The organism is Brucella grignonensis (assembly GCF_002252505.1).
In the GTDB taxonomy this organism is placed as follows: domain Bacteria; phylum Pseudomonadota; class Alphaproteobacteria; order Rhizobiales; family Rhizobiaceae; genus Brucella; species Brucella grignonensis.
Genome location: NZ_NNRL01000158.1, coordinates 111,322 through 168,992, shown reverse-complemented (window position 1 = coordinate 168,992; position 57,671 = coordinate 111,322). Strand labels below are relative to the sequence as shown.

The window sequence follows — 57,671 nt, the reverse complement described above, 5'->3', positions numbered from 1 at the left end:
GATGACGCCTCAGGCATTCCCAATAGCTTCGTGCCATCCCATGCACTTTCGTTACGCTCTCCAAAACGCATGATACGAAATAATATGAATATAAAACGAAAGCAATATGAATTCACTTTTTTGCGAGTGACGTAAAAGTGATGAAAATATGTCGCAATGAATAAGGTGGCTTTCATTTCCGAACATCAATCATTCCAGCTGTAATCCGCGAGGCGTGGATTTTTCGAGGCTCAACGATGGCACTATGAAAAAAGGGCCCCGGGAAGATGCCCCCGGAGCCCATTTCGTTAGCTAGAGCGCGCATCTTTGTCCGAAAACCGTTTCACACTTTTCGGGATGCGCTCTAAATGCCAGCTTATGAATGCAAAGTTCAGTGACGGAAGTGGCGCATGCCGGTCATCACCATGGCAATACCGTGTTCGTCGGCAGCAGCGATCACTTCGTCATCGCGCATGGAACCACCCGGCTGGATGACAGCCGTGGCGCCTGCCTGAACAGCAGAAAGCAGGCCGTCAGCGAACGGGAAGAATGCGTCGGAAGCCACAACGCAGCCCTTGGTCAGCGGTTCCGCGAGACCGGCGGCTTCTGCGGCGTCTTCTGCCTTACGCGCAGCAATACGGGCCGAATCCACACGGCTCATCTGGCCTGCACCGATGCCGACTGTTGCACCGTCCTTGACATAGACAATGGCGTTTGACTTCACATGCTTGCCGACGCGGAAGGCGAATTTCATGTCGTTGAGTTCGGCTTCGCTTGGGCTCCGCTTGGTCACGACTTTCAGATCGAGATCGTCAACGACGCCATTGTCGCGGGACTGAACCAGCAGGCCGCCAGCAACTGTCTTGGCTGCGATACCTTTCGCACGTGGGTCAGGAAGACCGCCCGTTACCAGGAGACGCAGGTTCTTCTTGGCAGCAACGATGGCCTGTGCGCCTTCGGTAGCATCCGGTGCGATGATGACTTCGGTGAAGATCTTCACGATCTCTTCCGCAGCCTCTTCATCGAGCGTTTTATTGAGCGCAACAATACCGCCGAACGCCGAAACCGGATCGCAGGCGAGTGCCTTCAAATAAGCTTCCTTGATGGTGGCTGCTTCTGCAACGCCGCAAGGATTGGCGTGCTTGATGATGGCAACGGCTGCGGTACGGGCCGGATCAAATTCGGCGACGAGCTCAAAAGCTGCATCGGTATCGTTGATGTTGTTATAGGAAAGCTGCTTGCCCTGAAGCTGGGTTGCGGTCGCAACGCCCGGACGCTGTTCGCCGGTTAGATAGAAGCCAGCGGTCTGATGCGGGTTCTCACCATAGCGCATGACCGAATGCAGCTTGCCTGCAACCGAACGGTAGGTCGGGGTTTCCTCACTGATTGCTTCGGCAAACCAGTTGGAAATGGCTGCGTCATAGGCTGCTGTGCGCGAGAAGGCCTTGGCTGCGAGCTTTTTGCGGAAAGAAAGCTTGAGGGAACCCTCGTTCTTTTCTAGTTCGGCTACGACGTCTGCATAATCCGCTGGATCAACGACGGTTGCGACATAGGCGTGATTTTTTGCCGAAGCGCGGATCATGGCCGGGCCACCAATGTCGATATTTTCAACAGTGGTGTCGTAGTCGCCGCCCTTGAAGCGGACTTCTTCAAATGGGTAGAGATTGATGACAGCCAGATCGATACCGCCAATGCCGTGTGCTTCCATGGCTGCAACATGTTCAGGATCGTTGCGCACGGCGAGCAGGCCGCCGTGGACCGATGGATGCAGTGTCTTCACGCGTCCGTCCATGATTTCCGGGAAGCCGGTGACTTCTGAAACGTCCTTTACAGGAATGCCTTCTGCGGCAATCGACTTGGCGGTGCCGCCAGTCGAGAGGATTTCAACGCCATGGGCATGAAGCGCCTTGGCAAAATCGATGAGGCCGGTCTTGTCGGACACGGAAAGGAGGGCGCGGCGCACCCGATGAAGATCGGGAGCGGGAATATGCTTGGAGCTGACAGCCATAGGAAACGGTCTCTTCGTTGCTGAAGCGTTTTGCGTTCAGGAAGGGTGGGACGATGGCGAGTTAGCACAGGCGAGACGCGAATCATACCTTAAAACGCCGCAAGGCAGAGGCTTTGTGAATTAAGCGTAGCTTCCGATAGCGACGCGGCTGAATTGCCAGTTCACTTCCGGCAGGTCGGAAGCCGGAAATGACAGCACAATTTGCTTCGATGTTACGGGACCACGGAAACCGGCAAAGAAGATACTGTCTTCCAGTTGCGGGGTCACTTCGAAGCAGGAGAAAGCCCATGTGTCATCATGGGGTGCGCTCAGGATGATCAGACCATTTTCATCAAACGAGATATCGACCGACGGGTGAATATGAAAACGCACGGCGATATTATCGCGCCCGTTGGCTTTTAAAGCTTTGGCATCGCCACGATAGAAACGGTCGGCACCCTGAATGACGCTGCCATTGTGCGACAGCACCACGCGACGCTCGTGGAAAATTCCGAAGAGCCGGACGTAACCGTCATGGCTTGCGACAAACCCTTGCCGACCCATGTCTTCCACACGGTCACGCTGTACTTTGGTCGGCCCGGCAATGATCGGTGTGCCGATCATGTTGGAAAGGCCTGAATTCAAGCTGAAACGGCACGAGGATGTGTCGTTGATGGTGGCGGTAGAGTGGGCTGCGGTCGAACGGCCTAAAGGACGAAATTCCGGCGGGCCGAAACGGTCTATGCCGGAATTGACGATATAACGCTGACGTCCAGAGGACATTTCAAAGGCGAGACAGCCTGCATGGGCATCGCGCGAAGAGGTGACCGGCGGCGGTAACCCAGTGTCAGCGATGATCGTAGTAGCCCCCATCGACAGGCGTTCATAGCCGGAATAGGGCGCGTGGGTTAGTGGCGAGCCTGCGGTTTCATCATGGCGCAGCACTGAAATGATGCGTTCCGACATGGTTGGTCCGACGCCGTTGAACAGCGCAAGGCTTCCGTCCTGATGACGGAAGAAGCGGAGTGCCGGCAACATGCGTTCGACGGCTTCGATCAGCGCCTTGGGTGGTGCTTCCGTGCCATTGGCATAGGTTTGGCGCAGTGGCAGCAGGTCGGCGAGCAGTTCGAGAATAGTGACGGGATTGCGTGAGACGTGGCCACCATCAGGCAGGATCTGACGCTTCAGTTCATATTCGAGATTGCGGCGAGCAGCCCGCGCCGTCGGCGGCGAAACCGGGAGCGCAAGGGCCGCGAAGGCAAGCGCGATGCGGGCGCGAAGCCGTTCCTCACCGTCATCCATAGCCGAGGCTACTGTACGCAGATAGCGCACCTGCATGGCGAGTGAACGCATGAATTTGCGATAGGCAGGAAGTTCAGCGCCCGACAAAATCAGATTGGAATGCTGCAGCCATGCGATGATGCGTTGCGCTGTGACTTCCGGGGACCATGCTAGTCCACCGATGCGTTTTCCATAAAGGCGCATCCAGTCATCGAGCAAAGCACGCGCATTGGCGGTGGCAAGTTCGCTATTGGCGCTTTTAAGGTGACGCAGCCAGCTGAAGCTGTGAAGTGCTGCTTCCCACTCAGGTGTTGGTGGCTCGACGGCGAAAGGCGAGAGACCGCCAGTTTCGACAAGGCGACCGGCAAGCGCGAAGCGACCGTGATAAAACTCCTGAGCGAGTTGGGGGTCCGCAACGCGCAGATCGGGTGGAGCAATCAGAATGCGTTCCGGCGTGAAGCCGGTGAAACGCCAGCGGTAAAGCGGGCCCATGCGCAGACGGCGGCTGAACTTGCGCCAAGCCTGTGCAACAGCCAGTCCCCAAAGATGCGGGGTTTCGCTCAGCGCGACTGCCACCCTCTCGTTCTCCGTATTCAAATTCATTCGCAATGGACCCGATAAGGCAGGCCCGTCCTTTCATGGCATGATGTATCGAAATGCCGGTTTCCGGATTTCGGAATCATGCATTCTTAGAATCGTCGATAATGGTGAATCGAGTGTTAACCATAACGGGCGCAGCGCACCCGTTATCGCAAATTCATCGATTTTAATCAGTAGTTGCTAACTGACTAAAGCGCGTCGCAATTTATCGTATTCAAGAGCCGCTCTTTAAGTCTTTGTTTTCATGCATGTCGTTATTGGAAAACCGGTTCCCACTTTTCCGCGACATGCTTTAGGCTTTGCGTCTGAAACGGGCGGCGAAAAAGCCGTCCATGCCTGCCATATTCGGATTGCCATCGAATTTATCGGCAGGCAGATCGGCAGGGGTCGAACGCAGGAAGCCTTCTTCGGTAATCAGACCCTCAAATCCCGGGCAGTCATCTGCCGTGATCGGCCAGGCTTCAAGCGCGGGATTTTCGAGTGCCTTGCGCGCCATTTCCTCGCCTTCGAGCGGATGTAGCGAGCAATTGGAAAAGACAATCGTGCCACCGGGTTTTACCAAAGTGACAGAATGGGCAAGCAGTTTGGCCTGAAGGCTGGCGAGCTTTTCAACATCCTGCGGTGTCTTGGTCCATGGCACGTCGGGGTGACGGCGCACGGTGCCTGTGGATGAGCAGGGCGCATCGAGAAGGACTGCGTCGAACAACTCGTCCGGTGTGTACTCCATCAGATTGATGGCGACAGTGCGTGCCTTGTAACCAAGACGATCCAGATTGCCCTGAAGCCGCTTGAGACGGTTTTCCGAAAGATCAAGCGCCGTAACATCTGCGGCCTGCTGCACAAGCTGCGCGGTCTTGCCGCCGGGCGCTGCACAGAGATCAGCAACACGCTTGCCTTTGATGTCGCCCATCAAACGCGCAGGCAGGCTTGCGGCTGCATCCTGCACCCACCAGTCGCCCTCGGCAAAGCCGGGCAGATCGGTGAGGTTGCCTTCCACTGTCTCGAGACGGATCGAGCCGTTCGGCAGGGCAGTGCCACCCAGTTTCTCAGCCCATTCTTTGGGATCGCCCTTCACCGTGAAATCAATCGGCGGCTCATAAGCATGCATGGCGAGGATCGCTCCTGCTTTTTCCGCGCCATAAGCATCTGTGATGCTCTTTGCAAACCATTCCGGCACATTGGTTTCCGGCTCGAGCGTATGAGCGAGCGCGCGCTCTTTGTTGCGCGACAAGCGCCGCAGCAGCGCGTTGACGAGGCCAGCATATTTGCGATTGCGCGGATCGGCATTAGCCGCTTCGACCGCCAGATCAACCGCGGAATGATCGGGGAGGTTGAGGTAGAAAATCTGTGCGATGGCGACATGCAGCAGATGCTTGAGCGCGTGGGCATTTTCCGGCAACGGACGGTCGAGGCGCTTGTTTATGGCCCGTTCAATACTGCCACGATTGCGGAGCGCTGAACCAAGAATCGCGCGAACCAGCGCGCGGTCGCGTGGCTCCAGAGCCAGATATTGCGGATGACCGTGGCTATTATCAGTGAGGCCGTCGAGCGACGTGTTTTTTTCAATCACTGCACCAAGCAGGCGAGCCGCAGTCAGACGCGCGGCAAGACCGGGTCGCAATTGTTCAGCGCGGTCTGCGGCGTGTTTATGTGGTTGCGGCTTTTTATTTCCACGCTTTGGCGCAGCTTTTTTATCGTTCACGCTGTTCTACTTTATCTGACGCGCATCTTGCTTTCGCAACGCGCTTTTACGACCAAGGGCCCCGGTAGCCAGAATTGGAACCGGAACCGCCACTGTTGTTGTCGCTTGCATTACCACTAGTTTGTCCCCATGGGCCACTGCTTTGTGAAGATGCAGCAGGACGCTGCCTCATTCCAGCGGAGCGAATACCCATTTCAGCCGCCATTTGTTCAAGCGCTTGAATACGGTTATCGGTGTCCGGGTGGGTCGAAAACAGATTGTCTGCACCACGTCCGCTCAGCGGGTTGATGATAAACATATGGGCGGTTGCCGGGTTGTGTTCGGCTTCCTCATTAACAACAGACTTAGCGCCGCGGGCGATCTTGCCAAGGGCGGATGAGAGCCAGAGCGGGTTGCCACAGATTTCAGCGCCGCGACGGTCAGCAGCATATTCGCGTGTACGGCTTACCGCCATCTGCACAATCATGGCGGCGAATGGGGCAACGATCATGGCGAGGATCGTGCCGATTACGCCCATGATGCCATTGCCGTTTTCACGGTTACCACCAAGGAAGAAAGCGAAATTGCCGAGCATGGAGATCGCACCTGCAAGGGTAGCAACGATTGTCATGGTCAGCGTATCGCGGTTTTGAACGTGCGCCAGTTCATGCGCCATAACGCCTGCGACTTCTTCCGGTGTCAGGCGGTTGAGGAGGCCCGTCGTGGCTGCGACGGCTGCGTTTTCCGGGTTACGGCCCGTGGCAAAGGCATTGGGCTGGTCTTCGTGAATGATGTAAACCTTCGGCATAGGCAAACCGGCATTGGCTGCCAGCCCGCTCACCATGCGGTAATAGTCGGAGCCAGATCGCTCATCGACTTCCTGCGCATTGTACATGCGCAGCACCATCTTGTCAGAATTCCAGTAGCCAAACAGGTTCATGGCAACAGCAATGACCAGAGCGATCATCATGCCACCGCCGCCGCCCAACAAATAGCCGATGCTCATGAACATGACTGTCATGAGAGCAATCAGCATGGCAGTTTTCGTCATATTCATGCGTATAGGTCTCCAGTTCAGCGAGAATTGATCTCAAACAGGGTTTTGCTTGCCCACCAAGTTTAACTATATGATGGGTATGAAATGCCCAATCTTCAATAATGGGCTTGAATAACGGATCGCAAACAGATGACCGATAAGTTCAACGAACCCGCCAACGACGATAATGCCGAACCGCGCAAGTTTGATGATTTGCCAGCTGCAGCACAGCGCGCGCTCAAAGAAGCCGAAGAACGCCGCTCCACTGAGACGGCTGAAAAGCTCCCGCGAGAAATCGGCGGTCGCGGCGGCAAAGATCCTGCGCGTTTTGGCGACTGGGAGATTAAGGGTCGGACAATCGATTTTTAATCTCTGATCAGTCCGCCTTCTTTGCCAATCGTAAGAATTTCATTTGAAGGCGTGTTGATCCATTGAGCTTGGGTTGCGGGTTGAACGGTCTCTCGCCAAAGCCGCACGAGTTCGAACCCCATTGAATAACCAAGCCAACGGGGAAAGCGCCCTCTGCCAAAGAACCATTCAGCATGATTGTAGTCGGTAGATTGCAATTCTGCCACACTGGGGCGGTGCGCATTCAACACGTCAATATTGACTGCACTTTCCCATAGTTCCGACGGCGTATTCATCAGATATTGGACGAAATGACCTGCTAGGCCTTCGCTTACTAACGCCTCACCAAGTGTCCATCCATAGCCCGGACCAGCCATGCGCATGCAGTGGTGGGTTTCATGCAGCAATTGTCGCTGGAGCGTTCCATCTATAAGGCTTGGTTTAAAGTTGGGATTCTCCGGATCGAAATTTAGCGAAAATAACATGCTGTTGTGGGCTCGCCCCAAAATTCCGATCTCAGGAATTACATGTATTGAACGATCAAGAAGAGTATCGAACTTCGGAGGCAGAACGAAGTGTTCCAGAGTTCTGAAGGCCTCGGCGATTTCAATGGATATATGCTCCTGAAATTCTTCGAGTCCACCTGACGCAGTCAACCAATGTAGAAACCAGATATCTTTGAAGGGCGCGTCCATGTCCGTTTCCAATCATTGATTATCCGAAACTGAGTGTAAGAAACTTCAATACTCAGACAAGTCAAAGAAATGGGGAATATAAAAAGGCCGGGAAATCCCGGCCTTTTTGCTACTTCTTATTCTGACGATTTTCGATCAGGTCATCCACAACGCCCGGATCGGCCAGCGTCGAGGTATCGCCCAGTGCGCCGAACTCGTCTTCGGCGATCTTGCGCAGGATACGGCGCATGATCTTGCCCGAGCGGGTTTTTGGCAGGCCGGGCGAGAACTGGATCTTGTCCGGTGTGGCGATAGGGCCGATCTCCTTGCGCACGTGGCTTACCAGCTCCTTGCGCAGGGCGTCTTCGTCCTGAACTGCCTCGCCGGTCATCAGCGTGACATAGCAGTAAATGCCCTGTCCCTTGATCGGATGCGGGTAGCCCACGACAGCGGCTTCCGAAACCGAGTGATGCGAGACGAGTGCCGATTCGATTTCCGCCGTACCGAGGCGATGGCCGGAAATATTGAGCACGTCATCGACGCGGCCCGTGATCCAGTAATAACCGTCCTCATCGCGGCGGCAGCCGTCACCGGTGAAATACTTGCCTTTGTAAGTCGAGAAATAAGCTTCGATGAAGCGCTTGTGATCACCGTAAAGCGTACGCATCTGACCCGGCCAGCTATCGATGATGCAGAGATTGCCGTCCACAGCGCCCTCAACGACTGCCCCTTCGCTATCAACCAGTTCCGGCTTGATGCCGAAGAACGGACGCGTTGCCGAACCCGGCTTGAGGTCGGTTGCACCGGGCAATGGCGTAATCAGAATGCCGCCGGTTTCCGTTTGCCACCAGGTATCGACAATCGGTGAATGCTGATCGCCCACGACGTTGTAATACCATTCCCAGGCTTCCGGATTGATCGGTTCGCCGACCGAGCCAAGCAGGCGCAATGTCGAGCGCGATGAACGGGTAACGAATTCATCGCCCGCGCCCATCAGCGCACGGATTGCGGTTGGCGCGGTATAGAAGATGTTGACGTGGTGCTTGTCTATGACTTCCCAGAAACGACCCTGATCGGGGAAGTTCGGTACGCCTTCAAACATCAGCGTCGTCGCACCATTGGCGAGCGGTCCATAGACGATATAGGAATGGCCCGTCACCCAGCCCACGTCCGCTGTACACCAATAGATATCGCCGTCGTGATAGTCGAAGACATATTGATGTGTCATCGAAGCATAGACGAGATAGCCGCCAGTGGTGTGCAACACACCCTTCGGCTTGCCCGTCGAGCCCGAGGTGTAGAGGATGAAGAGCGGATCTTCCGCGTTCATTGGTTCAGGTTCGCAGGTCGGCTCAACACGTGCCACTTCCTGATGATACCAGAGATCGCGGCCCGGTCCCCAGCTGACCTTGCCGCCGGTGCGGCGCACGGTGAGAACCTTGTTGACGATGACATACTGCTTGGCAGCAATGTCGATGGCAGTGTCGGTGTTTTCCTTGAGTGGAACTGGCTTGCCGCCACGCACGCCCTCATCGGCGGTGATGACAAAAGTGGATTCGCAATCAACGATACGACCAGCAAGCGCTTCCGGCGAGAAACCGGCGAAGACGACCGAATGCACAGCGCCGATGCGCGCGCAGGCCAGCATCGCATAGGCCGCTTCCGGGATCATCGGCAGATAGATTGTGACGCGGTCGCCCTTCTTCACGCCGTGCTTCTTCAGCACATTGGCGAGGCGGCAGACATTTTCATAAAGCTCAAGATAGGTGATCTTCTTGTCGATGTACGGGTTGTCACCTTCCCAGATGATTGCAACCTTATCGCCACGGCTTTTCAGATGGCGATCGATACAATTGTAAGAGACGTTGGTGACGCCATCCTCATACCACTTGATCGATACGTCGCCGTTGAAATCGGTGTTTTTGACTTTGGTGAAAGGCTTGAACCAGTCAATCCGGCGGCCGTGCTTGGCCCAGAAGCCATCCGGGTCGGTCACGCTTTCATTGTACCATTCGAGATATTTCTCGTTGTCAATGAGCGTGTTCTTCTTTGCCCCCGGCAGAACGGGGTAAAGCTTTTCCGACATGTGTTCCTCCATAACTGTCCGGCGATCCTCCCGCCAGAATCGACAGCCGCATCGGGGCGAAGCCATCGCCAGACTCATCTACATTCCGTCGCGTCCAACGTAAATTAGACATTGGGATCGACTATGGTCCACAATGACGCAGCACAAAGATATGAACGGAGTGGCAGCACTCACACCGTATTATTGCTAACATATTGTTTTTACGTTTTAAAAACTATTCCGCGCGATTATAATTCCTGTCGGAGCCGCCGAATATTAATAATGGCTCTTCATAAAAAGGGGAAATCGCCATGACGACATCCGCTTTTATTTCAAAGTCTGCCTTTGAACTGCAACTCGCCGGTTACGGTTTGACGACGGCGAAAATCTTCTATCACATGCCTGATCATCCACATTTGCTGCAGCTTTTTGTCTGGCAGGACTATGATCTCGCGCCGGAATTTCCAGTGCTCAATCATTTCATAGAATTCTGGAAGGAAAAGATCGACGGGCCGTTGCACTCCGTCGCTTACGCGCATTGCCGGTTGCTCGGCCCATCTGACTGGAAGAACGTGCAGGGCGAGATTGTCCTGCACTAGGAGCATTTCCAGCAAAAGTGTGACGCGGTTTTGCGTAGGATAATGCGACAAAAACAAGCCGTAGGGGTGACAATTCAGGCGGGGCTGGTATAGCTCCGTCCGCCGAAGATAGCCGAGCCAACACGCACCGATGTCGCACCAAAGCCAACAGCGGTCTCAAAATCGCCCGACATGCCCATCGAGAGTTTGTCAACGTTGGCTTCACGCGCAAGCTTTTCCAGCAACGCGAAATGCGGCCCCGGATTTTCATCTGCAGGCGGGATGCACATCAGTCCCTCGATGGCGAGGCCATGCTCGTTACGACAACGCTTGACGAAGGCGACTGCTTCTTTTGGCGGGATGCCAGCCTTTTGTTCTTCAAGGCCGGTATTGACCTGCACATAGAGCTTCGGGCTTTTGCCCTGCTTTTTGATCTCGACGGCGAGGGCGGCTGCAATCTTTTCGCGGTCCACGGTTTCAATCACATCGAACAGCGCCACGGCGTCAGCTGCCTTGTTGGATTGTAATGGGCCGATCAGATGCAGCTCAATACCCGAATACGCTTCGCGCAGCGCTGGCCATTTGCCTTGTGCCTCCTGCACGCGGTTTTCGCCGAAGACCCGCTGGCCTGCGTCGAGGGCAGGGCGAATGTCCTCGGCCTCGAATGTTTTGGACACGGCAACGAGTGTCACAGAGCCCTTATCGCGGCGTGCTTCTTCTTCGGCATTGGCAATGACAGCCTTGACCTTGTTCAGGTTCGCTACAATATCTGACATGAAACTCTCGCTTTCAGGCTTTTCATCCGCAAAAGGTTGACGCTTTCGCCAATACGTGGTGAAGGTCGCCATTAATGACGACTCTCCTTATTGCATCATCTTCGTACGAGTAAATACGCTCATGGCAGCCGAACGTTATAATCCGCGCGTGGCGGAAGCTCATTGGCAGAAAATCTGGGAAGAAAACCGGACTTTCGAAACCGACAACAGCGATCCCCGCGAGAAGTACTACGTGCTCGAAATGTTCCCCTATCCATCGGGGCGCATTCACATGGGCCATGTGCGCAACTATGCGATGGGGGACGTGGTCGCTCGCTACAAGCGCGCCAAGGGTTTCAACGTGCTTCATCCGATGGGGTGGGACGCGTTTGGTATGCCTGCTGAAAACGCCGCCATGCAGAACAAGGTCCATCCGAAAGAATGGACCTATCAGAACATCGCCACAATGAAGCGCCAGCTGAAGTCGATGGGTCTGTCGCTCGACTGGTCGCGTGAATTTGCGACCTGCGATGTTGAATATTATCATCGCCAGCAGATGCTGTTCATCGACCTGTTTGAAAAAGGTCTGGTGACGCGCAAGACTTCCAAGGTGAACTGGGACCCGGTCGACAACACTGTGCTTGCCAATGAGCAGGTGGTGGACGGTCGCGGCTGGCGTTCGGGCGCGCTGGTCGAACAGCGCGAGCTGACACAGTGGTTCTTCAAGATCACCGATTTCAGCGAGGAATTGCTGGCCGGTCTCGATACGCTCGACCAGTGGCCGGAAAAGGTTCGCCTGATGCAGCGCAACTGGATCGGCAAGTCGGAAGGCCTGCAGGTTCGTTTCGCGCTCGACGAAAACACGGCGCCTGCCGGTTTCTCGGAAGTTGAAGTCTACACGACACGCCCGGACACACTGTTCGGTGCATCTTTCGTGGCGATCTCGGCGGATCATCCGCTGGCGAAGAAGCTTGCCGAAAACAATGCCTCGCTCACCGGCTTCATCGATGAGTGCCATCAGCATGGCACGTCGCTTGCAGCGCTTGAAACCGCTGAAAAGAAGGGTTTCGATACCGGCATCAAGGTCAAGCACCCATTTGATGAAAACTGGGAGCTGCCGCTTTATGTCGCCAACTTCGTGCTGATGGAATATGGCACGGGCGCTGTGTTCGGCTGCCCTGCGCATGATCAGCGCGATCTGGATTTTGCCAATAAGTATGCGCTGAAAGTGACGCCGGTTGTTCTGCCGAAGGGCGAGGACGCTGCAAGCTTCAGCGTTGGTGAGACTGCTTTCACCGAAGATGGCGTGATGATCAATTCACGCTTCCTCGACGGTATGACGCCTGAGGCTGCTTTCGCGGAAGTGGCTGATCGCCTTGAAAAGACCGAGCTCGATGGTCGCTCGCAAGCTCAACGCAAGGTGCAGTTCCGTCTGCGTGACTGGGGTATTTCGCGTCAGCGTTACTGGGGTTGCCCGATCCCGATGATCCATTGCGAAAGCTGTGGCGTCAATCCGGTGCCGCGTGCCGATCTTCCAGTCAAGCTGCCGGATGATGTCGAGTTTGACCGTCCGGGCAATCCGCTCGACCGTCACGCGACCTGGCGTCATGTGAAGTGCCCGAAATGCGGCGGCGAAGCCCGTCGCGAAACCGATACGATGGATACGTTCGTGGATTCGTCGTGGTATTACACGCGCTTCACTGCTCCTTGGGAAAACGAGCCGACGGATCGTGCGGTTGCCGATCACTGGTTGCCGGTCGATCAGTATATTGGTGGCGTAGAGCACGCGATCCTGCATTTGCTCTACTCGCGCTTCTTCACCCGCGCCATGAAAGTGGCGGGTCATGTCGGCATTGATGAACCGTTCAAGGGCTTGTTCACGCAAGGCATGGTGGTTCACGAGACCTATAAGTCTGATGGTCAGTGGGTGGCACCTGCCGATATTCGCATTGACGACGTTGACGGCAAGCGTATCGCCACCATGCTCGATAGCGGTGCTCCGGTCGATATTGGTTCGATTGAGAAGATGTCGAAGTCGAAGAAGAATGTGGTCGATCCCGACGACATTATTTCTTCTTACGGTGCAGATACGGCACGTTGGTTCATGCTGTCCGATTCTCCTCCGGAGCGCGATGTGATCTGGACGGAAGCTGGTGCTGAAGGCGCACATCGTTTCGTGCAGCGCGTCTGGCGTCTGGTGTCTGAAGCAGCACCTGCGCTGAAAGACGTTGCACCAAAGTCTGGCACGGACGGCGACGCGCTTGCTATTTCAAAGGCTGTGCATAAGGCCGTTCAGGCTGTTGGCGACGACATTGAAAAGCTCGCTTTCAATCGTGCGGTTGCGCGTCTTTATGAGTTGGTGAATGCGCTTGCAGCATCGTTGCAGCTGGCTGCCTCGGGCAAGGCTGACGATCAGTTGAAGGGGGCTCTGCGTGAAGCCACCGAAATGCTGGTTCTGATGGTTGCACCGATGATGCCGCATTTGGCCGAACAGTGCCTGACGGAGCTGGGTGGCAAGATCACCGGCAAGGACACGCTGGCTGCAACGGCGGCATGGCCATCGTTTAATGCAGCGATGATCGTGGAAAACGAGATTATTTTACCGGTGCAGATCAATGGCAAGAAGCGTGGGGATTTGACAATCGCCCGCGACGCTGATCAAGCTACAATCCAGCAGGCGGTGCTCGAACTTGACTTTGTCAAGACTGCGCTCGATGGGGGCTCGCCGAAGAAGATCATCGTGGTGCCGCAAAGGATCGTCAATGTCGTTGCTTGATCGTTTCATTTCCGCATTCAAAGCTTTTCGCGTCGCAATCGCTGCTCTAGGGGCAGCGATGCTGATCGCAGGCTGTACCGTGCAACCGCTTTATTCGTCGGGTGGTGCTGGCGGCACAATCGGTGGCAGTGTCACACCGGATATGCGCAGCAAGCTTGCGTCGGTGGCGATTGATCCGGCTGGTGATGTGTTTCAGCAGCAGGTTCGTAACCGTCTGATCTTTTTGCTCAGCGGTGGAGCAGGTGAAGCTGCGGCCCCGAACTATCGCCTCAGCCTTGGTCTGAGCACCAACACGCTGAGTGCAGTGAGTGTGGATGTCGGCGATCAGACAGACCGTACCGGCCGTCCATCGGCTGGTATCGTCAAGGCGACATCGAACTATGTGTTGCGTGACAAGGACGGCAAGCCTCTTGTCTCGGGTACGCGCACGGCTGGTGCATCTTTCGATCGTCCACGTCAGGAATTTGCTAACCTGCGTGCTCAGCGCGACGCGACCAAGCGCGCAGCGGAGGAGCTGGCAGAGCAGGTATTCCTATCACTTGCGATGCAGATGTCGAAGCTCTGAGCGTGTCAGCTCGATTGAGTTTGAAAAGGCGGCGCATTCTGTGCCGCCTTTTCTATTCAAGCGCCGTGCGTCCTTTTGGAAAGTACGATGCATAGTCAGAGGAAATCATGCGGCTCGTTTCATTCACGGCAAAAGGCTATCGCTCGCTTCGGTCTGTCCGGTTTGATCTGGGGCAGGTCACGGTCTTTGTCGGTGAAAATGGTGCGGGAAAGTCCAATCTTTATCGCGCTCTTCAGTTGGTGAAGGCAGCCGCTGAAGGCACATTTTCAACTGAGATTGTGCGTGAAGGCGGCATGCAATCGGCCATGTGGGGCGGAACTCGACGCAAGCATGAACAGGCCCGAATCATTCTGGAAGCCGAGTTTGAAGATGAGCGGCTTGCATCACGTTTGTCTTATCGGGTTGAGGCAGGTTTGCCGCCCCCGGTATCGGGTGCTTTTCCGTTTGAGCCGCAGATCAAGGAAGAGCAGCTCAATCTTGACACCGGGCGACGTCCGGTTGATCTGATGGACCGCAAAGGACCAGCAGTTTTTGCGCGTGACGGGGAGGGGCGGCGAACCGAGCACCCGAGCCGCCTTTTAACATCGGAGAGCGGTCTTTCCGTCTTGGGACAGTCAGGGCATTATCCGGAGATTGGTGATCTCGCAGCGCAAATGCGCGGCTGGCGCTTCTATCATGGCTTCAGAAGCGACCGCGATGCACCTGTGCGTCAGCCATCAATTGCCGCGACCGCCGCGATGCTCAATGAGGACGGTAGCAATCTGGCTTCGGTCTTTGCGACGCTTGCCCATATCCGTCAGGATACGGTCGATCTTGATCATCTGATTGCCGATGCGCTGGAAGGTGCCAAGCTGGTCATTCCGTATCCGGAAGAAACCGCAACATTTGGCCTCAATTTTCCGGCCTTTCCGCCGCGCGTTTTTCGTCCGGGCGAGTTGTCCGACGGACAGATACGTCTGCTCGCGCTTGCAGGCGCGCTTTTGTCCTATCGTTTGCCGCCGCTGATAGCATTGAACGAACCAGAAGCAAGCCTGCACCCGAATATGATCCCTTCGCTTGCGAAGATGATTGCGCAGGCGTCTCAGCGCAGCCAGATCTGGGTGGTGACGCATTCAGCCCGGCTGGCCGAGGCGATTACCGAATATTGCGGCAGCAGGCCGATCCGTGTCGCCAAGCATGATGGCGAAACAGAGTTGGGATAAACAAAAACGGCAGATCAATGATCCGCCGTTTTATCTCAATCAGCTTACAGATTAAGCGATCTGCTTTAAGCGATCTTCTGGCCAGTCTTCGCCCAGTCGGCGAGGAAGGCTTCGAGGCCCTTGTCGGTCAGCGGATGCTTGACGAGTGCCTTAAGCGTTGCCGGAGGTGCGGTAACGACATCGGCGCCGATGAGGGCAGCTTCCTTCACGTGGTTTACGGTGCGAACCGAAGCCGCAAGGATTTCGGTGCGGAAATCGTAATTGTCGAAGATGGTGCGGATTTCAGCGATCAGTTCCATGCCGTTGACGCCCATGTCATCGATGCGACCGATGAATGGCGAAACAAAGGTAGCACCAGCCTTAGCGGCGAGCAGAGCCTGATTGGCCGAGAAGCAGAGCGTCACGTTGGTCTTGTGGCCATCGGACGTCAGTGCCTTACAAGCCTTGAGGCCATCGAGCGTCAGTGGAAGCTTGATGCAGATATTGTCTGCGATCTTGGCAATCACTGCTGCTTCCCTCATGATCTGCTCGTATTCGGTCGCAGCAACTTCAGCCGAAACCGGGCCCTTGACGAAGGAGCAGATTTCTTTCGTTACTTCGAGAATGTTGCGGCCAGACTTGAGGATCAGCGATGGATTGGTGGTCACGCCATCGACCAGTCCAAGATCGTTGAGTTCGCGGATTTCCTTGACGTCCGCAGTGTCGACGAAAAACTTCATAACAGCGTTCCTCCATAATGAGCGCGGGTGTTGAGGGAAACTAAATCCATTTAATTCCCGGAAGGTGGCTTTTCTTTAGCGCAAAGCCACGCCAAGGTCACGCAATCATGTCGAAAGATTCGCACGATATTTTGAGCCTCTTTGCGGAACCCACTCCGAGTGTGGTGCCGGTGCTTGTACCCATGCCCGCCGAGCGGCCTTATTCATATATGGTGCCAGAGGGAATGCGTGTCCAGCCCGGCTCGATTGTGCGCGTGCCATTGGGACCGCGTGAGGTTGCGGGGATCGTTTGCGATGGCGCGACCGATGCGGTGGATGCCAAAAAGCTCCGCGCAATTTCTGAGGTTTTTGATTGCCCGCCAGTCGATCCGGAGATGTTGCGCTTCATGCGCTGGGCCGCTGATTACACGCTTTCACCACCCGGAATGGTGGCGCGCATGGTGCTGCGGGCACCCGCAGCCTTTGATCCGGAACCTGCTGTTCCGGGTCTTCGTTATAGGGGTGGCGAGCCGGAACGTATGACCGATGCCCGCGCCCGCGTCATGGAACTAGCGCGCGACGGACTTGCGTGGACGCGTTCAGGCCTTGCCCATGCAGCCGGCGTTTCGCTGACTGTTGTCGATGGCTTGAAAACGCAAGGCATTTTTGAGGAAGTGATGCTTCCGCCGCCTGCGGTGGTCGCCACACCTGATACCGATTACGCACGAGCGACGCTGTCGGAAGATCAACAGGCTGCAGCCGAAATGCTGGCCGAATCGGTAGAGGCAGATTGTTTTTCGGTTTCGCTTCTCGATGGCGTGACAGGCTCGGGCAAAACGGAAGTGTATTTCGAGGCGGTTGCCAAGGCGCTGGATCAAGGCAAGCAGGTGCTGATTCTCTTGCCTGAAATTGCGCTCACGCAGCAGTTTCTCGACCGCTTTCATGATCGTTTCGGGGCAAAGCCCGCCGAATGGCATTCCGATCTTGCACCGCGGACGCGCGAGCGTGTCTGGCGGCAAGTGGCAGAAGGCACGGTGCGTGTCGTGGCTGGTGCGCGATCTGCCCTGTTTTTGCCGTTCAAAGAGCTTGGGCTGATCGTGGTCGATGAAGAACATGACCCGGCTTACAAACAGGAAGATCGCGTCTTCTATAATGCGCGCGATATGGCCGTCGTGCGCGGCCATATTGGCGGTTTTCCGGTGATATTGGCATCAGCAACACCTTCTATCGAGAGCCAGGTGAATGCCGATCAGGGGCGCTACAAGCGAATCAAGCTCTATGGTCGCTATGCGGAAGCAGCACTTCCGATACTGAAGACCATTGATATGCGGCGCTCTCCTCCACCGCCGGGACGGTTTTTGTCGCCAGCACTCACGGAAGCTGTGGGAAAGACGGTTGAGCGGGGTGAGCAGGCTCTGCTGTTTCTCAACCGTCGCGGTTATGCGCCGCTGACGCTTTGTCGGGTGTGCGGTCATCGTTTCCAGTGTCCGCAATGCTCAAGCTGGCTAGTCGAGCATCGTTTTCGTGGTCAGCTCATGTGCCATCAGTGTGGCTATCATGAGCCGGTGCCGGAAGCCTGCCCGGAATGCGGTACGCTTGACCATCTGGTTGCCTGTGGTCCGGGTGTTGAACGTATCGCAGAAGAAGTGGCCGCGACCTTTCCTGAGGCTCGAATCATAGTGCTTTCGTCTGATATGGCGGGTGGCGTGAAGCGCTTGCGGCTTGAGCTTGATGCTATCGCTAAAGGCGAGGCGGATATCGTTATTGGCACGCAGCTTGTCGCAAAAGGCCATAATTTTCCCAACATGACGCTCGTCGGCGTCGTGGATGCTGACCTTGGGCTTGCGAATGGCGATCCGCGTGCAGCCGAACGCACATTCCAGTTACTTAATCAGGTAACAGGGCGCGCTGGGCGCACAGGTCGCAAGAGCCTTGGTTTGCTTCAGACCTATCAGCCTGATCATCCCGTGATGCGCGCAATTGTCAGTGGCGATTCGGAAACATTTTATGCCCGCGAAATCGAAGAGCGGGAGCGCAGTGTGTTGCCGCCCTTCGGTCGTCTCGCAGCGCTTATCATTTCAGCCGATAATCGACCCGATGCTGAAAATCACGCACGGGCATTGCGCCGTGCTGCGCCTGCGTCGCCGGAGATTTCAGTGCTTGGGCCTGCGGAAGCGCCGCTCGCGCTGGTGCGTGGCCGACATCGGTTCCGTATCCTCGTCCACGGTACAAAACGCGCGGATATTCAAGGGTTTATCCGGGCATTGCTGGCTGCTGCTCCTAAGGAGCGCGGTTCTATAAGAGTGCAGGTGGATATTGATCCGCAGAGCTTCCTTTAGTTACGTGTCCACCAAAAATAGAAGTCAGGAAAAAAGATTTGCATCTCTAGTGACTAGAGGATGTAGCCTGTGCCTCATACACTTTTTAAGGTTTTTGAAAAATGATGAGATACAGCCGAATTTCCAAAAAACAACACGTAAGAAACGGTAGTCGCCTTTGGATTATCTCTCTGATTGGATTGATGATCTGGTCGCTAACAATCTGGCTTGCCTATTCTTTCTCTGATGCCGTAATCACTTGGATTAGCAGTAGCGGGCCAGCTCTTGCCACGATTGGGAAATCGATGGTCAGTAGTGAGGCGAGTGCCGTGATCGGTATTTTCAAGCTTGATCAACTCGCTGGCTCTGGCGTTACTATTCTGCGCGGTTTGCTCGCACCGGCGCTTTGGATCATATGGGTGATTGGCGCAGCGATTATTCTCTTCATTCCGTCAGTTCTCGGGCGCATGGCCAAAATACGCAGTTCCATTCAGCATTGAACCTACTGCGGTTCGGTCGGATTACTGTACCGTTGCCGGTAAATATACTGGGTCGTGATCCACCAGATTGGTTTTCGGTCATCGAAAACTGGGTTATAGCCAAGCAGTTCAGATTGAGGGTGAAACGCAATGGAATTCTATCTTCCCGCCACGACCGGCGAATGGCTCGCATGGAGCGCGGCGGTCGTAACTGCCTTTGCCGGCATCGTTATGCTGTTCGCACCCGGCATCACCATGAAATTGATGCGGCTTCAGCCAATCAATGCGCGTCCGGAAGCATATAGCTCCATTCGTGCCGTACTGGCTGGTCCCTATCTGGGGATAGGGCTCGGCTGTCTTATTTTTGCACAGCCATTTTTGTGGGTCGTTCTTGGTAGCGTGTGGGGATTTGCGCTGTTCGGGCGCTTCATTTCGATGATGTCGGATAAGGGCGCAACTTTCTACAATATCATCGCTGCAGTCATTGAGTTTGCGCTCGCCGCCGGACCTTTGCTTTATGCTTTTGGCTTCGTCGGCTGAAGCCGGATTGCTGCGCTAAAGAGCACCTTGCTGTATTAGTGGACTGGGTTAGTACTTTTCTAACCTAAAATTGCGGCAAAACTTACACGAAAGTGCGGGATTCGCGTGTTGCGAGTCCGGTTCGTCTATGCTAGACGGCAATCACATTTCGGTGTTGTCGCGCTCGCGCGTCAGGGGTTCCCCGGAAACATTCAATAAAATCATCTGCTTGGGCCTTTGGGTCCTGCTGAACTCCCAAAAAGATGGTTTCAACGTAGAGAGCAGGTTGTTCGTGGCAGAAACGTCTTCGCTCATTTCAGGTGTCGCACAGCGCTACGCCGGATCGTTGTTTGAGCTCGCGCTCGATGCAAAATCCGTTGCTGCTGTGGAAAAAGATCTTGGCCGCTTCGAGGCGCTTCTGAGCGGAAGCGAAGACCTGAAGCGTCTGATTTCCAGCCCGGTCTTCAATGCTGAAGACCAGCTTCACGCCATTGGCGCGATTGCTGACAAGGCTGGCATCAAGGGTCTCGTCGGCAATTTCCTGCGCGTCGTGGCGTCTAACCGTCGCCTTTTTGCGCTGCCGGGCATTATCGCCGCTTTCCGTGAGATTGCAGCCGAACATCGCGGCGAAGTTTCCGCCGATGTTATTTCTGCGCATGCACTGACTGCCGCGCAGCAGAACGAATTGAAGGCAACGCTGAAGGGCGTAGCCGGCAAGGACGTGACGATCAATGTCGCCGTCGATCCGTCGATCCTCGGCGGTCTTATCGTCAAAATGGGTTCGCGTCAGATCGACACGTCCCTTCGCACTAAACTTTCTTCTCTCAAGCTTGCACTGAAAGAGGTCGGCTGATGGACATCCGCGCCGCGGAAATTTCCGCTATCCTGAAAGAGCAAATCAAGAACTTCGGCAAGGAGGCTGAGGTCTCCGAAGTCGGTCAGGTTCTGTCCGTCGGCGACGGTATCGCCCGCGTTTACGGTCTGGACAATGTTCAGGCTGGCGAAATGGTCGAATTCCCTGGTGGTATTCGCGGCATGGCGCTTAACCTCGAAACCGACAATGTCGGTGTGGTTATTTTCGGTGCCGACCGTGACATCAAGGAAGGCGACGTCGTCAAGCGTACCGGCGCGATCGTTGACGTTCCAGTCGGTCCAGGCCTGCTCGGCCGCGTTGTCGATGCTCTCGGCAATCCAATCGACGGTAAGGGCCCAATCGTTGCTACCGAGCGTCGCCGCGTCGACGTCAAGGCACCGGGCATTATTCCGCGTAAGTCGGTTCATGAGCCAATGTCGACCGGCCTCAAGGCTGTTGACGCTCTGATCCCTGTTGGTCGTGGTCAGCGCGAGCTGGTCATTGGTGACCGTCAGACCGGTAAGACTGCGATCATTCTTGATACCTTCCTTAACCAGAAGCCAATCCACGACAACGGCCCAGACAAAGAAAAGCTTTATTGCGTCTATGTCGCTATCGGCCAGAAGCGTTCGACTGTTGCTCAGTTCGTTAAGGTTCTCGAAGAACGCGGCGCTCTCGAATATTCCGTCGTGATCGCGGCTACCGCTTCCGATCCGGCTCCGATGCAGTACCTTGCACCATTCGCAGGCTGCGCTATCGGTGAATATTTCCGTGACAATGGCCAGCACGCTCTGATCGGCTATGACGATCTTTCCAAGCAGGCTGTTGCTTATCGTCAGATGTCGCTTCTGCTTCGTCGCCCTCCAGGTCGTGAAGCTTACCCAGGCGACGTTTTCTATCTGCACTCGCGTCTTCTCGAGCGCGCTGCAAAGCTCAACGACGAAAACGGTGCTGGTTCGCTGACGGCTCTGCCAGTCATCGAAACGCAGGGCAACGACGTTTCCGCGTTCATTCCGACCAACGTGATCTCGATCACCGACGGCCAGATCTTCCTCGAAACCAACCTGTTCTATCAGGGTATCCGTCCGGCTGTTAACGTTGGTCTGTCGGTTTCGCGCGTTGGTTCTTCGGCCCAGATCAAGGCCATGAAGCAGGTTGCTGGCTCGATTAAGGGTGAACTCGCCCAGTATCGTGAAATGGCAGCATTTGCTCAGTTCGGTTCGGATCTTGATGCTTCGACCCAGCGTCTGCTCAACCGCGGTGCACGCCTGACCGAACTTCTCAAGCAGCCACAGTTCTCGCCGCTCAAGACGGAAGAACAGGTTGCCGTGATCTTCGCTGGCGTGAATGGCTATCTCGATAAGATCGCCGTCAACCAGGTTGGCAAGTTCGAAGCAGGTCTTCTTTCTTCGCTGCGCACCGAGCACAAGGATGTTCTCGACGCGATCCGCGACGAAAAGGCACTCACCGACAACATCAAAGCAAAGCTCAAGGCAGCGGTCGACGCGTTCGCCAAGTCTTTTGCTTGAATTTTGTGACGGGATGAACGGATGCCTTCACTAAAGGATCTGAGAAACCGTATCGCCTCGGTCAAGGCGACGCAGAAAATCACCAAGGCGATGCAGATGGTCGCCGCGGCGAAGCTGCGCCGTGCCCAGGAAGCTGCGGAGGCCGCACGGCCTTACTCGCAGCGCATGGGCGCCGTTCTCGCTAACATCGCGCAGAACGTGAGCGGTGAAGATGCACCGGCTTTGATGGCTGGTACGGGTAAGGACGACGTGCATCTGCTCGTCGTCGCTACTGCAGAACGTGGCCTTTGCGGCGGTTTCAATTCGCAGATCGCGCGTTATGCGCGTGATCATGCCCGCAAGCTCCTCGCTGAAGGTAAGACGGTCAAGATTCTGACGATCGGCAAAAAAGGCGCAGATATTCTGCGTCGTGAATTTGCTCCGTTGATCATCGACCATGTCAATTTGCGTGAAGTCAAGCAGCTTGCTTTTGTGCATGCCGACCAGATCGGCCACAAGCTCATTGAGCTGTTTGAGCAGGGCGCATTTGATGTCTGCACACTGTTCTATTCCGAGTTCAAGTCGGTGATCGCACAGATTCCGACCGCCCAACAGATCATTCCGGCTTCGGCTGGAAATGTTGAGCAGGCGGATACTGCAGGCGATGCGATTTATGAGTACGAACCTGATCCTGCGGCGATCCTGAGCACGCTGATCCCACGCAACATTTCGGTCCAGATTTTCCGCGCTCTGCTGGAAAATGTGGCGGGCGAAATGGGCGCGAAGATGAGCGCAATGGACAATGCGACGCGTAACGCCGGTGACATGATCAACAAGTTGTCGATCACGTATAACCGTCAGCGTCAGGCTCAGATCACCAAGGAACTGATCGAAATCATTTCGGGCGCGGAAGCGCTCTAATCGGAAGGTAAAGGATCGATGGCAAAAGCAGCGACCCCGAAAACTACCGCCGCGGCCGAAGCGAAGCCAGCAGCGGCGAAAGCTCCAGCCAAAAAGGCTCCGGCGAAGACAGCCGCCGCTAAGTCCGACGCAGCTCCAAAGGCTGCAAAGACCGGCGCAGTAGGCAAGATCACTCAGGTCATCGGCGCTGTTGTCGACGTACAGTTCGAAGATGGTCAGCTTCCGCTGATCCTCAACGCTCTGGAAACTGACAACCTCGGCAGCCGTCTGGTTCTTGAAGTTGCTCAGCATCTTGGCGAAAACACCGTTCGTACAATTGCTATGGACTCGACCGAAGGTCTGGTTCGTGGTCACGAAGTACGCGACACGGGCAACCCGATCATGGTTCCGGTTGGCGAAGAAACGCTCGGCCGCATCATGAACGTTATTGGTGAGCCAGTTGACGAAGCCGGTCCGATCAAGACCACTGCTCGTCGCGCGATCCACCAGGAAGCTCCTGAGTACATCGAACAGTCGACCGAAGCTGAAATTCTCGTAACGGGCATCAAGGTTGTTGACCTTCTCGCTCCTTACGCAAAGGGTGGTAAGATTGGTCTGTTCGGCGGTGCGGGCGTTGGCAAGACCGTTCTCATCATGGAACTGATCAATAACGTTGCCAAGGCGCACGGCGGTTACTCGGTATTCGCAGGCGTTGGTGAACGTACCCGTGAAGGTAACGACCTTTACCACGAAATGATCGAATCGGGCGTTAACAAGCTCGGTGGCGGTGAAGGCTCCAAGGCCGCACTCGTTTATGGTCAGATGAACGAGCCTCCGGGTGCGCGTGCTCGCGTTGCTCTGTCGGGTCTGACGGTTGCGGAAAACTTCCGTGACAAGGGCCAGGACGTTCTGTTCTTCGTGGACAACATCTTCCGCTTCACGCAGGCTGGTTCGGAACTTTCGGCACTTCTGGGCCGTATTCCTTCCGCTGTGGGTTATCAGCCAACGCTGGCAACCGACATGGGCGCGATGCAGGAACGCATCACCACGACGACCAAGGGCTCGATTACTTCGGTTCAGGCAATTTACGTCCCTGCCGACGACTTGACCGACCCTGCACCAGCAACGTCGTTCGCTCACTTGGACGCGACCACTACGCTGAACCGTTCGATCGCTGAAAAGGGTATTTACCCTGCTGTGGATCCTCTGGAATCCACCTCGCGTATGCTCGATCCAATGATCGTTGGTGAAGAACACTACACTGTTGCCCGTCAGGTTCAGTCGATCCTGCAGCGCTACAAGTCGCTTCAGGACATCATCGCCATCCTCGGCATGGACGAACTGTCGGAAGAAGACAAGCTGACCGTTGCGCGCGCTCGTAAGATCGAACGCTTCCTGTCGCAGCCGTTCTTCGTGGCTGAAGTGTTCACCGGTTCGCCGGGCAAGCTCGTTGCGCTCGAAGACACCATCAAGGGCTTCAAGGGCCTTTGCGCAGGTGAATACGATCATCTTCCAGAACCAGCCTTCTACATGGTTGGCTCGATTGAAGAAGCGATCGAAAAGGCGAAGAAGCTGGCTGCTGAAGCTGCTTAATGAATTGAGTTTTCGGCGGGCGCTCTCAAGCCCGCCGAAAATGCCTGTTCATTTGTTTGAGTATGATCCTTTCCGGGTGCTGTTTTGCATTCGAGATCAAGCTCTAGAAATTTAAGTGAGAACCATGGCTCAAGCTTTCCAATTCGAACTCGTGTCGCCAGAACGCCTCCTGCTTTCGGCTGAGGTGACGGAAGTCGTCATTCCGGGCAGTGAAGGTTACCTGACGGCTCTCGCAGGTCATTCGCCGCTGATGACGACGATCATGCCGGGTGTCGTTTCGGTTAAGCTGAGCGACGGCAAGTCTGATGCTTACGTGGTGTTTGGTGGTTTCGCCGATATCACGCCGCAGGGCTGCACCATTTTGGCTGAATCCGCCACGCATGTTGATGACGTCGATCCGGCCGATATTCAGAAGCGTATTGAAATCGCTCGCCAGCATCTTGAAGATGCTTCGACGAACGAACATCGTACAAAGGCAGAGATTTTCTTGCACCAACTGATGACGCTGCAGGGAACGGTTCTGCCAGCCTGAAAAGGTTAGGCTTCGGCTTCCTATATAGAGAGTTTTAGAAAGCGGGCCCTGGCCCGCTTTTCTTTTTTTGCACTTTTATCAACGGGGATTTGCCGGTCGAACCGGCCTTGCGCTATGATTTGTACCATCACGCTTGCGTGAGTTCAGTATGATCGCTTGAAAACCGTGTGCTGGCAATTTATCTCATTAGTTAATTGTTAGGTTCCTAATATAAGGCTTTCATAATGAGCAGGGCAGATCTGAGCGCAGAGATGATCGACGCGATGGCGAAGGTCAATCGCAGGCTTCGCACATTGTTTGATGCCCGCGTCAAGGAACGGGGACTTACATTGGCGCGTGCGCGTACTCTGCTGACGCTGATCGAACAGGAAGGCCTTTATCAGAAAGAGCTGGCAGAAGTGCTTGAGATCGAAAACGCCACCATGGTTCGTTTGATCGATGGGTTGGAGCGTCAGGCTTTCGTAGAGCGGCGAGCGGTAGAGGGCGATCGTCGCGCAAAGCGCATTATGATGACCGATGAGGGTAAGCGGCTTGCAGAGGAAGTCGTGAAGCTTGCTGGCGATGTGCGTGCCGATTTGCTCGAAGGCATCAGTGACGAAGATCTGAGCATCGCGCTTAATGTTATGCGCAAGATGTCAGACTCCATGAATAAGACACTTTAGAACGTATTCTGAAAAGTATGGAACGGCTTTCGGAGTCAAACTATTCTTGGCTGTTTCAGGCCGAAGGGATCGCGGTTTCGTGAATTGCCGCCCAGACTTTGATCGACCTCTGCCATTTTTGGAACATGAGAGACCGCTTAATTTTCCCGATTAGAACGTGTTTCGATCCAATTGAATCAGATCGGCGTTCTAAATCTTTGATTCAACGCGCATCCCGAAAACCGTTTCACACTTTTCGGGATGCGCTCTAAAATTCATGGCGGAGCGTTGGAGATGCGTTACACGTCGCAAGCTGTATTGGGTCTTCTGGCCGTACTTTCAATCATCTCAGTTCAGACGATGGATATGGGACACGGTACCCGGCATTTATATGCAAATGCGATCAATGACATAAACACAGACGATGGTCTTATTTTCGATACAAGAGCAACGACGGCGGCTGGTGTTAAGGCCTTGGCACATGCGCGTAGTGCGTTGAGTGCGGTCTGATTCAAGGTGCGAGCGTGCGAAGATAGGCCATCAATTCGCTGGCCGTGTCGCTGGCACGCTCCGGTTCACGAGATACGATAGCCTCTATCAATGTCGCATGGGCATTGGCGGAGCCGGTTATACCGGTTGATGGTCGCAGTCTGAACCAGAATCTGCGGCTATGCGTTTGCAGGGGAGCTGCAAGACGCGCGGCGTAAGGATTGCTGGCAGCTGTGCCAAGCACGATATCGAATGCTTTATCCGCATCCAGAAAAAGGGACACATCTTCTGACGGTATGGCCTGACGCATGGCGTCTGCAGCAGCCTTCAGTCGCTCGTAATCGCGGGCGCTGCCAAAACGTGCGGCATCGCGCGCCAGCACCCGCTCAACACCTTCGCGCGCATCCAGAACTTTGGTGAAATCTGCGGGATCAATCTGTGCGATTGCAATGCCAGAACGCGGACGAACCTCTACCAGTCCTTCCCAGGCCAGGCGCTGGATTGCTTCGCGTATGGGCGTTCGGCCCATTCCAGTCAATTCGATCAGGGAACGTTCGTTGACGACGGCACCGGGTTCCAGTTCAAGCGTCACAATCGAGCGCTCCAGAACGCGATAGGCTTGCTCAGCGAGGCTTTCGCTGCCCCAGCTCTCAATAAGAGTTGCGCTGCTTTTTGCTGCCTTGTCGCGGACGCTCGCATGTTCCATGCAGATATAAGCCTTATAATGATAGCAATTGACAGGTTCGAACCTTACAGATATATCTGTGATATATCAATGAAAGATGCTGCGCCGCGCAAAATAACAAGAATACCGGTATTGAGCGATTCTCATCGATAACGAGCTTTTAGCATGGTGTCATTCCAAAAAATGGATGGACAGAATCAGTGCAACTGACATGAAAATAGATCAGAGTTGTAAACTGGGACGAATATTAGCAGACTGGTCGGGAGCCGTGCATTCATGAGTTCTGATACAAAGGGGCAGCACGACATCGTCATCATTGGTGGTGGGATCGTCGGTGTTGCCACCGCCGCATTGCTCGCCGAACGAGGTCGCGAGGTTCTTGTGATCGACCGCAGCGGCATTTGCGAAGAAACAAGTTCCGGCAATGCTGCGGCTCTCGCATTTTCCGATATTCTGCCGATGGCTTCGAAGGGCGTGATGCGCAAGGTTCCGGGGTGGTTGATGGACCCGCTCGGGCCTTTCACAATCCGCCCTTCCTACTTCCCGAAAATGATCCCGTGGCTTTACCGCTTCTGGCGCGCAAGCAGTTCGGAAGCGCTCGAAAAGACGACTGTCGCTCAGGGCAATATGATGCGCCTTGCCGAGAGTGAAATGCTGGGCCTGATTGACCGTGCGGGTTTACGTGACAGGCTTCGCGAAGATGGAAATCTTGAACTTTATGAAAGTGAAGCGGAACTTGCCGCATCACAATCTGGTTGGGATGCGCGCGAAAAGGCGGGCATTGCCTATGAACATGTGCGCGGCGAACGGCTTGCCGAGTTGCAGCCCGGTCTGAGCCCACGTTTCGTTGCCGGGACCTTCGTTCCCGGCTGGAAGAATGTCAGCGATCCGAAATTGTTCGGTCAGGCGATATGGGCATATGCAGAAAGTAAAGGTGCGCGTTTCCAGCAGGCGACGGTGGCAAGTGCAGAAAAGCTTGGCGGCGGTGCGGTTGTTCGACTTGACGATAACACGGAAATCAACGCCTCGCATCTTGTGGTTATGACGGGTGCCTGGTCGCGGAATTTAGCCCAGGGATTTGGCGATGCCGTTCCGCTTGATACGGAGCGTGGCTATAATACGACACTTCCAGTTGGCAGTTTCGATGTGACGCGTCAGCTGACTTTCCCCGGACATGGCTTTGTCATCACGCCGATGGCGACAGGTCTGCGCGTGGGCGGAGCGGTGGAATTTGGAGGCCTTCAATTGCCGCCAAATTTTGCGCGCTCAAGCGCGATGCTGAAAAAGGCCTCTATGTTCTTGCCGGGACTGAAGACTGAGGGCGGGCGGCAATGGATGGGTTATCGTCCTTCGCTACCCGATTCCATGCCAGTTATCGGTCGTGCATCTTCAGGTGGCAATATTTACTATGGCTTCGGCCATGGTCATCTTGGCCTCACACAATCAGCGGCGACAGGGCGGATTATCTGTGATCTCATCACCGGTTCTGCGCCGGCTGTCGATATCGAACCTTTCAAGCCACAACGTTTTCGGAACTGACCATCATGGCAAGACATTCTTTCTTCTGCGTCGACGGACATACATGCGGTAACCCAGTGCGTCTGGTGGCGGGCGGCGGGCCGAACCTTGACGGTTCCAACATGATGGAAAAGCGCGCACATTTCTTGCGCGATTATGATTGGATCCGCACCGGTCTCATGTTTGAGCCGCGCGGACATGACATGATGTCGGGCTCCATCCTTTACCCGCCGACGCGCCCGGATTGCGATGTGGCGGTGTTGTTCATTGAAACGTCGGGCTGCTTGCCGATGTGTGGACATGGGACCATAGGCACCGTGACCATGGCGATTGAACAAGGTCTTGTAACGCCCAAGACGCCGGGAAAGCTCAATCTGGATACACCTGCGGGTCTTGTATCCATTGAATACGAGCAGAACGGCCAATATGTGGATCGCGTGCGCCTCACCAATGTTCCCGCCTTCCTTTATGCGGAAGGATTGGAAGTGGAATGTCCCGATTTGGGCACACTCAGGGTTGATGTTGCCTATGGTGGAAACTTCTATGCAATTGTCGAACCGCAAGAAAATTACAAGGACATGCAAGATTATTCCGCGCTGCAACTCATTGCATGGAGTCCGGTGCTGCGTGAGCGTTTGAACGAGAAATATAATTTCCAGCATCCTGATCTGCCGGACATCAATCGTCTGACGCATATTCTCTGGACTGGAAAGCCGACGCATCCTGAAGCGCATGCGCGTAATGCGGTTTTTTATGGCGACAAAGCGATAGACCGTTCGCCTTGTGGAACAGGTACTTCGGCCCGAATGGCGCAGCTTGCGGCCAAAGGTAAGCTAAAACCAGGCGATGATTTCGTGCATGAATCCATCATCGGATCGCTGTTTCACGGTCGGGTGGAACGTGCTGTGGAGGTCGCTGGAGGCAAGGGAATCATCCCTTCCATTGCGGGTTGGGCACGCATGACAGGCTATAATACGATCTTCATTGATGACCGCGATCCGTTTGCGCACGGATTTACTGTTGCGTAAAACCGGTACGGTAGGCAAAAATAGGGGAAGCCCCCCTATTTTTTGTTTGTGACGCGTTGGGGAAATTGTGGAATAAGCGGCCTTTGATAGGAGAAAAAAATATATACAGGGCGCTTTTTAGAGGAGATAACTAGTTTGTGGAGGAGGGAAGTCATTAGTCTTTTGTCTGAGACAAAAGGGGCTTGCATTCCTTTATACAGCCGTTAGGTGTAATTATCCGGGAAAAAATGAAGTCGCACGAAATAATGATGCGGCAATAAAACCGGGTAGAGTAAAATGGGTGGCTTCTAGATGGAATATTTCTTCCAGCAGGTGATCAACGGGCTCGCGCTCGGATCGATTTATGGCCTGATCGCTATCGGCTATACGATGGTTTATGGCATTATCGGCATGATCAACTTTGCGCATGGCGATGTCTTTATGCTCGGCGCCTTTATGGCGCTGATTGTTTTTCTAATCATCACAACATTCATAGGAGCGCTGCCAATCGCGCTCATGCTGCTCCTTATGATGGTTGTTGCAATGCTTCTGACGGGGCTTTGGAGCTGGACGATTGAACGGGCGGCTTACCGGCCTCTGCGTGGATCGTTTCGCTTGGCACCACTGATTACAGCAATCGGTATGTCCATTGCATTGTCCAACTTCGTGCAGGTGACGCAGGGGCCGCGCAACAAGCCGGTGCCACAATTGCTTAATGGCTCTTACAGTCTCTTCGGAACCGAAGTGACGATCTCGCTCAAGCAGATTGTGGTCATTGTGGTGACGGCGGTGCTGCTGACGATTTTCTGGTATATCGTCAATCGTACGTCCCTTGGTCGTGCGCAGCGTGCCTGCGAGCAGGATCGTAAGATGGCGTCACTGCTCGGTATCAATGTCGACCGTGTGATCTCGCTCACTTTTGTTATGGGTGCGATGCTCGCAGCTGTTGCCGGTACACTTTATCTCTCCTTCTACGGCGTGATTTCGTTTGCTGACGGGTTCATCCCCGGCGTCAAGGCGTTTACGGCGGCAGTTCTGGGTGGGATTGGCTCGCTACCGGGTGCTGTTGTTGGCGGTTTGCTGATTGGTCTCATCGAGGCTTTGTGGTCGGCTTATTTCTCGATCGATTACAAGGATGTTGCCGCGTTCTCGATCCTTGCCATCGTACTCATCTTCATGCCGTCCGGCATTCTTGGCCGTCCTGAAGTCGAAAAGGTGTAATCATGGCCGTACAAACAGGTTCACGCCCGGATTCCCTTTTTGCCCGGGCCATTCGTGAAGGGTTCATTGCCGGTCTTCTGGCATTGGGACTTTTCATTCTGATCGTTGGTTTCAAGACCGACCAGAACATCAACAATGAGCTGGTGCTGCAACAGCGCTGGGGAGCGCTTGCGATCCTCGTCGCAATGGCCGCTTTCGGGCGTTTTGGCTTTATCGCCTTCTTGCAGCCCTGGCTTGAAGCACGCAAGTTTGCGAAGGCAAGCCGCCCGGCCGTCGCTGCCGAAAGCCCGTCTTTCTTTCGCAAACATTTTTCGCAAATAGGCGTTGTTTTTCTTTTCGTCTATCCGATCCTGATCGTCAGCATGCTTGGCTGGCAGGGTTCGCTGAAATGGGTCGACAATTTCGGCGTTCAGATCCTTATTTATGTGATGCTCGCATGGGGTCTCAATATCGTGGTTGGCCTCGCTGGCCTTCTCGATTTGGGCTATGTCGCCTTCTATGCCGTGGGTGCTTATTCCTACGCGCTTCTTTCGTCGTATTTCGGCTTGTCCTTCTGGATGCTGCTGCCGATTGCAGGTATTCTGGCAGCAACATGGGGCGTGATCCTCGGTTTCCCCGTCTTACGTCTGCGCGGAGATTATCTCGCCATCGTGACGTTGGCATTCGGTGAAATTATCCGACTTGTGCTGATAAACTGGACAGACCTTACCAAAGGAACGTTCGGGATTTCCGGCATTGCCAAGGCAACTTTCTTCGGTCTGCCGTTCAATGCCAGCAAGGATGGCTTTGCCGCCTATTTCGGTCTCGCCTTCTCTGCTGCTCACTACAAGTTCTTCCTCTATTACGTGATCCTCATTCTTGCGCTGATCACGGCTCTGGTCACGATCCGTCTTCGCCGCATGCCCGTCGGTCGTGCATGGGAAGCACTGCGTGAAGATGAAATCGCCTGCCGTTCACTCGGTATCAACACCACCACGACCAAGCTCACTGCCTTTGCGACGGGTGCTATGTTCGGTGGTTTTGCCGGTTCCTTTTTTGCGGCTCGTCAGGGCTTCGTAAGTCCTGAATCCTTTGTCTTCCTTGAATCCGCTGTTATTCTCGCCATCGTCGTTCTGGGTGGTATGGGATCGCTTGTCGGGATTGCCATTGCTGCGATCGCAATGATCGGCGGCACGGAAATCCTGCGCGAGATGGGCTTCCTGAAGGCTATCTTCGGTCCAAACTTCACGCCTGAACTCTACCGTATGCTGATCTTCGGTCTGGCCATGGTCGTGGTCATGGTCTGGAAGCCACGCGGTTTTGTCGGAAGCCGAGAACCAAGCGCGTTCCTCAATGAGAAGAAGATGGTGTCGGGTGCCTTTACCAAGGAAGGGCACGGCTGATGGCGGAGACAAAAATTATGGCTGGCAATGGTTCGAAAGACACCATTCTTACAGTTGAGCATCTGTCGATGCGCTTTGGCGGTCTCGTCGCGATCAATGATCTGAGCTTCGATGTGAAGCGCGGGGACATCACGGCGATCATCGGTCCGAACGGTGCGGGCAAGACGACAGTCTTCAACTGCATCACCGGCTTTTACAAGCCGACCGGCGGTATGCTGACGATGCACCGGAACACGGGCGAAAAATTCCTTCTGGAACGTCTGCCGGATTTCAAGATCACGCAGGATGCGCGCGTTGCGCGTACGTTCCAGAATATTCGCCTGTTCTCAGGTTTGACCGTTTTGGAAAACCTGCTTGTTGCGCAGCACAACACGCTGATGCGCTCGTCGGGATATACATTCCTCGGTCTTCTTGGCTTTCCAACCTACCGGAAGGCTGCAAAGGATGCGATTGAGAAGGCGCGATACTGGCTTGAGAAGATCAACCTTATCGAGCGTGCCGATGATCCGGCTGGCGATCTGCCTTACGGCGATCAACGACGTCTGGAAATCGCTCGTGCCATGTGCACCGGACCTGAAATTCTCTGCCTTGATGAGCCTGCGGCAGGCCTTAATCCACGTGAATCAGCAGAACTCAACAAGCTTCTGCTTGATATTCGCAAGGAAACAGGCACGTCGATCCTGCTGATCGAACACGATATGTCGGTGGTTATGGAGATCTCCGACCACGTCATCGTGCTCGAATACGGCACCAAGATTTCCGACGGCTCGCCTGAGAAAGTCAGGAACGATCCGCGCGTCATTGCCGCTTATCTCGGCGTGGATGATGACGAGATTGCTGATCTGATTGAAGAAGCGGATAAGCCCGGCATTGCTGATCCGGCGGATTTTATCGCAGTACAGCTTTCGGGAGGGGTAATCGAGGATGAAAAAGTCGAGGAGTCCCGACTTTTTGCTGGCGGACTTGCGGCGGCACGTGATGGAAAGCCTGACAATCTGACGCTCATCAAGGGCATTGGTGCGATCAACGAGAAAAAGCTCAACGAGCACGGCATTTACCATTTCGATCAGATTGCCGCCTGGGTTGAAGCCGACATCGTTCAGGCCGAAACCTATCTCGAATTTGACGGCCGTATTGCTCGTGAGGATTGGGTGGGACAAGCAAGCAAGCTTGCGTCAGGTCAGGCAACCGCGTTTTCATCGCGTGTTGAAGCTGGCGATGTTCCTTCAAGCCATAAGACTGCTCCCGCGAAGGCCGCCAGAGCCCCAAAGGGCACGAAGAGCACCAAAGCTCCGGCAAAGCCCAAGAAGGGAGGCGAATAATGACGGCTGAAACTATGCAAGCTCAAAACAAGCAATCCGTACAACCGCTTCTGGCCGTCGAAAAGGTCGAGACTTACTACGGCAATATCTGTGCTCTGAAGGGTATTGACCTGACGGTCAACGAAGGTGAAATCGTGGCGCTCATTGGCGCCAACGGCGCTGGCAAGTCCACGTTGATGATGACCATTTTCGGTTCGCCACGCGCTCGTACCGGTCGCATTCTCTTTGGAGGCAAGGACATCACATCTATGCCACCACACGAGATCGCGAAGCTCCGTATTGCGCAGTCGCCCGAAGGTCGTCGCATTTTCCCGCGTATGACGGTTCTTGAAAATCTTCAGATGGGCGCCAGCCTCGATAATCAGCAATATTTCGAAGAAGACGTTGCGCTGATGTTCGATCTGTTTCCACGTCTGAAGGAACGTATCACACAGCGTGGCGGTACACTTTCGGGTGGCGAGCAGCAGATGCTGGCAATTGCGCGTGCCCTGATGGCGCGTCCGAAGCTTCTGCTGCTTGATGAACCTTCGCTTGGTCTTGCACCGTTGATCGTCAAGCAGATCTTTGAGGCGATCAAGGAATTGAACCGTACGCAGGGCTTGACTGTGTTCCTCGTCGAGCAGAACGCTTTTGGAGCGTTGAAGCTCGCTGATCGCGGCTATGTTATGGTCAATGGATCAATCACGATGAGTGGCGCTGGCCGCGAACTGCTGGCTGACCCGGAAGTGCGTGCCGCCTATCTCGAAGGCGGAAGGCATTAAGGAGAAAAATCATGCAGGGAATTCTCTACGAAGAACCGTCATTCTGGTTGTTTTTTCTCATCACCTGCCTTTTGGGCGGTTGGGCTGCCTGGATGACTGGCCGCGCCTGTGCGCAGACCTGGCGAACCTATCCACAGCTGCTGCTCTATCTCATTCCGTTGGGGGTAGCCGTCAGGTTCATCCACTTTGCTTTGTTTGAAGGCACGCTGCTTTCGCTGCACTATTATCTGGTTGACGTGATTGTGCTAATGATCATCGGTACAGTTGGGTTTCGTTATACCCGCACCAAGCAAATGGTGCGCCAGTATAACTGGCTTTATGAAAAAGCCTCGCCCCTCAGCTGGAAGGCAAAATAATTTAAAGCTTCGCCGTTACGCGGCGGAGCTTTTTTAAAAAGATCACGCTGAAAAAACAGGTTCAGCGTAGATATTGCTGGTTAATCAGCAAGATAATAAGGCGATGCAAAAACATCGTTTCGGGGTAACTATAATCGGGAGTTCAAGTAATGAAGAAATCGCTTTTCTCTGGTGTTGCTCTTGCAGCAGTGATGGCTTTCAGTGGCTCTGCTTGGGCAGATGTACTGTTGGGCATTGGTGCACCGTTGACCGGTCCAAATGCCGTTTATGGTGCTCAGATTCAGAAGGGTGCTGAAGCTGCGATCAAGGAAATCAACGATGCCGGCGGCATCAATGGCGAAAAGATCGCGATCACGCTCGGCGACGACGTTTCGGATCCGAAGCAGGGTATTTCGGTTGCCAACAAGTTCGCTGCTGACGGCGTAAAATACGTCATCGGCCACTTCAACTCGGGTGTTTCTATCCCGGCTTCTGAAGTCTATGCCGAAAATGGCATTCTCGAAATCTCACCAGCGGCAACTAACCCAGTCTATACAGAACGCGGTTTGTGGAACACGTTCCGTACCTGTGGCCGTGACGATCAGCAGGGTATCGTTGCCGGTCAGTATATCTTCGACAACTTCAAAGATGCCAAGATTGCTGTGATCCACGACAAGACGCCTTATGGTCAGGGTCTTGCCGACGAAACCAAGAAGAAGCTCAACGAACTGGGCGCAAAAGAAGCACTCTACGAAGGCGTAAACGTCGGCGAAAAAGACTTCTCCGCTCTTATCGCCAAAATGAAGCAGGCCGGTGTGACGGTTGTTTATTGGGGTGGTCTCCATCCGGAAGCCGGTCTCATCATCCGCCAGCTCGCCGATCAGGGGCTGAAGGCTCAGTTCATTTCGGGTGACGGTATTGTGTCGAACGAACTGGCTTCGATCGCAGGTCCAGCGGTGGAAGGCACACTGAACACATTTGGTCCAGACCCACGCAACGCCCCGGGGAATGCTGAACTCGTCAAGAAGTTCCGCGATGCGGGCTTTGAACCAGAGGCCTATACGCTTTATTCCTATGCGGCAGTACAGTCGCTGGCGGGTGCTGCAAAGGCTGCTGGTAGCAATGACCCACAGGAAATTGCCAAGGCTTTGAAAGAAAAAGGTCCATTCCCAACCGTGCTTGGCGATCTCTCCTATGACGAGAAGGGTGATCCGAAGCTCCCAGGTTACGTAATGTATAAGTGGGAAAAGGGCGCCGACGGGAAATATAATTACATTCAGCAGTAAGCGTCTGTCTGTATCGTTACGTCTGCTAGAAAAGTGCCCGGCTATATGCCGGGCATTTTTATTTTATAGAATCTGCATATTCATAACATCATGCATAAAAAGCATTAAATTTAGATATTAGCGAGGGTAGACAATACTGAGGAAAGCCATTTTACCTATTGTAACGACATTGTTTGGCGTAAAGCACGGTCGGCAATTCGTTCCCCGGAGGAGGGCGAGAGCGTCGGGAAACATTGGCTGAATGGATTTCGTAATCCACAGCATCAAGCCTGTTTCTCGCACGGATATAAAAGCTCTCTTCCAGTGGAATTGGCGGCTCCGGAATTCAGTCCGGAGATCGTGGTTTAATGGGAGTAACTGAAATGAAGAAATCCTTATTCTGTGGTGTGTGCCTTTCCGCTTTGGTTGCGATGGGTGGAGCGTCTTTTGCTGATGTGCTGCTGGGTGTTGGTGCACCATTGACTGGCGGTCAGGCGGCTTATGGCGACCAGATCAAGCGTGGCGTTGAAGCAGCTGTCGCAGAAGCCAATGCCAAGGGCGGCATGAATGGCGAGCAGATCACTGTCGTTTATGGCGACGACGCTGCTGATCCGCGTCAGGGGATTTCGGTTGCAAACAAGTTCGTCGGCGATGGCGTGCAGTTCGTAATTGGACATTTCAATTCGGGCGTCAGCATTCCGACATCGGATATTTATGCTGAAAACGGCGTGCTGATGATAGCGCCGGGCACCACCAACCCGACCTTCACCGAACGCGGATTGTGGAACACCTTCCGTACCTGCCGTCGTGATGACCAGCAGGGCATCGTGGCAGGCAAGTATATTGCTGACAATTACAAGGACGGCAAAGTCGCGATCCTGCATGACAAGACACCTTATGGTCAGGGTCTTGCTGACGAAACGAAGAAGTCACTCAATGCCAATGGCAAGGAAGAGACGCTTTACGAAGGCATCAATCAGGGCGACAAAGATTTCTCGGCGCTCATCTCTAAGATGAAGGCCGCGGGTATTAATGCTGTGTATTGGGGTGGTATGCATCCGGAAGCAGGTCTGATCATCCGTCAGATGGCGGATCAGGGTCTGAAGGCCCAGTTCATTTCGGGTGATGGTATCGTGTCGAACGAGCTGGCTTCCATTGCTGGTGATGCTGTTTCGGGTGTTCTGAATACGTTTGGTCCAGATCCGCGTGACGATGCAGCCAATGCTGATCTGATCAAAGCATTCCGTGATAAGGGCTTTGAGCCAGAAGCTTATACCTTCTATGCTTACGCTGGTGTCCAGTCGCTGGTGGATGCAGCCAACGCTGCCGGAAACAATGATCCGCAGGAAGTTGCCGCTGCTCTCAAGGCCAAGGGGCCTTTCAAGACAGTTCTTGGTGACCTGTCCTATGATGCAAAGGGTGATCCGAGCCTTTCGCCTTACGTCATGTTCGAATGGCGCAAGGGTGATGACGGCAAGTATAACTACTTCCAGAAGAAGTAAGGCCGATTGAGGCAGACTCACTTTGTAGAAGTGAGCTCTGAACAATGTTCAACGAGCTGAATGCACTACTTCTTCAGTAACACTTTGCAGAATGCCTCATATATTAGCATAATTTGCTTCAAATTTCAGCAGAATGCCCGACTTTTGGTCGGGCATTTTGTTTTTATCTCCAGATTGCACAGTTTGTTTGCGCTTGCCCATTTTGCGGGTTAAGCAAAGGCACATTCTTCATTGCAGCCTGGGAGACCTGCCTTGTCCATCCGTAAAATACTGGTCGCCAATCGTTCAGAGATTGCCATCCGCGTGTTCCGTGCCGCCAATGAGCTTGGCATAAAAACGGTTGCGATATGGGCTGAGGAAGACAAACTTTCCCTGCATCGTTTTAAAGCGGATGAGAGCTATCAGGTTGGTCGCGGTCCGCATCTTGCGCGTGATTTAGGCCCGATTGAAAGCTATCTTTCCATTGACGAAGTGATCCGCGTTGCCAAGCTTTCGGGCGCGGATGCCATTCATCCGGGTTATGGCCTGTTGTCGGAAAGTCCTGAGTTTGCCGATGCCTGCGCCGAGAACGGCATTATCTTCATTGGCCCGAAGCCGGAAACCATGCGCCGCCTTGGTAACAAGGTTGCTGCGCGTAATCTCGCCATTGAGATTGGTGTACCGGTGGTGCCTGCAACCGATCCGCTTCCGGACGATATTGAGGAAGTGAAGAAGCTCGCCGCCAAAATCGGCTATCCGCTGATGCTGAAAGCCAGTTGGGGCGGCGGCGGTCGCGGTATGCGTGCGATCCGTGCCGAGGAAGATCTTGATCGCGAAGTCGGTGAAGCCAAGCGCGAAGCAAAGGCGGCTTTCGGCAAGGATGAAGTCTATCTCGAAAAGCTCGTCGAACGTGCGCGTCACGTCGAAGTGCAGATTCTGGGCGATATGCATGGCAATGCAGTTCATCTTTATGAGCGCGATTGCTCGATCCAGCGCCGCAATCAGAAAGTGGTTGAGCGTGCGCCAGCCCCTTACCTCAATGATGCGCAGCGTCAGGAACTGGCCAGCTATGGTTTGAAGATTGCTCATGCCACCGATTACATCGGTGCGGGCACGGTTGAGTTCCTGATGGATGCTGATACCGGTGCGTTTTACTTCATTGAAGTGAATCCACGCATTCAGGTGGAACATACCGTCACCGAAGAAGTGACAGGCATCGATATCGTCAAGGCGCAGATACATATTCTGGAAGGCTATGCCATTGGGACGCCTGAATCGGGCGTGCCGGAACAGAAGGATATTCGCCTCAACGGTCATGCGCTGCAATGCCGTATCACAACGGAAGACCCTGAGCAGAACTTCGTTCCCGATTATGGGCGTATTCAGGCCTATCGCTCAGCATCGGGTTTCGGCATTCGTCTTGATGGCGGCACGGCCTATTCGGGCGCGGTCATCACGCGCTATTATGATCCGTTGCTGGTGAAGGTCACAGCGTCGGGTTCAACGCCGATTGAAGCAATCCGCCGCATGGACCGCGCTTTGCGCGAGTTCCGTATTCGCGGTGTTGCGACGAACCTCACCTTTGTTGAGGCGATCATCAATCATCCGCGTTTCCAGTCGAATGATTATACGACGCGCTTTATCGACACGACGCCTGAGCTTTTCACGCATATGAGGCGTCAGGATCGCGCGACCAAGCTTCTGACCTATGTGGCTGATGTCACCGTCAATGGTCATCCGGAAACCAAGGGCCGCGCCGAGCCATCGCGGGATGCTGCCAAGCCGGTGGTGCCGTGGTTTGGGGATCGTCCAGTGGTGGACGGCACCAAGCAGTTGCTCGACAAGCTTGGGCCGCAAAAATTTGCCGAATGGATGCGTAATGAAAAGCGCGTTCTGATGACTGACACGACCATGCGTGACGGTCATCAGTCATTGCTGGCAACGCGCGTACGCACCTATGACATTGCGCGTGTCGCCAATGCCTATGCACAGGCGCTGCCGAACCTGTTTTCGCTTGAGTGCTGGGGCGGTGCGACCTTTGACGTGTCGATGCGCTTCCTGACGGAAGACCCATGGGAACGTCTGGCAATGGTGCGCGAAGGTGCGCCGAACATTCTGCTGCAAATGCTGCTGCGCGGGGCCAATGGCGTTGGCTACAAGTCCTATCCTGACAATGTGGTGAAGTATTTCGTGCGTGAAGCAGCACGCGGCGGCATGGATTTGTTCCGCGTGTTCGACAGCCTCAACTGGGTTGAGAACATGCGCGTGTCGATGGATGCGGTGCTGGAAGAGAACAAGCTTTGTGAAGCAGCCATCTGCTACACGGGCGATATTCTCAATCCGGAACGTGCCAAATACGACCTTAAATATTATGTCGATCTGGCCAAGCAGGTTGAAAAGGCTGGCGCGCATATCATCGCTGTCAAGGACATGGCGGGCCTGTTGAAGCCAGCGGCTGCACGTGTGTTGTTCAAGACGCTGCGTGAGGAAACCGATCTGCCGATCCATTTCCACACCCATGATACATCGGGCATTTCGGCCGCAACCGTGCTTGCAGCAGTCGATGCGGGTGTCGATGCGGTTGATGCGGCGATGGATGCGTTCTCCGGCAACACCTCCCAGCCATGCCTTGGTTCGATTGTAGAAGCTCTGCATGGTTCGGAACGTGATCCGGGTCTGGACACGGAAACGATCCGCCGCATTTCCTTCTATTGGGAAGCGGTGCGCAACCAGTATGCGGCCTTTGAAAGCGATCTTAAGGGACCGGCTTCGGAAGTGTACTTACACGAGATGCCGGGCGGTCAGTTCACGAACCTCAAAGAACAGGCACGTTCGCTGGGTCTTGAAACCCGCTGGCATGAAGTGGCGCAGGCCTATGCTGACGTGAACCGCATGTTTGGCGATATCGTCAAGGTCACGCCGTCCTCCAAGGTGGTGGGCGACATGGCGCTGATGATGGTCTCTCAGGACTTGACCGTTGCCGATGTCGAGAATCCTGACAAGGATATTGCCTTCCCGGATTCAGTTGTGTCGATGATGCGCGGCGATCTCGGTCAGCCACCATCGGGTTGGCCCGCATCGTTGCAGAAGAAGGTGCTGAAAGACGAAAAGCCGTTCACTGTGCGTCCGGGCTCGTTGCTTCCAGCCGCAGACCTTGATGCCGAACGCAAGTCGATTGAGGAAATGCTTGGTCGTGAGATCACGGATCAGGAATTTGCTTCCTACCTCATGTATCCGAAAGTCTTCACCGACTATGCGGCGGCACAGGAAAACTATGGCCCAACCAGTGTTCTGCCAACGCCGGTTTATTTCTACGGCTTGAAGCCGGAAGAGGAAGTCTTCGTTGATCTTGAACGCGGCAAAACGCTTGTGATCGTCAATCAGGCGATGTCTGAGACCGATGAGAAGGGCATGGTCACCGTGTTCTTCGAACTCAATGGTCAGCCACGCCGCGTCAAAGTGCCAAACCGCGCCAAGGGTGCATCGGGTGGTGTGAAGCGCAAGGCGGAACTCGGCAATGACAAGCATGTGGGCGCGCCAATGCCGGGTGTTGTGTCCACGGTTGCAGTCTCGCAGGGCCAGAACGTGAGGGCAGGCGATGTGCTGCTTTCCATTGAAGCGATGAAGATGGAAACCGCTCTGCGTGCCGAACGCGATGGCTCGATTGCCGAAGTGCTGGTGCGCCCCGGCGAACAGATCGATGCAAAGGATTTGTTGGTGGTTTTCGGGGACTAATTTCTCTTCTTTTACGGAATTTTGAAAACGCCGCGCCTTGTTAATGGGTGCGGCGTTTTCTTTTGCTTGCGCGGTCATAAAAATCTGCTATGCACGTTTATGCCGATTTATACGTGTTTATGCATGATAATAGGAATGGGCTATGACAGAGCTATTATTGGACGAAAGACAGACGCGCATTCAGCAATTGCTCGAGCAGTCAGGTCGCGTATTGGCGAGCGAGCTGGCGGAATCCTTCGGGGTTTCGGAAGATACGATCCGCCGTGATCTTCGCGAGATGGCGGCAGCGGGTCTTTGTAAGCGCGTTTATGGCGGCGCACTGAAGGCAGCGCCTTCTTATGCGCCACTTGCCGAGCGCGACACCGAAAGACCGGAGGCCAAGACAGCTCTTGCTACCACGCTGGCTGGTCTGATCGAGCCGAATATGACAGTGTTTCTTGATTCCTCCTCGACCAATCTCGCACTCGCACGTCTGCTGGTGGACAGGGGGGATGTGATCACGATTGTCACCAACACGCCGTCCATTGCTGCGATCGTTTTGCAGTCAGACAAAATCGACGTGGTCATGATTGGCGGTCCTATTGACCGCCGTGTCAGTGCTGCGGTTGGTGCGCGGGCGTTGCGCGATGCGGAACTGGTGCGCCCTGACCTCTGTATGCTTGGCGTTTGCGGCTTTTCCGCTGAAACGGGCATCACAGCGCTTCATCTGGAAGATGCGGAATTCAAACGGGTTATTGCCGGGCGTAGTCGCAAGGTTGTGCTGGCGATCACCAGCGACAAGCTTGGTACTGTTGCTGCGCACGATGTCATACCCATTGAGGCGGTCAATGTTATGGCTGTCGAACATGATGCGAAGGAAGACGTGCTTGCGCCTTATCGGGCGTCAGGCATGAGTATTGTAAGGGCGGTTTAATGCCGTGACCGAGGAAACCATGGAACAGACTGCCGGACGAAACGATGCGCTGAATGACCGGGCGCCAATCGTGACCAGAGAGCGCATTGCGGTGGCACTGCTCTTTCTGATGAATGGATATATTTTTGGTGGCTGGGCGCCGAAAATTCCGGAATTTGCAGGACGTCTTGGGCTCGACACCAGTGGCATGGGCCTGCTGATCCTCGTTTTCGGTATTGGGTCTCTTTCGATGATGCCGGTGGCCGGTGCATTGTCGGCCCATCGCGGCTCTGGTGCAGTCGTCAAGCTGTTTGCAATCGGTCTTACCCCCGCCTTGCTCGTCATTGCGCTTGTGCCGAATATCGTCACAGCAGTGATTGTCATATTCTACTTTGGCGGCATGATCGGCGCGATGGATGTCGCGATGAATGCCAATGCGGTTGGCGTTGAAAAGCATATGCGGCGTGCAATCATGTCATCGTGCCACGCGTTCTGGAGTCTTGGCGGTCTGATTGGTGCGGCAACCGGTGGCTTTCTCATTGCGCAGGTTGGTTCGACTGTCCATGCTTTGATCGCAACGATTGTGGCCGCAGGATTGCTTGCCTGTGCCTGGCCTTCGATCATCGCCGACAAGTTCCATCATCCGAGCGGTGAGAAACAGAAGCTGGTTTTGCCACGCAATCCGCTGCCATGGCTGGTTGGTATCATTGCTCTGTTCTCGATGGTCCCGGAAGGCGCTATCCTTGATTGGGGTGCTTATTATCTGCGTGATGAAATGGGTGCATCGGTAACGGTTGCCGGTTTTGGCTTCGCGGCCTTCTCCATGACCATGGCGATCATGCGCTTTGCGGGTGACATCGTGCGCGACCGTTTCGGTGCCATCAACACGCTGCGTTTTTGCACGTCGATTGCAATTATCGGCATGGTTATCGTCGGCCTGTCGAGCCACCCTTATGCGGTGATCTTCGGCTTTGCCATCTGTGGCATCGGCATCTCCAACATGGTGCCGATTGCCTTCTCGATCGGTGGCAACATACCGGGCATTAACCCAAGTGTTGGCCTGTCGATTGCCACCACCATGGGCTATTCCGGTATGTTAGTTGCTCCCTCGCTGATCGGATTTGTCGCCAAGCATAGCGGTTTCAGCGTGGTGTTCCTGACACTGCCTGTCCTGCTGCTGGTTGTTCTCGCTTTCTCAGGACTGGCGAAATATGCGGATAGCTCGCACTAACAAGCATTTGAGCCAAAAGTGCCAAGCGGTTTTGCGTAGGATAATGCGATGGAAAAAATGCATCGAGCGGTTATCGCTCGATGTTATTCAGCGGTCCAGCCGCCCTCGACTGGCAGGGCGGCACCGTTGATCTGCGCTGCGGCATCCGTTGCAAGGAAGGCCGCAAGCGCACCGATCTGCTCTGTGGTCACAAATTCCTTCGTCGGCTGTTTATCGAGCATGACTTCGCGGATCACCGTTTCGCGGTCCATGTTATGGGCTTTCATCTGATCGGGGATCTGTGCTTCGACAAGCGGGGTCAGGACATAGCCGGGGCAGATGGCGTTGGCCGTAATCTTGGCAAGGGCAAGTTCGAGTGCCAGTGTTTTTGTGAAGCCGACAATACCGTGCTTGGCTGCGACATAGGCCGATTTGAACGGCGAGGCGACAAGACCATGCGCAGACGCGATGTTGATGATGCGGCCCCAGCCGGCCTTCTTCATATGGGGGATTGCTGTGGCTGACGTGTGGAACGCTGAGGTCAGGTTGATAGCGATGATCCGGTCCCATTGCTCGGTCGGAAATTCCTCGACGGGGGCTACATGCTGGATACCGGCATTGTTGACGACGATGTCCGCGCTGCCGAAGGCCTCCACGCTTTTTGTGATTAAGGTGCGGCACTCGTCGGCCTTAGACATATCCGCCGCAATATAAATCGCGCTGACACCATGTTTTTCGGCGATCTTCGTTGCAAGATTGTGATCTTCGTCGCGGTCTGTGAAGGAATTGATCACAAGATTGTGCCCGGAAGCTGCCAAGGCACGGGCGATGCCAAGTCCTATACCTGAATTGGAACCGGTAATGATAGCGGTTTTGCGGGCTTTGGCATCTGGCATGTATAGTTTCCTCCCTTTTTAAGGCGCATCTTATTTGAAAACCGCTTCACACTTTTCAGGATGCGCTTTGAATTCTTCGTATAATGAGGAGGCGACAAGCTGTCGGCAAGTGATTATATAACAAGAAAGCAACGCGGGCAGGCGTTGACAATTGCGCCCTGCTACGCCACCTGAAAACAGGCCCGTACTAAGAGCAGTTCCCGAGAAGCGGAAAGCAGCTTCTATCGGCAATTGCGGCAGGACAAAAGAACAGAGCACAATGTCTTCCGAGACCGTCAGCTATTTTTCGCATCCATTTCCCCGTCGCCAATCCGTTGGCGTGAGCGTTGGCGGTGTTATCGTTGGCGGCAGTGAACCTGTTGTCGTCCAGTCGATGACCAATACCGATACGGCAGATATCGATGGCACCGTTGCGCAAGTTGCAGCTTTGCATCGCGCCGGTTCCGAGATTGTGCGCATTACGGTTGACCGTGACGAATCCGCTGCTGCCGTTCCAAAAATTCGTGAGCGTCTTGAACGTCTCGGGATGAATGTGCCGCTGGTCGGCGATTTTCATTATATCGGACACAAGCTTCTGGCCGATCATCCGGCCTGCGCGGAAGCACTTGCGAAATATCGCATCAATCCGGGCAATGTCGGATTCAAGGACAAGAAGGACAAGCAGTTCGCCGATATCGTGGAAATGGCGATCCGCTACGATAAACCAGTGCGTATTGGCGTGAACTGGGGATCGCTCGATCAGGACTTGCTGACCACGCTGATGGATCGCAATCAGGCTGAGGGTGCGCCATTGAGCGCGCAGGAAGTCATGCGCGAAGCCATCGTGCAGTCGGCGCTGATTTCGGCAAATCTTGCAGAAGAGATCGGGCTAAGCCGCGACAAGATCATTCTGTCGGCCAAGGTCAGTCAGGTGCAGGATCTGATTGCTGTTTACACGATGCTGGCGCAGCGCTCCAATCATGCGCTGCATCTGGGCCTCACCGAAGCGGGCATGGGCACCAAGGGTGTTGTCGCATCGTCTGCCGCCATGGGCATTCTGCTTCAGCAGGGCATTGGCGACACGATCCGTATTTCGCTGACACCGGAACCGGGCGGTGACCGCACACGTGAAGTGCAGGTGGCACAGGAACTGCTGCAGACCATGGGCTTCCGTCAGTTCATTCCGATTGTTGCCGCGTGCCCGGGTTGTGGGCGCACGACATCAACCGTGTTTCAGGAACTGGCGCAGAATATTCAGGATGATATTCGCCGCAACATGCCTGTCTGGCGTGAAAAATATCCGGGGGTCGAAGCGCTTTCGGTCGCGGTTATGGGATGTATCGTCAATGGTCCGGGCGAATCGAAACATGCCAATATTGGCATCTCGCTTCCCGGTACGGGCGAAACGCCGTCCGCACCAGTCTTTGTCGATGGCAAGAAGGTCACGACGTTGCGTGGTCCTGAGATTGCTGCTGACTTCCAGAAGATGGTTGCCGAATATATCGAAAACCGCTTCGGGCTTGATCGGAAGATCGCCGCTGGCCAGAACTGATTTCAGTTTAAGACATTTCAGTTTAAGACATTTCAGTTTAAGACAGGGCGCGTAGCGGCTTCGGGCATTGATTTACGGGTTGCTGCCCAGAATATGAGCGTGAAGAGGCTGATGCCTGCACCCAGCAGGCAGACACCGTTCCAACCTGCATAGGCATAGATCCAGGTTGAAAATGCCGAACCGCTGGCACTGCCGATGGAATAGAAAACCATATAGGCAGCGGTGAGCCGATTCTGCGCTTCGGGTCGCACACGATAGATCATCGCCTGATTGGTGACATGCACGGCCTGAAGTCCGAAATCGATCACCAGCACACCTGCAATCAGCCAGAGCATTGAATGATTGAGCAAGGCTATTGGTATCCATGAAAGAACCATGAGCGTGAGTGCAATGCCGGTCATGCGCTGAGCGTGCCCACGGTCGGCAGCCGCGCCCGCACGTGAAGCCGCAAGCGCGCCTGCGGCTCCGGCAAGGCCGAACAGTCCGATTTGTGCATGGCTTAGCTCAAAAGGCGGCGCGCTGAGCGGCATGACGAGGGGCGCAAGCAGTGTGGTGATATCCGCAAAGATCAGCATGGCGATGATTGCACGAATGCGCAGGACCGGTTCTGATCGGAAGAGTGTTACGAGTGATAGAATAAGAGCAGGGTAGGAGATACTTGCCGTCTGGCGATTCTGTTCTGGTAGGCTTCGCCATAGAAGCAACGAGATCAGGAAGGTCAGTGCTGCAGAACTGAAGTAAACGCTGCGCCATCCACCGATATCGGTAAGCGCTCCGGCTATGGCACGCGCCAGCAATATGCCAAGCACGATGCCGCTTGTGACAATTCCCACCACATGTCCGCGCTGCATCGGATCGGCGAGACTGGCTGCATAGGCGACAAGGGCCTGTGTGACGACGGCCAGAAGGCCTGTCGCAGCCATTGCCAGCAGCAGCATGGTCGCACTTCCTGCAAAGCCAATGGCGAGTAGCGATAAGACCGAAAGCAGGAAATGCGCGAGAATCAGTTTTCGCCGGTCGAAAAGATCACCTAGCGGCACCAGAAAAATGAGGCCGATTGCATAGCCAATCTGGCTCGCAGCGATAATGAGGCCTGCAGTTGAGCGTTTCAGCCCCATATCATCTGCCATCACATCAAGAAGCGGATGCGCGAAATAGACATTGGCCACGGCGAGGCCGCTGGCGATGGCAAACAGTAACAATGTCGCTTGGGAGAGCGAAGGGCATACAAGGTCGTTCGCGGCAGATGGTGCTGCCACGGTGGGGGAGGACTGCATGATTGGCTCCTGCAAAATGGTTTTAAAATGAAACCATTTTGCTTTTAGCGTGATTGGTTTTATATTGCAACTAAGTTGCAATGCGTGGAGTAAGCATGGTTCGCAAGAAAAGCCTGAAAGGCGATTATTGCCCGAGCGCACGAGCGCTGGATGTGATTGGCGACTGGTGGTCGCTTTTGATCGTGCGCGAAGCTTTTGATGGGGTAACGCGCTTCAGCGCCTTCCAGAAGAATTTGGGTATTGCACGCAACATTCTCGCGGAACGGCTACGCAAGCTGACGGGCGAGGGCATTATGGAAATGGTGTCCGATCCCAATGGCGGCGCGCATCAGGAATACAGGCTCACGGCCAAGGGGCGCGATCTTTTGCCGGTCGTCGTCGCGTTGCGTCAATGGGGCGAGAATTATCTTTTCGCGCCCGATGAGCCGCATTCAAAGCTGGTCGATACGGCAAATGGTGAAGGTGTCGCAAAACTGGAGGTGCGCGCGCTCGATGGTCGCCCGCTCTCGGTGGATGACGTTGCCATCATCAAGGTGCGTGAAACAGATGTGTAAGTTTTAGCTCTGTCGCTCTGCAATGAAGCGGGCGGCCTGCTTGAGAATGGTCGCATCATCGCCGAATGGCTCTAGCAGGCTTTCGGCCTGGGCAACGAGGCCGGAAAGCTGCTTGCGGGTCCAGTCAATGCCATGAAGCGCCACGAGCGTGGCTTTGCCTGCCGCCGCATCCTTGCCGGTTGCTTTGCCCATGGCGGCTGCATCTGCGGTCACGTCGAGAAGGTCGTCGGCAAGCTGGAAAGCAAGGCCGATGGCGGAGCCGAACTCGGCCATACGTTCGCGATCCTCGCGTGATGCACCTGCGATAATTGCGCCTGCTTCACAGGCAAAGCGGATCAACGCGCCGGTTTTCATCGCTTGCAAGGTTATGATGCCTGCTTCATCCGGTTTGTTGTCTTCTGCCATCAGATCAAGTGCCTGACCGCCAGCCATGCCGCCAACGCCAGATGCACGCGCGAGTGCTGATACAAGCTGGATACGGATATCGGCAGACAGATCGGTTTCGTCTGACGCCACGATGTCAAATGCATAGGTCAGCAGACCGTCACCTGCGAGGATAGCTGCGGCTTCATCGAAAGCCTTGTGCACGGTTGGTTGGCCCCGCCGCATATCGTCGTTATCCATAGCGGGCAGATCATCGTGGACGAGCGAATAGCAGTGAATGCATTCGAGCGCCGATGCGACACGCAGGACCGCATCGCCGTGTTTGCCGAACAGAGCCGCACTTTCAACGACGAGGAAAGGACGCAGCCTTTTTCCGCCGTTCAGCACGCCGTAGCGCATGGCCGCAAGCAGTCGCTCCGGGCGAGCCACTTCGCCAGTGCGCAAACGAAGATCCAGAAGCCCAACCAGCATTGTCTCGACTTCGAGCGCACGCAGGTTCAGGGATTGAGCAAAATCGACAGACACGTTTTCCATGCAGAAGGGGATGGACGAAAGCGCTGAATTGGTCAACTGGGCACAACGGTCAGCACAGGCTTTTTCATCAAGCGGTCATCAAATGACAAGTGTGTCGCAAAGATTGGCTCAACCTGCCGTTAGAAATCCCGCCAGTAGATTATGGAATCAGTTTCATTATTGTTAAGGAATAGTTTATGTCGCTTGAAAGGAATTAACGGGCGGTGGAAGTGGCAAAAATCATTCTCAAGAGCAAAGATGGTCGCAATTACTTGGCTGATCCCGTTTGGGGTGGCAGAGTTGCCCTTATGCTCAAGATTTTGGTGGCGCTTGCGATTCTCCCGCTTTTTTTGATCCTGATCTATTCGGTCCCTTTTGTGCGCCCGATCTCGACTTTGATGGTCAAGGATTACGTCCTCTTACGGGACGTTGATAGGCAATGGGTCAGTATCGAGGATGTCGCGCCCGTTTTGGTCAATTCGGTCATGATGGCAGAGGATGGGCAGTTCTGCAGTCATGGCGGGGTAGACTGGCACCAGCTCAGTCTTGTGCTCGATAACTCAGGTGAGGGCGGTCCCAGCCGCGGCGCCTCTACCATAACCATGCAGACGGTGAAGAACCTGTTTCTCTGGAACGGTCGCTCCTATGTGCGCAAGGGGCTCGAATTCCCTCTGGCGATTACTGCAGATGCGGTGCTTTCCAAACGACGGATCATGGAGATTTATCTCAACATCGCCGAATGGGGGCCGGGCATCTATGGTATTGAGGCTGCAGCTCAGCATTATTTCAAACGTCCCGCATCCCGTCTGACTGCACAGCAAGCAGCTCTGCTTGCCGTAACGCTTCCCAATCCTGCTTTGCGCAATCCGGCAAAGCCAACGCGCAACATGCAGCGTATCTCGCGTATTGTTGCCGGACGCGCTTCCCGGGCTGGTCCTTATGTGACGTGTGTGCAATAAATGCGCAGTCTGGAAAAAAGATAAGACTCCGACTGGTCAAATGCCGCGAGAGCGTGTATAGGCACGTGACTTTCCGGAATTTTGTCCGATGTGACAGGCTCCTCGGGGCTGTGCCGGACGTTTATTGATCGATCAGTGGAGTTGGATCCATGGCAGTACCAAAACGCAAAACGTCTCCGTCGAAGCGCGGCATGCGCCGTTCGGCAGACGCTCTCAAGGCCCCGACTTACGTCGAGGACAAGAACTCGGGCGAACTTCGTCGTCCGCATCATATCGATCTTAAGAGCGGTATGTATCGCGGCCGTCAGGTCCTCGAAGCTAAGGAATAGTCTTAGGCTGCATTGCAGCTGAAAGATGGATTTCAAAAACGCCGTTTCCGGTTTCCGGAAGCGGCGTTTTCTTTTGGGAATATTTGGTTTGTCGGGTTTAGCCCACTTATTGAGCCGGTGAGGTCACGCGTTTACGTGACCTCAAGCAGATGAAGTCAGCCTGCATCCGCAGCAAAGCCAGCGCCCTCGATGCCCGCAATTGCTGCGAGTTCATCATTGTCCGAGGTATCACCTGAAATTCCGACGGCGCCGATAATTTCGTTTGAGGAATCTTTAATCAGCACGCCGCCGGGGACAGGGACGATCTTTCCACCTGACACGCCCGAAAGACCTTCCAGAAAATGCGGACGATCCTTGGCCTGATTGTGGAGCCAGCGTGAGCCAGCGCCAACAGCCAGAGCGCCAAATGCCTTGCCAGAGGCGATCTCAAAGCGGAGAATCGAAGTTCCATCCTGTCGCTGAAAGGCCTTGAGATGGCCACCGGCGTCAAAAACTGAAACAACGATTGGCTTCAGCTGCAGTTCTGTGGCCTTGGCAAAAGCACCTGCAATGATCGCGTTGGCTTTTTCTAGCGTCAGTTGGGGCATGGTTGTCTCCTTTGTTTGCATGGCGCTAATCTAACGGTTGTTGAGCAATGCGCATGGTCAAAAGTGCACGCCTATCGAAGAAACTGATTATCATTTTGAGCGAAGGTGTATTCCTGTCTCTCGCGCGTATGACCTTGCAAAAGTGCCGGTTTTGGGTTTTCTCTGTCGGTGATTTTTCAAGGAGGAAAGAATGACAGCCACACATAATCCGAAGGCCATTGTTATCGCCAGCGCTGCCCGTACTGCGGTGGGGGCCTTCAACGGTGCTTTTGCCAATGTGCCTGCGCATGAGCTTGGCGCTACCGCCATCAAGGCAGCTCTCGAACGTGCTGGCATTGATGCGGTCGATGTGGACGAGGTCATTCTTGGTCAGGTCTTAACGGCGGGTGAGGGACAGAACCCCGCCCGTCAGGCGGCTATGGCTGCTGGTTGTCCGAAAGAAACGACAGCCTTCTCGATCAACCAACTCTGTGGTTCCGGTTTGCGTTCCGTGGCGCTCGGTATGCAGCAAATTCTGTCGGGCGACGCAAAAATCATCGTGGCGGGTGGACAGGAGTCCATGTCGATGGCGCCACATTGTGCCCATTTGCGCGGTGGCGTAAAAATGGGCGATTTCAAAATGATCGACACCATGATGAAAGATGGTTTGGTTGATGCCTTCCACGGCTATCCTATGGGGATCACAGCGGAAAATATTGCCAAGCAATGGCAGTTGAGCCGCGAGGAACAGGATGCTTTTGCGCTGGCCTCGCAACACAATGCCGAGGCCGCACAGAAAGCTGGCCGCTTCGATGATGAAATCGTTCCGTTTACGGTGAAAAGCCGTAAGGGGGAGACGATTGTTTCTGCAGATGAATATATCCGTGCAGGCACGACGATCGAAGCGCTCAGCAAGCTGAAACCTGCCTTCGACAAGGAAGGCACGGTTACGGCGGGCAATGCCTCCGGCATCAATGACGGTGCTGCAGCTGTGGTTCTGATGGATGCAGATGAAGCCGCAAAACGCGGTGTTGAGCCGCTCGCGCGCATCGTTTCCTGGGCAACGGCGGGTGTAGATCCGTCGATCATGGGAACCGGGCCTATTCCTGCAACCCGCAAAGCGCTTGAAAAGGCTGGCTGGACAGTTGCTGATCTGGAGCTGGTTGAGGCCAATGAGGCTTTTGCAGCGCAATCCTGCGCGGTCGTGCGCGATCTTGGACTTAATCCGGAGATCGTCAATGTGAATGGCGGCGCTATCGCTATCGGTCATCCGATTGGCGCATCGGGTGCGCGTGTGCTGACAACGCTTCTCTATGAGATGAAACGGCGCGATGTGAAGCGCGGTCTGGCAACGCTATGCATTGGCGGCGGCATGGGTGTCGCCTTGTGTGTCGAGCGACAATAAACGGGTAAAAGTTAACGCTGAAGCTGTTTGCGACAAAATCGAGCGGCAAAATAATGCCGCTCTATGGGTTTTGTTCCCTGTTGCTACCATATGTTGTGAGAACAAAAAGGGAAAATATGCGGATCAGCGATTCGTCGCCGATTCGTTCCGGCTTTGGCCTGAAGGTTAACAAAACTAGGTTCTCATGCGCTGTGGGTGTTAACTAACTGTCAGGAAAGATTGATAATTTATAAGTGACTGGGGTGCCCGCTTCTCTTGCATGAAGGCATGAAAAGCAAAGGTTAACGTGTCTGTCGCTTTGTTCTCGTTCTAGCCCTGATCTTAACGGAGGTGATTCATCATATGGTGGGCCGACGTTTATTTGCTACCATATGTGGCCGTGAACAAAAGGCGAAGAGCACGGAAACAGTGATTCGTCGCCGATTCGTTCCGGAGTCGTTCTATTTATTAAAAGGGGCATTTGTTAAGATGCAGGAGTGTGTGCAACCGATACTGTATCCTGCATTTTGATACCCATCGTCATTTGAAAGCCGTTTTGTTCTTTTCAGGGTGCTTTAGAGAGCAGTTCCAGTTAAAACAACGAAGGCTTAGCCGGGTGATAAAGGCCCCTGAAACACTGAATGAAACTTAACAGGAGCGCTTTCGGCTCAAGTCAGATAGTGCTATCGCATGGCTTTACGTAAGGCATTTGTTCCGGGAATTCTATTATTGGTATGAACCATCTCCCTGCCCATGATCTGCCGCTGACCTTAAGCGGCCGCGGTGTTACTGCGGTGCTGGGGCCAACAAATACCGGCAAGACACATCTCGCCATTGAGCGGATGTTGTCGCATGGCAGTGGCATGATAGGTCTTCCGCTGCGCTTGCTTGCGCGCGAAGTCTATAATCGTGTCGTCGAGAAGGTCGGGGCTGCCAATGTCTCGCTGATTACCGGTGAAGAAAAGATCACGCCGCCTACCTCACGTTATTCCGTCTGTACCGTTGAGGCTATGCCGCGTCGGACAGATATGCCTTTTGTGGCTATCGATGAAGTGCAGCTTGCGGGCGATCTGGAACGTGGTCACATCTTTACCGACCGTATTCTGCATTTGCGTGGGCGGCAGGAAACGCTGCTGCTTGGTGCAGGCACCATGCGCGGTATTCTTGAAAAGCTTTTGCGCGGGATCACCGTGGTCACGCGTCCACGCTTGTCACACCTTACCTATGCGGGTTCCAAGAAGATCATTCGTTTGCCGAATCGTTCGGCTATTGTGGCCTTCTCTGCGGATGAAGTTTATGCAATTGCAGAGCTGATACGCCGCCAGCGTGGCGGTGCTGCTGTGGTGATGGGGGCACTCAGCCCACGCACCCGCAATGCGCAGGTTGAGCTTTATCAATCGGGCGATGTGGATTTTCTGGTCGCAACCGATGCGATCGGCATGGGGCTTAACCTCGACGTCGATCATGTGGCCTTTGCGCAGAATCGTAAATTTGATGGCTATCAGTTCCGTGATCTGACGCCAGCTGAAATCGGGCAGGTCGCAGGACGCGCAGGGCGCCATTTGCGCGACGGCACCTTCGGTGTGACGGGGCAGGTACAGCCACTTGACGACGAACTCGTTGAACGGGTTGAAGCACATGCTTTTGATCCAGTGAAAGTGCTGCAGTGGCGGACGGGTCGGTTCGACTTCTCGTCGCTCAATGCCTTGCGCTATTCTCTGGAAACACCGACCCCTATAGAAGGGCTTACCAAAGCATTGCCTGCTGTTGATCAACAGGCGCTTGAAAATTTGTCGAAAGACGACGACATTGTGCGGCTTGCAACGACGCCTGCGCGGATCGAACTTTTGTGGGATACCTGTGCGCTCCCCGATTATCGTAAGATCGCGCCGGCTCAACATGCCGATATCATTGCAACCATCTATCAGGATCTGGTCCGCCGAGGGAGCGTTGATGAAGATTATATGAGCGAACAGGTGCGCCGCGCCGACAGTACAGAGGGGGAAATCGACACTCTGTCGCATCGCGTGGCGCAAATCCGCACCTGGACTTTTGTGTCGCACAGGCCGGGATGGCTTGCCGATCCGACACACTGGCAGGAAAAGACGCGCGAAATTGAGGACAGATTGTCCGACGCGCTGCATGAAAGGTTGACGAAACGCTTTGTAGACCGCAGGACAAGCGTGCTTATGAGGCGCCTGAGAGAGAATGCCATGCTAGAAGCAGAAATCAGCCCGGCCGGTGACGTAATTGTCGAGGGCCACAATGTTGGGCAACTAGAAGGATTCCGGTTCACTGCCGACGTTCAGGCTGAAGGGCCGGACGCGAAGGCTGTGAAGACGGCTGCACAAAAGGCGCTAGCCGCCGAGTTCGAACGTCGTGCGGAGCGGTTTGCTGCGGCACCCAATGGCGATTTTGCGCTTGGGTCGGATGGCGTGATGCGCTGGGTCGGTGCGACCGTTGCAACGCTCGTCGCTGGCGACGATGTGTTGAAGCCACGTGCGATCATTCTGGCTGACGAACAGTTGACCGGACCAGCCCGTGACAAGGTTGCTACCCGTATTGAACGTTTTGTCGCTCACCATATCGAAACCGTATTGAAGCCGCTGACTGATCTTAGTGCTGCCGATGCTTTGACCGGTATGACCCGTGGTCTGGCTTTCCAGATCGTCGAAAACCTTGGCATTCTTCAGCGTCGCGAAGTGGCCGAAGAAGTGCGCGGTCTTGATCAGGATTCGCGAGCAGCGCTTCGTCGTCTCGGTGTGCGTTTTGGCGCTTATCATGTTTTCATGCCAATGCTGCTGAAGCCTGCTCCGGCTGGCCTCATCACGCTGCTCTGGGCATTGAAGAATGACGGTCGTGAACGCACCGGTTATGGTGATGTGGTCAATGTGCTGGCCGCTGGCCGTACATCGGTCGTCGTTGATCCGGCTTTTGACCCGATGTTCTATCGTCTGGCCGGTTATCGGGTGCTCGGTCGTCGTGCTGTGCGCATCGATATTCTGGAACGCCTTGCTGACCTCATTCGTCCGGCACTTGCCTGGCGTCCGGGTTCGGGCACACGTCCGGAAGGTGCCTATGACGGTGGCCGCTTCATCGTGACTCCTGCCATGATGTCCATTCTGGGCGCGACTGGCGAGGACATGGAAGAAATCCTGAAAAGCCTCGGCTATCGTCATGAAGCCATGGACGCAGCCGATGTAACGGCAAAGCTTGCCGAGCTTGATGCATTTGCCGCTGAAGCTCAAGTCAAGGATACGGTTTTCAAGGCTGCTGCACCTGCTGCAGTTGCAAGCGAAGGCGAAAAGCCTGCCGTTCCGGCAGCCGAGCCTGTGCCTGCACCAGTGGAGGCCGCTGTTGCCGAGACTGTTGAAGAAGCCAAGCCTGTTACCGAAGTAAGCGAAGCGCCGGCTGAAGAGCCGAAGCCTGTTCTTCTGTGGCGTCAGGGCCGCTTTGAAGGTCGCAATCGCAATCAGGATCAGAACCGTCAGCGCCACAATCGCCCACAGCAGGGCGTTCAGGGCAATGAGGCTCGCAAGTCCGAAGATGGTTCAGACGGCGGCGAAGCGCAGAACACGCGCGACAATCGTGGCGGCAAGCGGTTCGATAAAAACCGTCGCAATCATGATGGTGCCCGCCAGAATCAAGGCCAGAATCAGGGTCAAAACCAGAATCAGGGCAAGCGCGAGGGCTTCAAGGGCAAGCCGCGTGATGGTGACCGCAACCGTCAGCCAAAGCGCGACAATGCCGGACAGCAGGGCAACAAGCGGTTCGAGCAGGAACGTCCCGTGCGTGTCGATCCCGATTCGCCTTTTGCCAAGCTTCTTGCTCTCAAGGAGCAACTGAAGAAGTAAGATGGCGACCGAAGCGATTGCAAGACAGCGTATCGACAAGTGGCTGTTCTTTGCACGTGTGGTCAAATCAAGATCGCTGGCGGCGAAACTCGCCGTCGGCGGCAAGGTTCGTGTTAATCGCGACAAGATCGAGCAGGCCTCGCATCAGGTGAAAATCGGCGATGTTCTGACCATCACCCTTGAGCGGCGCATCGTGATCTATAAGATATTGGCGGGCGGAGAGCGGCGTGGACCTGCGCCCGAAGCGCAGCTTCTTTATGAAGATTTGACACCAAAACCTACCCAGCAATCCGAAACCATTGAAGCTGTTCAGCCCCGGCGTGAAACCGGTGCAGGTCGTCCCACCAAGAAAGAACGTCGCGAAACTGATCGCTTGCGCGGCAATTGAAGCGGACGCGATGACGCAGTTTGAATGGTCAGCGCGATAGAAATTGCGTATTAAAGGCTTAAAATAAAAGCATTTTCTAGGTTTTTGCCTTCAAAAGAAACGTCATTTCAGATGTTCGTGACATATTGATATTGCGGCGTTTGGGCCCTTGTCATAGGCAGATAAAGTCGTTACCTCACCGTTGGCGATTGCAAGGGCATGAGCTGGCAAGCAAGCCACACGCCGTAGCACCATATGCGTGACACATATGTCGTGACCGGAGCGAAATCATTCAGATGTCCGATCTGAATGTTCAAACAGCCAGTTCAGGATAGATAAGCCATTCCTTCAGATGGAAGGTCGGCAACAGGAGTTGGACAATGACTTATGTCGTGACCGATAATTGCATTCGTTGCAAATATACGGACTGCGTCGAGGTTTGTCCCGTCGACTGTTTCTATGAAGGCGAGAATATGCTCGTCATCAATCCGGACGAATGCATTGATTGCGGCGTCTGTGAGCCTGAGTGTCCGGCAGAAGCCATCAGCCCGGACACTGAGCCGGGCCTTGACAAGTGGCTTGAGCTGAACGCTGAATATGCTGCCAAGTGGCCTAATCTGACGGCTAAGAAGGACGAGCTTCCTGAAGCCAAGGAAATGGATGGTGTTGCTGGCAAGCTTGAACAGTTCTTCTCGGCAGAACCAGGTTCGGGTGATTAACACCCATCATGCGGGCAAACTTGTCTGCATGAATAAGTGATTACAACCTGTTTTATGGGCGTCTAAAGTTGCCAAAACCAACGTGTTTGGCAATTTGTTGATTCTTGCGCAAAATTGTGTTAAGTTACACAGATAATTTCGGTGACTGGACGTCAACTCGTGGCGCAAATGCGTTAATCTCTGAAAGGGCTAAATTTTTTTACCGGGCTGTATTGGCACCGGGATGGATTATTGCGATTTCAGCGCTCCGTCCTCACCAAACCCTCCCGGTAGATAAATTCGTGCCTGAGACGCGCTTTCAGTTCAAAACCGCAACGACTTCCGTATCTCTCCCAGGAGCTACGGTCGAAATCATGTGTAAACCGGCGAGTTGCGCCGGGCACAACAGGGAGTATTGAAGCGTATGTCATCCCAGCAGAAGAAGACTCCGGCTCGTCAGGGTTTCAAGACCGGTGAATCGATTGTGTATCCAGCTCACGGCGTTGGCCAGATCGTAGCGATCGAAGAGCAGGAAGTAGCCGGCCATAAGCTTGAGCTTTTTGTTATCGACTTTGAAAAAGACAAGATGCGCCTCAAGGTGCCAGTCGCTAAGGCCGTAACCATCGGCATGCGTAAGCTTTCGGAAACCGATTATGTTGAGCGTGCATTGAAGGTCGTCCAGGGCCGTGCACGTGTGAAGCGCACCATGTGGTCGCGCCGCGCGCAGGAATATGATGCAAAGATCAATTCCGGCGATTTGATCATGATTTCTGAAGTTGTTCGCGATCTGCATCGTGCTGAAAACCAGCCTGAGCAGTCTTACTCCGAACGTCAGCTGTATGAAGCAGCGCTCGACCGTATGGCGCGCGAAATCGCTGCCGTGAACAAGCTTTCCGACACGGAAGCTGTTCGTCTTATCGAAGCAAATCTCGCCAAGAGCCCAAAACGCACAAAGGCTGATGCCGATGCGGAAGGCGATGAGGTCGAAGCAGCGTAATAAACGTTTGCATTGTGCTCTAAAAAGCCCGGCTTAGCCGGGCTTTTTATTTATCTGGTTTAGCAATCGTCCAGTTGCACGCTTCCGAGATGTCCATTTTTCAATGAGCGCCTTATCTAAAGCAATATCCCGAGAGCTGCTCTATCTTTTTGTTTTGACGCATTATCCTTCGCAAAGCCGCTTCGCTCTTTTGGCTTAAACGCTCTATTTTCCAGCAATGTCAAAGATTTATAGTGCGTAAATGGAACCGGAAGGTTCCTGCCGCGTTGTTGAGCAGTACCAGTTCGTAAACGGGTTTGTTTTGCGGCGTATCAGTCTGGCCTCAGAGCAGGTCTGTAAAAGGCATTTTGAACGAATAGAAGCCGTTCATTCAATTGTTCTTCGCAGAGCTGGAATATCTTTTGTCTTGCGCTTCCAATTTTTGGAAAGCCTCGCAGTCAGAACAGGAGAACCAGATGAAGACGTCATCCGCAAGCAGTTCCTCCACCGTT

At 54.5% G+C, this 57,671-nt stretch carries 50 protein-coding genes (1 of these 50 running past the window's edge); 37 read left to right on the top strand and 13 right to left on the bottom strand.

Translation table 11 applies throughout. The annotated features are described in order from the left end of the window. Positions 1 to 370: 370 nt before the first annotated feature. The 4 genes from purH to htpX form a co-directional block, all read right to left on the bottom strand. Positions 371 to 1,987 (bottom strand): bifunctional phosphoribosylaminoimidazolecarboxamide formyltransferase/IMP cyclohydrolase, encoded by a 1,617-nt coding sequence (gene purH / locus CEV33_RS10430; RefSeq protein ID WP_094540424.1) that lies wholly within the window; start codon positions 1,985 to 1,987, stop codon positions 371 to 373. Between the two features lie 120 nt (positions 1,988 to 2,107). Further along, positions 2,108 to 3,823 carry a heparinase II/III family protein gene (locus CEV33_RS10425; RefSeq protein WP_167388146.1) on the bottom strand — a complete coding sequence of 572 codons (1,716 nt, stop codon included), beginning with the start codon at positions 3,821 to 3,823 and terminating at the stop codon, positions 2,108 to 2,110. 316 nt (positions 3,824 to 4,139) lie between these two features. Then, on the bottom strand, positions 4,140 to 5,549 hold the full coding sequence (locus tag CEV33_RS10420; RefSeq protein WP_094540422.1) for an RsmB/NOP family class I SAM-dependent RNA methyltransferase: 1,410 nt from the start codon (positions 5,547 to 5,549) through the stop codon (positions 4,140 to 4,142). 46 nt (positions 5,550 to 5,595) lie between these two features. Further along, positions 5,596 to 6,585, bottom strand: a complete 990-nt coding sequence (gene htpX / locus CEV33_RS10415; RefSeq protein WP_094540421.1) for a zinc metalloprotease HtpX — start codon at positions 6,583 to 6,585, stop codon at positions 5,596 to 5,598. A 129-nt stretch (positions 6,586 to 6,714) separates the two neighbouring features. Between htpX and CEV33_RS10410 the strand changes: the two genes are divergently transcribed. Beyond that, positions 6,715 to 6,933 (top strand): DUF1674 domain-containing protein, encoded by a 219-nt coding sequence (locus tag CEV33_RS10410; protein ID WP_094540420.1) that lies wholly within the window; start codon positions 6,715 to 6,717, stop codon positions 6,931 to 6,933. Here CEV33_RS10410 and CEV33_RS10405 read toward each other — a convergent pair. Both CEV33_RS10405 and acs read right to left on the bottom strand, forming a co-directional pair. After that, a complete protein-coding gene (locus CEV33_RS10405) occupies positions 6,930 to 7,607 on the bottom strand; it encodes a DUF2268 domain-containing putative Zn-dependent protease (RefSeq protein ID WP_094540419.1) in 678 nt (225 codons plus the stop codon). The two genes, CEV33_RS10410 and CEV33_RS10405, sit on opposite strands and share 4 nt — an antisense overlap. Positions 7,608 to 7,716: 109 nt before the next feature. Next, positions 7,717 to 9,672: an acetate--CoA ligase gene (gene acs, locus CEV33_RS10400; protein WP_094540418.1), complete on the bottom strand. Its 1,956-nt coding sequence runs from the start codon at positions 9,670 to 9,672 to the stop codon at positions 7,717 to 7,719. Positions 9,673 to 9,962: 290 nt separating this feature from the next. Here acs and CEV33_RS10395 point away from each other — a divergent pair, with 290 nt between their 5' ends. After that, entirely contained in the window at positions 9,963 to 10,250 is a 288-nt protein-coding gene (locus CEV33_RS10395; protein ID WP_094540417.1) for an usg protein, read from the top strand. 74 nt (positions 10,251 to 10,324) lie between these two features. On the opposite strand, the gene CEV33_RS10390 is transcribed toward CEV33_RS10395, so the two are convergent. After that, positions 10,325 to 11,005 (bottom strand): YggS family pyridoxal phosphate-dependent enzyme, encoded by a 681-nt coding sequence (locus CEV33_RS10390; protein ID WP_094540490.1) that lies wholly within the window; start codon positions 11,003 to 11,005, stop codon positions 10,325 to 10,327. 121 nt (positions 11,006 to 11,126) lie between these two features. Here CEV33_RS10390 and leuS point away from each other — a divergent pair, with 121 nt between their 5' ends. The 3 genes from leuS to CEV33_RS10375 all read left to right on the top strand — a co-directional run bounded on the left by leuS (position 11,127) and on the right by CEV33_RS10375 (position 15,527). Then, entirely contained in the window at positions 11,127 to 13,760 is a 2,634-nt protein-coding gene (gene leuS / locus CEV33_RS10385; protein ID WP_094540416.1) for a leucine--tRNA ligase, read from the top strand. Next, complete coding sequence (gene lptE, locus CEV33_RS10380; protein ID WP_094540415.1) at positions 13,747 to 14,325, top strand: LPS assembly lipoprotein LptE; 579 nt, start codon at positions 13,747 to 13,749, stop codon at positions 14,323 to 14,325. The genes leuS and lptE overlap by 14 nt, the downstream gene beginning before the upstream one ends. Before the next feature lie 107 nt (positions 14,326 to 14,432). Beyond that, entirely contained in the window at positions 14,433 to 15,527 is a 1,095-nt protein-coding gene (locus tag CEV33_RS10375; RefSeq protein WP_094540414.1) for an AAA family ATPase, read from the top strand. A gap of 65 nt (positions 15,528 to 15,592) precedes the next feature. On the opposite strand, the gene fsa is transcribed toward CEV33_RS10375, so the two are convergent. Then, complete coding sequence (fsa, locus tag CEV33_RS10370; RefSeq protein ID WP_094540413.1) at positions 15,593 to 16,246, bottom strand: fructose-6-phosphate aldolase; 654 nt, start codon at positions 16,244 to 16,246, stop codon at positions 15,593 to 15,595. A 107-nt stretch (positions 16,247 to 16,353) separates the two neighbouring features. Between fsa and CEV33_RS10365 the strand changes: the two genes are divergently transcribed. From CEV33_RS10365 to CEV33_RS10320, 10 genes are all read left to right on the top strand, one after another. Continuing rightward, positions 16,354 to 18,564 (top strand): primosomal protein N', encoded by a 2,211-nt coding sequence (locus tag CEV33_RS10365; protein ID WP_094540412.1) that lies wholly within the window; start codon positions 16,354 to 16,356, stop codon positions 18,562 to 18,564. Between the two features lie 284 nt (positions 18,565 to 18,848). Further along, entirely contained in the window at positions 18,849 to 19,043 is a 195-nt protein-coding gene (locus CEV33_RS10360; protein ID WP_094540411.1) for a hypothetical protein, read from the top strand. 129 nt (positions 19,044 to 19,172) lie between these two features. Continuing rightward, entirely contained in the window at positions 19,173 to 19,562 is a 390-nt protein-coding gene (locus CEV33_RS10355; RefSeq protein ID WP_094540410.1) for an AGROH133_08824 family phage infection protein, read from the top strand. 271 nt (positions 19,563 to 19,833) lie between these two features. After that, complete coding sequence (locus CEV33_RS10350; protein WP_094540489.1) at positions 19,834 to 20,394, top strand: F0F1 ATP synthase subunit delta; 561 nt, start codon at positions 19,834 to 19,836, stop codon at positions 20,392 to 20,394. After that, positions 20,394 to 21,923, top strand: coding sequence for a F0F1 ATP synthase subunit alpha (gene atpA / locus CEV33_RS10345; RefSeq protein WP_094540409.1), 1,530 nt, complete (start codon positions 20,394 to 20,396; stop codon positions 21,921 to 21,923). Before CEV33_RS10350 ends, atpA begins: the two co-directional genes overlap by 1 nt. A gap of 21 nt (positions 21,924 to 21,944) precedes the next feature. Continuing rightward, a complete protein-coding gene (locus CEV33_RS10340; protein ID WP_094540408.1) occupies positions 21,945 to 22,823 on the top strand; it encodes a F0F1 ATP synthase subunit gamma in 879 nt (292 codons plus the stop codon). Positions 22,824 to 22,841: 18 nt separating this feature from the next. Further along, entirely contained in the window at positions 22,842 to 24,395 is a 1,554-nt protein-coding gene (gene atpD / locus CEV33_RS10335) for a F0F1 ATP synthase subunit beta (protein WP_094540407.1), read from the top strand. Positions 24,396 to 24,519: 124 nt separating this feature from the next. Continuing rightward, positions 24,520 to 24,927 (top strand): F0F1 ATP synthase subunit epsilon, encoded by a 408-nt coding sequence (locus CEV33_RS10330; protein ID WP_094540406.1) that lies wholly within the window; start codon positions 24,520 to 24,522, stop codon positions 24,925 to 24,927. 224 nt (positions 24,928 to 25,151) lie between these two features. Then, the gene (locus tag CEV33_RS10325) at positions 25,152 to 25,589 is read left to right on the top strand and encodes a MarR family winged helix-turn-helix transcriptional regulator (protein ID WP_094540405.1); all 438 of its coding nucleotides are present in this window, start codon (positions 25,152 to 25,154) and stop codon (positions 25,587 to 25,589) included. 273 nt (positions 25,590 to 25,862) lie between these two features. Continuing rightward, entirely contained in the window at positions 25,863 to 26,078 is a 216-nt protein-coding gene (locus tag CEV33_RS10320; RefSeq protein WP_094540404.1) for a hypothetical protein, read from the top strand. 1 nt (position 26,079) lies between these two features. Here the strand turns inward: CEV33_RS10320 and CEV33_RS10315 are convergent, their stop codons facing one another. Then, positions 26,080 to 26,763, bottom strand: a complete 684-nt coding sequence (locus tag CEV33_RS10315; protein ID WP_094540403.1) for a GntR family transcriptional regulator — start codon at positions 26,761 to 26,763, stop codon at positions 26,080 to 26,082. 255 nt (positions 26,764 to 27,018) lie between these two features. Between CEV33_RS10315 and CEV33_RS10310 the strand changes: the two genes are divergently transcribed. The 12 genes from CEV33_RS10310 to CEV33_RS10255 all read left to right on the top strand — a co-directional run bounded on the left by CEV33_RS10310 (position 27,019) and on the right by CEV33_RS10255 (position 42,892). Continuing rightward, entirely contained in the window at positions 27,019 to 28,281 is a 1,263-nt protein-coding gene (locus tag CEV33_RS10310; protein ID WP_094540402.1) for an NAD(P)/FAD-dependent oxidoreductase, read from the top strand. Between the two features lie 5 nt (positions 28,282 to 28,286). After that, on the top strand, positions 28,287 to 29,288 hold the full coding sequence (locus tag CEV33_RS10305; protein ID WP_094540401.1) for a 4-hydroxyproline epimerase: 1,002 nt from the start codon (positions 28,287 to 28,289) through the stop codon (positions 29,286 to 29,288). A gap of 291 nt (positions 29,289 to 29,579) precedes the next feature. Further along, complete coding sequence (locus tag CEV33_RS10300; protein ID WP_094540400.1) at positions 29,580 to 30,488, top strand: branched-chain amino acid ABC transporter permease; 909 nt, start codon at positions 29,580 to 29,582, stop codon at positions 30,486 to 30,488. A gap of 2 nt (positions 30,489 to 30,490) precedes the next feature. After that, on the top strand, positions 30,491 to 31,870 hold the full coding sequence (livM, locus tag CEV33_RS10295) for a high-affinity branched-chain amino acid ABC transporter permease LivM (protein ID WP_094540399.1): 1,380 nt from the start codon (positions 30,491 to 30,493) through the stop codon (positions 31,868 to 31,870). Between the two features lie 17 nt (positions 31,871 to 31,887). Continuing rightward, positions 31,888 to 33,192 carry an ATP-binding cassette domain-containing protein gene (locus CEV33_RS10290; protein ID WP_094540488.1) on the top strand — a complete coding sequence of 435 codons (1,305 nt, stop codon included), beginning with the start codon at positions 31,888 to 31,890 and terminating at the stop codon, positions 33,190 to 33,192. Positions 33,193 to 33,206: 14 nt separating this feature from the next. After that, positions 33,207 to 33,953, top strand: a complete 747-nt coding sequence (locus CEV33_RS10285; protein WP_094540487.1) for an ABC transporter ATP-binding protein — start codon at positions 33,207 to 33,209, stop codon at positions 33,951 to 33,953. Positions 33,954 to 33,964: 11 nt separating this feature from the next. Further along, positions 33,965 to 34,309, top strand: coding sequence for a DUF6867 family protein (locus CEV33_RS10280; protein WP_094540398.1), 345 nt, complete (start codon positions 33,965 to 33,967; stop codon positions 34,307 to 34,309). A 149-nt stretch (positions 34,310 to 34,458) separates the two neighbouring features. Then, on the top strand, positions 34,459 to 35,574 hold the full coding sequence (locus CEV33_RS10275) for a branched-chain amino acid ABC transporter substrate-binding protein (RefSeq protein WP_094540397.1): 1,116 nt from the start codon (positions 34,459 to 34,461) through the stop codon (positions 35,572 to 35,574). A gap of 362 nt (positions 35,575 to 35,936) precedes the next feature. Beyond that, on the top strand, positions 35,937 to 37,055 hold the full coding sequence (locus CEV33_RS10270; RefSeq protein ID WP_094540396.1) for a branched-chain amino acid ABC transporter substrate-binding protein: 1,119 nt from the start codon (positions 35,937 to 35,939) through the stop codon (positions 37,053 to 37,055). A gap of 252 nt (positions 37,056 to 37,307) precedes the next feature. After that, the gene (gene pyc, locus CEV33_RS10265) at positions 37,308 to 40,769 is read left to right on the top strand and encodes a pyruvate carboxylase (protein WP_094540395.1); all 3,462 of its coding nucleotides are present in this window, start codon (positions 37,308 to 37,310) and stop codon (positions 40,767 to 40,769) included. Between the two features lie 142 nt (positions 40,770 to 40,911). Beyond that, the gene (locus CEV33_RS10260; RefSeq protein WP_094540394.1) at positions 40,912 to 41,682 is read left to right on the top strand and encodes a DeoR/GlpR family DNA-binding transcription regulator; all 771 of its coding nucleotides are present in this window, start codon (positions 40,912 to 40,914) and stop codon (positions 41,680 to 41,682) included. A gap of 19 nt (positions 41,683 to 41,701) precedes the next feature. Beyond that, complete coding sequence (locus CEV33_RS10255; RefSeq protein ID WP_094540393.1) at positions 41,702 to 42,892, top strand: MFS transporter; 1,191 nt, start codon at positions 41,702 to 41,704, stop codon at positions 42,890 to 42,892. Positions 42,893 to 42,975: 83 nt separating this feature from the next. Here the strand turns inward: CEV33_RS10255 and CEV33_RS10250 are convergent, their stop codons facing one another. Further along, positions 42,976 to 43,767, bottom strand: a complete 792-nt coding sequence (locus tag CEV33_RS10250) for a 3-hydroxybutyrate dehydrogenase (protein WP_094540392.1) — start codon at positions 43,765 to 43,767, stop codon at positions 42,976 to 42,978. 259 nt (positions 43,768 to 44,026) lie between these two features. Here CEV33_RS10250 and ispG point away from each other — a divergent pair, with 259 nt between their 5' ends. Next, positions 44,027 to 45,298 carry a flavodoxin-dependent (E)-4-hydroxy-3-methylbut-2-enyl-diphosphate synthase gene (ispG, locus tag CEV33_RS10245; protein ID WP_094540391.1) on the top strand — a complete coding sequence of 424 codons (1,272 nt, stop codon included), beginning with the start codon at positions 44,027 to 44,029 and terminating at the stop codon, positions 45,296 to 45,298. Positions 45,299 to 45,330: 32 nt separating this feature from the next. Here the strand turns inward: ispG and CEV33_RS10240 are convergent, their stop codons facing one another. Continuing rightward, the gene (locus tag CEV33_RS10240; protein ID WP_094540390.1) at positions 45,331 to 46,575 is read right to left on the bottom strand and encodes an MFS transporter; all 1,245 of its coding nucleotides are present in this window, start codon (positions 46,573 to 46,575) and stop codon (positions 45,331 to 45,333) included. Positions 46,576 to 46,670: 95 nt separating this feature from the next. Between CEV33_RS10240 and CEV33_RS10235 the strand changes: the two genes are divergently transcribed. Beyond that, positions 46,671 to 47,129 (top strand): winged helix-turn-helix transcriptional regulator, encoded by a 459-nt coding sequence (locus CEV33_RS10235; protein ID WP_094540389.1) that lies wholly within the window; start codon positions 46,671 to 46,673, stop codon positions 47,127 to 47,129. A gap of 3 nt (positions 47,130 to 47,132) precedes the next feature. Here the strand turns inward: CEV33_RS10235 and CEV33_RS10230 are convergent, their stop codons facing one another. Continuing rightward, positions 47,133 to 48,047: a polyprenyl synthetase family protein gene (locus CEV33_RS10230; protein WP_094540486.1), complete on the bottom strand. Its 915-nt coding sequence runs from the start codon at positions 48,045 to 48,047 to the stop codon at positions 47,133 to 47,135. 209 nt (positions 48,048 to 48,256) lie between these two features. Here CEV33_RS10230 and mtgA point away from each other — a divergent pair, with 209 nt between their 5' ends. Further along, positions 48,257 to 48,985, top strand: coding sequence for a monofunctional biosynthetic peptidoglycan transglycosylase (gene mtgA, locus CEV33_RS10225; protein ID WP_208620184.1), 729 nt, complete (start codon positions 48,257 to 48,259; stop codon positions 48,983 to 48,985). A gap of 149 nt (positions 48,986 to 49,134) precedes the next feature. Beyond that, a complete protein-coding gene (gene rpmF / locus CEV33_RS10220; protein WP_006467787.1) occupies positions 49,135 to 49,314 on the top strand; it encodes a 50S ribosomal protein L32 in 180 nt (59 codons plus the stop codon). Between the two features lie 155 nt (positions 49,315 to 49,469). Here rpmF and CEV33_RS10215 read toward each other — a convergent pair whose 3' ends face one another. After that, positions 49,470 to 49,901 (bottom strand): GlcG/HbpS family heme-binding protein, encoded by a 432-nt coding sequence (locus CEV33_RS10215; protein WP_094540387.1) that lies wholly within the window; start codon positions 49,899 to 49,901, stop codon positions 49,470 to 49,472. A 190-nt stretch (positions 49,902 to 50,091) separates the two neighbouring features. Between CEV33_RS10215 and CEV33_RS10210 the strand changes: the two genes are divergently transcribed. The 6 genes from CEV33_RS10210 to CEV33_RS10185 form a co-directional block, all read left to right on the top strand. After that, positions 50,092 to 51,285, top strand: coding sequence for an acetyl-CoA C-acetyltransferase (locus CEV33_RS10210; RefSeq protein ID WP_094540386.1), 1,194 nt, complete (start codon positions 50,092 to 50,094; stop codon positions 51,283 to 51,285). A 713-nt stretch (positions 51,286 to 51,998) separates the two neighbouring features. Continuing rightward, positions 51,999 to 55,118: a helicase-related protein gene (locus CEV33_RS10205; protein ID WP_094540385.1), complete on the top strand. Its 3,120-nt coding sequence runs from the start codon at positions 51,999 to 52,001 to the stop codon at positions 55,116 to 55,118. Between the two features lies 1 nt (position 55,119). Further along, positions 55,120 to 55,506, top strand: coding sequence for an RNA-binding S4 domain-containing protein (locus CEV33_RS10200; RefSeq protein ID WP_094540384.1), 387 nt, complete (start codon positions 55,120 to 55,122; stop codon positions 55,504 to 55,506). 359 nt (positions 55,507 to 55,865) lie between these two features. After that, complete coding sequence (gene fdxA / locus CEV33_RS10195) at positions 55,866 to 56,204, top strand: ferredoxin FdxA (RefSeq protein ID WP_094540383.1); 339 nt, start codon at positions 55,866 to 55,868, stop codon at positions 56,202 to 56,204. A gap of 403 nt (positions 56,205 to 56,607) precedes the next feature. Continuing rightward, on the top strand, positions 56,608 to 57,180 hold the full coding sequence (locus CEV33_RS10190) for a CarD family transcriptional regulator (RefSeq protein ID WP_094540382.1): 573 nt from the start codon (positions 56,608 to 56,610) through the stop codon (positions 57,178 to 57,180). Positions 57,181 to 57,635: 455 nt separating this feature from the next. Further along, on the top strand, positions 57,636 to 57,671 hold the 5' portion of the coding sequence (locus CEV33_RS10185; RefSeq protein WP_094540381.1) for an RNA polymerase factor sigma-32. It continues 903 nt past the right edge of the window; the window shows 36 of its 939 coding nt (coding positions 1-36); it begins with the start codon at positions 57,636 to 57,638; its stop codon lies beyond the right edge, outside the window.

What these genes read in the sequence shown, in the direction of transcription:
- CEV33_RS10240 (WP_094540390.1), bottom strand. Translation starts at nt 46,575, where the DNA reads ATGCAGTCCTCCCCCACCGTGGCAGCACCATCTGCCGCGAACGACCTT.
- CEV33_RS10275 (WP_094540397.1), top strand. Translation starts at nt 34,459, where the DNA reads ATGAAGAAATCGCTTTTCTCTGGTGTTGCTCTTGCAGCAGTGATGGCT.
- CEV33_RS10260 (WP_094540394.1), top strand. Translation starts at nt 40,912, where the DNA reads ATGACAGAGCTATTATTGGACGAAAGACAGACGCGCATTCAGCAATTG.
- fdxA (WP_094540383.1), top strand. Translation starts at nt 55,866, where the DNA reads ATGACTTATGTCGTGACCGATAATTGCATTCGTTGCAAATATACGGAC.
- CEV33_RS10305 (WP_094540401.1), top strand. Translation starts at nt 28,287, where the DNA reads ATGGCAAGACATTCTTTCTTCTGCGTCGACGGACATACATGCGGTAAC.
- CEV33_RS10230 (WP_094540486.1), bottom strand. Translation starts at nt 48,047, where the DNA reads ATGGAAAACGTGTCTGTCGATTTTGCTCAATCCCTGAACCTGCGTGCG.
- rpmF (WP_006467787.1), top strand. Translation starts at nt 49,135, where the DNA reads ATGGCAGTACCAAAACGCAAAACGTCTCCGTCGAAGCGCGGCATGCGC.
- CEV33_RS10405 (WP_094540419.1), bottom strand. Translation starts at nt 7,607, where the DNA reads ATGGACGCGCCCTTCAAAGATATCTGGTTTCTACATTGGTTGACTGCG.
- CEV33_RS10215 (WP_094540387.1), bottom strand. Translation starts at nt 49,901, where the DNA reads ATGCCCCAACTGACGCTAGAAAAAGCCAACGCGATCATTGCAGGTGCT.
- CEV33_RS10325 (WP_094540405.1), top strand. Translation starts at nt 25,152, where the DNA reads ATGAGCAGGGCAGATCTGAGCGCAGAGATGATCGACGCGATGGCGAAG.
- CEV33_RS10200 (WP_094540384.1), top strand. Translation starts at nt 55,120, where the DNA reads ATGGCGACCGAAGCGATTGCAAGACAGCGTATCGACAAGTGGCTGTTC.
- CEV33_RS10280 (WP_094540398.1), top strand. Translation starts at nt 33,965, where the DNA reads ATGCAGGGAATTCTCTACGAAGAACCGTCATTCTGGTTGTTTTTTCTC.
- CEV33_RS10290 (WP_094540488.1), top strand. Translation starts at nt 31,888, where the DNA reads ATGGCTGGCAATGGTTCGAAAGACACCATTCTTACAGTTGAGCATCTG.
- lptE (WP_094540415.1), top strand. Translation starts at nt 13,747, where the DNA reads ATGTCGTTGCTTGATCGTTTCATTTCCGCATTCAAAGCTTTTCGCGTC.
- CEV33_RS10375 (WP_094540414.1), top strand. Translation starts at nt 14,433, where the DNA reads ATGCGGCTCGTTTCATTCACGGCAAAAGGCTATCGCTCGCTTCGGTCT.
- CEV33_RS10310 (WP_094540402.1), top strand. Translation starts at nt 27,019, where the DNA reads ATGAGTTCTGATACAAAGGGGCAGCACGACATCGTCATCATTGGTGGT.
- acs (WP_094540418.1), bottom strand. Translation starts at nt 9,672, where the DNA reads ATGTCGGAAAAGCTTTACCCCGTTCTGCCGGGGGCAAAGAAGAACACG.
- CEV33_RS10190 (WP_094540382.1), top strand. Translation starts at nt 56,608, where the DNA reads ATGTCATCCCAGCAGAAGAAGACTCCGGCTCGTCAGGGTTTCAAGACC.
- CEV33_RS10205 (WP_094540385.1), top strand. Translation starts at nt 51,999, where the DNA reads ATGAACCATCTCCCTGCCCATGATCTGCCGCTGACCTTAAGCGGCCGC.
- CEV33_RS10390 (WP_094540490.1), bottom strand. Translation starts at nt 11,005, where the DNA reads ATGTCAGATATTGTAGCGAACCTGAACAAGGTCAAGGCTGTCATTGCC.
- CEV33_RS10365 (WP_094540412.1), top strand. Translation starts at nt 16,354, where the DNA reads ATGTCGAAAGATTCGCACGATATTTTGAGCCTCTTTGCGGAACCCACT.
- livM (WP_094540399.1), top strand. Translation starts at nt 30,491, where the DNA reads ATGGCCGTACAAACAGGTTCACGCCCGGATTCCCTTTTTGCCCGGGCC.
- CEV33_RS10250 (WP_094540392.1), bottom strand. Translation starts at nt 43,767, where the DNA reads ATGCCAGATGCCAAAGCCCGCAAAACCGCTATCATTACCGGTTCCAAT.
- CEV33_RS10235 (WP_094540389.1), top strand. Translation starts at nt 46,671, where the DNA reads ATGGTTCGCAAGAAAAGCCTGAAAGGCGATTATTGCCCGAGCGCACGA.
- CEV33_RS10255 (WP_094540393.1), top strand. Translation starts at nt 41,702, where the DNA reads ATGGAACAGACTGCCGGACGAAACGATGCGCTGAATGACCGGGCGCCA.
- CEV33_RS10315 (WP_094540403.1), bottom strand. Translation starts at nt 26,763, where the DNA reads ATGGAACATGCGAGCGTCCGCGACAAGGCAGCAAAAAGCAGCGCAACT.
- CEV33_RS10355 (WP_094540410.1), top strand. Translation starts at nt 19,173, where the DNA reads ATGGAATTCTATCTTCCCGCCACGACCGGCGAATGGCTCGCATGGAGC.
- CEV33_RS10270 (WP_094540396.1), top strand. Translation starts at nt 35,937, where the DNA reads ATGAAGAAATCCTTATTCTGTGGTGTGTGCCTTTCCGCTTTGGTTGCG.
- atpA (WP_094540409.1), top strand. Translation starts at nt 20,394, where the DNA reads ATGGACATCCGCGCCGCGGAAATTTCCGCTATCCTGAAAGAGCAAATC.
- purH (WP_094540424.1), bottom strand. Translation starts at nt 1,987, where the DNA reads ATGGCTGTCAGCTCCAAGCATATTCCCGCTCCCGATCTTCATCGGGTG.
- CEV33_RS10330 (WP_094540406.1), top strand. Translation starts at nt 24,520, where the DNA reads ATGGCTCAAGCTTTCCAATTCGAACTCGTGTCGCCAGAACGCCTCCTG.
- htpX (WP_094540421.1), bottom strand. Translation starts at nt 6,585, where the DNA reads ATGAATATGACGAAAACTGCCATGCTGATTGCTCTCATGACAGTCATG.
- atpD (WP_094540407.1), top strand. Translation starts at nt 22,842, where the DNA reads ATGGCAAAAGCAGCGACCCCGAAAACTACCGCCGCGGCCGAAGCGAAG.
- CEV33_RS10410 (WP_094540420.1), top strand. Translation starts at nt 6,715, where the DNA reads ATGACCGATAAGTTCAACGAACCCGCCAACGACGATAATGCCGAACCG.
- ispG (WP_094540391.1), top strand. Translation starts at nt 44,027, where the DNA reads ATGTCTTCCGAGACCGTCAGCTATTTTTCGCATCCATTTCCCCGTCGC.
- CEV33_RS10320 (WP_094540404.1), top strand. Translation starts at nt 25,863, where the DNA reads ATGCGTTACACGTCGCAAGCTGTATTGGGTCTTCTGGCCGTACTTTCA.
- CEV33_RS10395 (WP_094540417.1), top strand. Translation starts at nt 9,963, where the DNA reads ATGACGACATCCGCTTTTATTTCAAAGTCTGCCTTTGAACTGCAACTC.
- CEV33_RS10210 (WP_094540386.1), top strand. Translation starts at nt 50,092, where the DNA reads ATGACAGCCACACATAATCCGAAGGCCATTGTTATCGCCAGCGCTGCC.
- CEV33_RS10285 (WP_094540487.1), top strand. Translation starts at nt 33,207, where the DNA reads ATGCAAGCTCAAAACAAGCAATCCGTACAACCGCTTCTGGCCGTCGAA.
- leuS (WP_094540416.1), top strand. Translation starts at nt 11,127, where the DNA reads ATGGCAGCCGAACGTTATAATCCGCGCGTGGCGGAAGCTCATTGGCAG.
- CEV33_RS10360 (WP_094540411.1), top strand. Translation starts at nt 18,849, where the DNA reads ATGGTCAGTAGTGAGGCGAGTGCCGTGATCGGTATTTTCAAGCTTGAT.
- CEV33_RS10340 (WP_094540408.1), top strand. Translation starts at nt 21,945, where the DNA reads ATGCCTTCACTAAAGGATCTGAGAAACCGTATCGCCTCGGTCAAGGCG.
- CEV33_RS10300 (WP_094540400.1), top strand. Translation starts at nt 29,580, where the DNA reads ATGGAATATTTCTTCCAGCAGGTGATCAACGGGCTCGCGCTCGGATCG.
- fsa (WP_094540413.1), bottom strand. Translation starts at nt 16,246, where the DNA reads ATGAAGTTTTTCGTCGACACTGCGGACGTCAAGGAAATCCGCGAACTC.